Consider the following 43413-nt stretch of genomic DNA (forward strand, 5'->3'; position numbering starts at 1 on the left):
TCAATGCTCCGTGAAAAGCGCGGTTACAGCTTTCCCATTCCTCGATATCCGAGGCATGGTTGCCGCGTTCGATTGCTGTGGCTGCGTCAGCGATATCACTGTCCCTGATAAGCGGTACTGCTACCCGCAGCGCCAAGGTTTCCAATGCTGCTCGCATCCTTGTGATTTCCACGATGGATGTTTCGTCGAGATGCGCAACTCTGACGCCCTTGCGGGGTTCGCTGAGCACGAGTCCCTGCGATTCGAGTCGACGAAATGCTTCACGCACTGGTACATGACTGATGGCGAACTCGTGTGCGATCGTGTCTTGGCGTAACCACTCTCCTGGCATCAATTCACCCTTGACGATGCGATCGGCCACTATCTTTGCAATCCGCTCCTGCAATGTCAGATCTGTTGAAGCATCCATCTGAAGCTMGCACTGAGGTTAATTAAGGTGTCATTAAAATAGAAGGTCGCAAACGGACTCGACAGCATTTCTAAACGTGCCATCGATCACCATCGCTTTTATTGCCTCCAAATCGTCATACACCCATCTGTCGTCTTCGAGTGTCGCTGGAACTTTCTCCCGAAGAGCCTGAAGCGCTACCGCGGTACCAATTCCAAGTGGATATTCATTAAGACGGGGCTCAGACAGGTCTAACGCCTGTGCGGCGATCAGCAGCTCGGCCGCGACAATCGCCTGCGTATTTTGAATTACCGTCCGAGTCCGACGGGCGGCAAAGCAAGAATTGCTCACATGATCTTCGGTGTTTCCCTTTGCTGGCAAACTAATTGTGCTGGCGGGGCTGCATAGTCCTACATTTTCGAGAGTAAGACCCGTACCCATGCTTTGCACAACTGAGAAGCCAGTGTTTATTCCGGCCCGCTGAGCGATCAAGTTAGTAGGTAGGCCAAAATTGCAAGCGGGGTCGATGAGGCGGGCACTCCGCCTGTCACAAATAGCGCCTACATCAGTTACTGCCAAGGCAAGAAGATCCATTGCTTGCGCAATATATTGGCCATGGAAATGGCCACCCGAAACTACATCGTATCCTCCCTTTAGGTCGGAAAATATCAACGGATTGTCCGTTGCACTGTTCATTTCCGCTTTGAGAATGGTATCGATGTAATCGAGTGCGTCTAGCGCAGGTCCATAGACCTGCGGCGCACAGCGTAAGGAATATGCGTCTTGAATGCGGGGTTCAATCACAGCTTCCTGGGAGGCCTGGAGCTGAACTTGTCGGGCCGCTTCTGTGCACCGACCGCTGCCCGAAACGACATTGCGTATCGCGGCGGCGACGCGCCGTTGACCACGATGTGGTCGAGCCAGCATGACGCGGTCTTCGAAGCAGGACAGTTCTCCGCGCAATGCCTCAAGTGTCATGCCTAGCGAGATAGTGGCGTCGGTCAATAGTGACCGTGCGTCGTGTGCGGCCAAGACTGCATAGGCTAGGGAAGCTGTGGATCCATTGATGAGAGCCGTTGCGTCCTTTGCGTGCACATCCATGGTCGGTGCCAACCCCGCACGTTCGAAAGCGATTGAGGCTGGGATAACGTCGCCTTGGAACTCGACCTTGCTCTCAGCCATGCCCATGAGCGCGGCACTCATGATGGCGAGCGGCGCGAGATCCCCACTCGCTCCTACGCTTCCTTTGGCCGCGATGACGGGGATGATGTCGTGATTCAGCATCGCGAGCAGCCTATCAACAATCGTCTCTCTAACACCTGAGTGATTACTGGCGAAGGCGTTGGCCCTCATGGCCATCATGGCCCGTACGACTTCGGATGGCATGCGCTCCCCAGTGCTTGCAGAGTGAGAGCGCACAAGATTCCTCTGAAATTCCGAGATCTCTTCGCTTCCAATACGTCGATTTTTGAGACTTCCAACGCCAGTATTGAACGCGTACATCAGGGGAGCGAAATCGTTGAGCCAATTCTCCTCAATGTGAGCGCGTGTCGTGCGAAGTGCTCGCCGGGCGTGCGCGGACAACTCAACTCGGGCATGGTTGCGTGCGATTTCGATCACTTCGTCGGGAGTGAGAGTGGCGCCGTCGAGGGTAACGGTCACTTGGGTCATGGGCTGCTCCGTATTTGATAGATAATAGATAATAGATAATAACTCATCAGAACCGAGTGTCAAGAGATGCATGGGGCACATGCACGCGAGTTGCCGCTTGGTGGGAGGAGCTGCTAGCGGTCTTGAGTGATGTACGCCTCAGGCGTACTGGAACAGGGTGCAGGCAATTGGGGAGGCCATATGCAGCAGCGCGACTAGCTTTGGCGGCGCGTGGGGCGTTTGGATGACTCGCCGGGCTGTGGTGCGCCGTCAAGCGTTCAGTTGGGGGCTACAACCCTGGGGCGGCACGCCTGTCAGGTTGTCGCGTGAAGTAGGAAGGCGCGTCGCTGTGCCTTGATTTGCGCGACAAGCGATGCAAGCGCTTTGCATCAATCTGCTCGATCGCTGCAAGGGAGACGCCCGCCTGTCGACCGAAGACGGGCGCTGCGAGGACGAACTGTTCTTGCAACTGTTCGTCGAGTCCTATCTACTGACGGCCCCTGCGGGTTGCGGCGCTTGCGCCTTGCCGTGGATCGTTTATCCGAATCATCCGACGCGCCGGCGGCTCTTACCCTACTATGGCGCGGCGGCGAGCGTGCCCGCGGCGAACGCGGAAACACTATGCTTGGCCATAGACTTGGTCTCCGCAGGATTGGGGGCTTGCGTGGCGCCTGAGTCCTTGGTGCGCGGCCGTCCGGGTGTCGAGATCCGGCCTATCTGGGCTTCGAAGTGTCGCGACGTGTGGGCCTGTGGTATGCCGTGCAATCGCTCGACAATTCCGTCCTGGCTACACTGGTCGAGCAGCTGCGCACCGATCGATCATCCCGCCAGTTCTGCGTCTGGATGCTTAAGGCCGCCCTAGCGGCCGGGCGACGTTATCCCTGCATTCAATAACTGCGCTCGAAGGATTGACACGAACCCGACCAACTAGTAGATTGGTTGATGTTGTATAGATACCAAGTGCGCGCATGAAACATTGTTCTTGCGTTATGAGTCCCTCCAATGAATAGGCATGAGCGCTGATCTGTCTCCCCGTGCGACCGAAATTGCAGAGCACACTAAGCAACTGCTCGCCGCAGGCGGCTATCACGGGTTCAGCTATGCGGATCTGTCCAAACTGGTGCACATCGGCAAGCCCAGCATTCATCATCATTTTCCGAGCAAAGCGGACTTGGTGTTGACAGTGGTCACGCGACACCGCCAGCAGGCTCGGGAAGGATTGGCGGCTCTCGATCGGAATATTGAGGATCCCTTGGCGCGATTGATGGCCTACGTCAACTATTGGACGGAATGCATCCGCGATGGCACATCGACAATGTGTATTTGCGCCATGCTCGCCGCAGAATTGCCCATGATCCCGCAAGAGATCGTGGATCAGGTTAGAGGTTATTTCGACGACTTGACGACTTGGATAGCGACAGTTCTGGACAGTGGGGTGGCAAGGTCTCAGTTCAAGCTGTGCGACAGCGCGTTTGTCGAGGCTCAGACCTTTATGTCTACGGTACACGGTGCGATGTTGACCGCACGGGCCTTGGGCAACGCGGACTCGTTTCAGGCCATTTCGCGAGTGGCAATTGGTCGCTTGAGCGCGTTGAGTTGAGCATCCCTCATGGAGGCGGGCGCTACGGCGCTCATTTTTTGAGTTGTTTTATCGACCAACTAGTCGGTTGTTTGTTTGGGAAACAATAATTGCCGCCCTGCATTCGTCCAGCCGCCAGCGTTACGGCGATCAGGGCTTTACCTTCAGAAGGAGTCATTGTCCTATGCCTCATCCCATTTCCGCGTTGGGCGCGGGTCACACCATTCTCAGCTTGGCGACCTTCGCTGCGGGTCTCTATAGCTTCGCCCGATACCAAAGAATTGAGAGCACTACCCAGTCCGCCAAGATCTACTTGACCGGAATGGTGGTCTCGGTACTCACATCGTTTGGCTTGTCCAGTACAGGCGGCTTCAATGTTGGCCACGCACTGGGTATCGCGGCACTTATTGCGGTATTGGGCGGCCTATTCGTTCCGCGGATAGGGTTCTTGGGTGGTGCACGGCGATACCTTTCCCAGTTCGCATTCACGTTCAGCTTCTTTCTGTTGTTAGTCCCCGGGATCAATGAGACGCTGACGCGGCTACCGGCTAGTCATCCCATAGCGAGTGGTCCCGAGTCCCCCATCGTACGTGGCGCGCTTGCGGCGTGGCTGGGTATTTTTGTGCTGGGGTCGATACTGCAGTTTTCGTGGCTTCGTTCGTACCGCAGCCGTACATAGCCTGCGAAAACATATTCCAATAGATGGCTAGGCAATATGGCATCGCCAACCTCTGGCCAGAGTTTCGCCAAACTCTGAGCCTAGAACTAGACATTCCACCTAACAGTATTCCTCTCTCCCTCAAGCCGCATCAACGGCGGCCGATGATTTCTAGGAGCAGATTGTGCATGCCGGTCATGAGCAAATACAGAATAATAGGCATTCAGAGAACATGAAAAACATGCTTGATGATGACGAAGCCTTGGAGGGAGTGGAGTCGTGGTTTAACGGGCAAGAGTTGACAATCAAACTAGGCATTCGATACCCAGGGCGAAAAGCTGACGAGTACTTGGAGTCGTGTGCGGGTTGGTTGCTGCGCCTTGTCCGACATGCTCGCGGCGCAAGCATTAAATAGATAGGACGCTGCCGGGTAGCTACTTGTATTTCCCGTATCCTTCTTCAAGCGCTTTTCCAATGTCAGTGCGACGGAACGGTGGTTGAGGCCAGGGGCGCAGAAAACGGCGCCAGAATCAAACGCGCGCGTCTAGTACACCGGAAAGATATGGAGTTTCTATGGAAGACTCGTCGGTATACAGAGTTTTGCAAGCCGCCTGTGAAAGAGCTACATCATATTTGCAGTCAGTAAAAAGTCGGCCGGTAATAGCCTCACCCGAGGCCATACGCCGTCTCGACGAACTTAGGCATGCACTACCGCAAAAAGGCGTTGACTCGATCGAAGTCCTACGGCGCCTCGATGAGATCGGATCTCCTGCGACTGTCGCCACCGTAGGTGGACGTTATTTTGGCCTGGTGATAGGCGGTGCTTTGCCAGCTACCGTTGCGGCGAACTGGCTTGCGACGGCGTGGGACCAGAATGCATGCTTCCGATGGACTTCTCCGATTGCGGCGACTCTAGAAGACGTGTCGTTGCAATGGCTACGCGAATTGTTCGGTATGCCAGAAGGAGTCGCAGGGGCGTTTGTCAGTGGCGCGTCAATGGCCAGCCTTACCGGGCTGGCATCCGCACGCCACGCGCTTCTTTCGCGTTTGGGTTGGGACGTGGAAGCTAAAGGAATTTATGGCGCGCCCGAACTCCGCGTTGTTGTTAGTGAAGAAGTTCATGTGACGGTGTTAAAGGCGCTTTCGTTACTCGGCCTCGGACGCGAACGTGTTATTCGGGTCCCGACTGACCGCCGCGGGCGGCTCAAAGTCGATAGTATGCCGGCGCTCGATAGCCGTACAATTGTCTGCATCCAGGCTGGTAACGTGAACACCGGTGACTTCGATCCGGCGGCGGAAGTCTGTCGTCGTGCAAGAGAGTTCGGTGCCTGGGTCCATGTTGATGGTGCTTTCGGTCTCTGGGCACTTGCGAATCGGGATTTCGGTGCGTTGACAGCCGGCTTGGCTGAGGCAGATTCATGGGCGACGGATGGTCATAAGTGGCTCAATGTTCCTTATGATAGTGGCATCGTCCTTGTTCGAAACGCAGCGGATCTACGGGCAGCAATGTCAGCGAGTGCGGCGTACCTATCAGAGGGCGTCGAGGATGGGCGTGAACCCTCCCACTACACACCGGAATCCTCCAGACGAGCGCGCGGCGTCGAGATATGGGCTGCGTTGCTGCACCTCGGTCGCGACGGCATTTCAGATCTCGTTGGACAATTTTGCAGCCTTGCACGGCAGTTCGCTGACGGTCTTTCGAGCCACGGATACGAAATACTCAATGATGTCGTGCTTAATCAGGTGCTCGTATCCTTTGGATCGCCCGAGGCGACGCGAGCAGTGATCAATGCGCTCCAGGCTGAAGGCGTCTGCTGGTGTGGGGGGACGCTGTGGCAAGGCCGCCCCGCAATGCGCATCAGCGTTGCGAATTGGGCAACTACTGAGGCAGACGTCGAACTCAGCGTTCAAGCCATAGTACGGGCCGTGAAGAGTTCCCTGCCAGGGTGACGGCTTAGGGCAAAGAGGATGGCGCGGCGAGAGGACAGCCTCATTCATAGCAGCCAAAGACACGCTGCACATTGCGCCCGCTTCGCGTCAAATCCAACGTTGTTCTTTCGCCGCATGGGGAGTCTCGCTACCCCTTCGGAAACGTCCCCAGCGATGAGGCGGCGACCAGCTACTGTGGCTGGCCCTGCGCAACATCACCGGGAAGTGGGGCAATTCAACGCATGACTGGAAGGCTGCCATGAACCAGTTTGGGATCCTCTACGAGGAACGGTTCACACATCCACATTGTTGAGATAATGCTGGCTCACCGGACGAAATGATGGTGAGCCTTTAACTGTCCTGCGCACAAAGAAACTGACAGGCCCCGGAATGCGTCGTGCTCAGGTGCCCCAAGTCTCTCAATCCTGGGCGGTGATGTCGATGTCGCGCGTTTCCTTGAAGAAGATCAAAGCCAGTAGCGAAACAATCGTCCAGCAGATCGGATACCAAAGGCCCGAGAAGATGCTGCCGGTCTGCGCTGATATCCCAAAGACGAAGGTCGGTAGCAATCCTCCAACCCAGCCCGTGGCCAGGTTGTACGGGACCGACATCGACGTGTATCGAATTCGCGTCGGGAACATCTCGACAAGCGCCGGACCCACTGTCATCACTGACAGAATCGCGAAGCTAAAGAAGATTACCAACAGCAGAAAGACCATGATGCCGTTGAACGCGGAAGGATCGCTTCTCTCTGGATAGCCTTGATCAATTAAGAGCTTTCGCAGGTCGGTAGACATGCCCGTGCTCCGCACTTTGGCCTCGTCCGCGGAGAGGCCGGCTGCGTCGTACGCCTCGACAATGCCGCTGCCAACCCGAATCATTGTCGCCCCACCGACAGGGGCTTCCGCCAGCGAATAACTGATGCCGGCACTAGACAGTAGCTGTTTTGAGACGTCGCATGGTGACGTAAATTTCCGATTGCCAACCGGATTGAACATCAGTGAGCAGCTGTCCAGATTCGTCTGCAGAGTGACCGGTGCGTTCGCCTGCGCTGAAGCGAGTGCCGGATTGGCGTAATGTGCCAGCCCTTTGTAAGTAGGCATTACAATCGCCGCGGTCACCATGAAGCCGATGAGCAGCGAGTACTTGCGTCCGATGCGATCGCAGATCCATCCCGACAAGGGGAATACAGGTAGGCAGGCAGCCGTCGCCAACAGCACCACGGTATTGACGGTCTTGGGATCGACTTTCAGCGTCTGCGTCAAAAAGTAGGTCGGATACAGGGCCGCCATGTAGTACATCGCAGTCATGCCTGCACAGAGCGCGAAGGCTACGACGATGCGGCGCAAATTCACAGGGTCGAGAAACGCTTCCCTGATGGGCGCCTTAGATAGTTTTCTCGAGGCCTTCAACTTCTCAAATGCGGGCGATTCCTTCATCTTCAGACGAAGGCCGAGCGAAATAGCCAACAGCAAGATCGAACCGACGAACGGTATGCGCCACCCCCACACATCGAAGGCGCTGCCGGAGATCTCCCGGGCACCCAGGATAACGAGGAACGACATCAGTAGGCCAGCGGTAGTCGATGCAGTCGTCCACGACATATTGAGGCCACGCTGGCGCCCAGTAGAGTACTCGGCAACATACGTCAGTGCGCCCGTATATTCACCGCCCGCCGCGAGCCCCTGAAACACGCGCATGCAAATCAACGCAATCGGGGCGGCGATGCCGATCGTTGCATATGTCGGAAGCAACCCTACGCCGACGGTCGCTAGGCCCATCATGCTTATCGTCACGACGAATGTGCGCTTGCGCCCGATCCTGTCGCCAATTCGGCCAAAGATAAGTGCGCCCAAAGGTCGCATCATGAAGCCGATTGCAAACGTCAGCAATGCAAAAATGAAAGCTGTATTGGCGTCGACGCCCGAGAAGAACTTCTGGGCCAGCACGGACGCCAAGGAGCCATATAGCGCGAACTCATACCATTCAAAGGCCGTCCCGATCGAAGCCGACCAGATCGCGCGTGCCATCGGGGCCGGCTCGGAACCTGTCCGCTCGAGGCTACCCTCCATACCTGCGGAATTGCTCATGTTTGTTTGTCTCCAAAATCTAGGGTGGGCTAGGGCGCTTTTTTCTGCGCCGTAAATACAACTTGAATGGAACCTCAGGGCCCGTCCGCGACGCGCGGCGTGTGCTATGCACCAAATTTCACAGGCGCACCATTAGGTCGGGGACGACCTCGAACAGATCCGTGCAGAGGCCATAGTCGGCCACGGAGAAGATGGGCGCATCGGGACCTTGTTGATCGCGACGAACGCCTTGGCGCCCCTCATGCCTGCCAGGTGCTGGATCGCGCCGGAGATGCCAACTGCCACGTAAAGCTGCGCTTCGACGAATTTGCGCCATCTTGACGTTGGCGAGGTCGATGCCCACGCCGTCCGCCATCACGCGGACCTTTACATCAGAGTCGACCACCGGCTTGATTGGGACATGTATTTTCAAAATCTCACTCCTCTGTTCACACCTCGAGAGGCACGCGTCTCTACACGGCCTCGAAGATTGCTGCCATGCCCTGCCCACCGCCGATACACATTGATTCCAAGCCGTAACGTGCTCCGCGGCGGCGCAGCTCATGCAGCAACGTAGCCAGCATGCGCACCCCAGTCGCGGCAATAGGGTGGCCGAGCGAAATGCCGGAGCCATTGACGTTCAACCGCTCTTGATCGTTCCATTTCCACCCCTTGAGGACCGCGAGCACCTGAACGGCGAACGCCTCGTTGAGTTCGACAAGATCGATCCGATCAAACGAGAATCCGGTGCGCGCAAACAGGCGTTGAACTGCAGGCACGGGACCAATGCCCATTTGCGAAGGCTCGCACCCTGCCGCAGCCCAGCCGACCAGGTACCCCATCGGCGACAGTTCAAGTTCGTCGAGCTTGTCCTCGGCGACGATGAGACACGCGGCTGAGGCATCGTTCTGCTGGCTCGCGTTTCCGGCCGTCACAGTTCCACCGTTGCTGATCGGGCGCAGCTTGGAAAGCGACTCCACAGTGGTCCCGGGCCTGATACCTTCGTCACGCGCAAACAGCAGCTCGTCACCCTTCTTTTGCGGGATTGAGACCGGTACGACCTCATCGTCGAACCGCCCACTCTCCCAGGCGTCCGCCGCACGCGCGTGGCTCCGGGCGGCGAACCCATCGGCTTCTTCCCGGGAAATGCCGTACTCGCGCGCGAGGTTCTCGGCTGTTTCTAGCATTCCGGAGATGTAGCCGAAGCGCTCCTCAGGCTGCGAACGCTCTCGTCCACGTTCGAGCCGGTCGAGCAGGCGCGCCGAACCGGAGCGTTTGCCCCAGCGCATGTCGGTCGAGTAGTACTCGATATTGCTCATGCTCTCGACTCCACCTGCGAGAACGACATCGGCGGCTCCACTCTGAACCATCATCGCGGCAGTAACGATGGACTGCAGGCCGCCTCCACAGCGTCGGTCGAGTTGCATGCCCGGCACCGCGATCGGCAGCCCGGCGTGCAATGCGGCCCAGCGGCCGATGCAAGGCGTTTCGCTGTTGGCATACGATTGCGCAAACACCACGTCGTCAATGCGCGCCGGATCAATGCCAGAGCGCGCTAGTACCGCCTGGATGACGGTACTCGTCAGCGCTTCAACCGGAACCCCGCGCAAACTGCCGCCGAATGTGCCGACGGGGGTGCGCACGGGTGCCACAATGGCAGCTCGTCTCATGAAATCTCCTTGAATGTGGGTTTCCGCGCGCCCGGCACTGTGGCGCGCGCAAGTTCGTCGCGATCCTCCGGATGCGCGATCGCGATCATCGCGTCGATACGTTGTGCAAGAGTGAGCGCACGTAGGTCAGCGACGCCGTACTCGGTCACGATGATTGCGGCGTCGCTGCGCGGCGTGCTAACCGGTCCCGCAATCCTGGGTACGATCCGGGCATGCCGGCCAGCACGCGACGGCAGTACCACGATCGGCAGGCCGCCACGCGAACGCCGCGCCCCACGCAGGAAGTCCATGGCGCCGCCGACGGCGCCGAGATACCGTCCGCCCGCGACTTCCGCGTTGACCTGTCCGCTTATGTCGACTTCGATGGCCGCATTGATCGCCACAAACCGGTCAATCGATTCGAGCACGCGAATGTCGTGCGTATAGCTCGTGGCGCGGAACTGGATAGCGCGATTGCGGTGCGCAAACCGATGAATGTCCGCTGAGCCCATGATCGTGCCGGCAATTGTTACGCCGAAGTCGATCGTTTTGCGGGCGTTGGTGACCACGCCCCGGCGCATTAGCTCCGCGACAGTGTCGCCGATCGCGCCGCTGTGAATCCCGATATCGCGATGACCGGACAGGGCTGCCAGCACGGTTTCCGGCAAGGCGCCGATGCCACATTGCACGGTGGCGCCATCATCGACGAGCCCTTGCACATGCGACGCGATCGCCAGCTCGACGTCCCCGGCTCGGCTTGCCGGCGCATCGGGCAACGCCCGCGACGACTCAACGAGCAGATCGAAGTCCGTCTTGACCAACCTCCGTGGACCGTAGGTCCATGGCGCCTGCTGATTGACCTCCGCAATCACCACGCGCGCCGAATCGATAAGGGGCACCAGATACTCGTGACTCGCGGACAGGCTGAAGCAGCCGTCAGCATCCGGGGGCGCGACCTGCAACAGCAGCACGTCCACCTTTGACGGACCTTCAGTCAGCACTTTCTCCAATGATGAATAATGAGCCGGCAAGATGTCGAGAACCCCGGCTTCGGCGAGTTGCCGATTCTGAGCTGTACCGCAGTATGAGCGGAAGTCCACCACATCCTCGAACGCTGGCTGCAGCGTGTCGCTCCAACTGGCGCCGATGAACACAGTGAAACGCCCACCTACTGCGTGGCGTTGTGCCATGAGCAGGCGCGTGAGCGTCACGGGCTCCGCAGAGCACTGCCCCCAGGCGACGGTGTCGCCTGGGCGGACCCAGCCTGCCAAGTCCAGGCTCGCGATGTCGCCAACGATCGTCATGATAGCTTTGTAGGCTTAAGGGCAAGTAACGATTGGGTCATGCGAAAGTCTCCTGCTAGTGGGGCTGGACCTCGTCGACCTCGCGGAGAAGGGCGTTGCGAAGCACTAATGCAATGATCGCGAGGCACAGGGGGGTGATCTGTCTTTTCCCACAATGGACGTCCGTCGATACCTCCGTCAATGCAAAGTCAAGAACCATTCCGTACTTCGAAAAACCGCTGTGTATGGCGTGGCCCCGACACGAGGTCCCTGGCAATGCAGAGCGGCTAGCCCAGCTCAATCCAGAGTTTTCAAAGTACGGAACGCAATGTGGGAGAACATTGACTTGCCATCAGGCGTCGCGCACGATGAAAAACAGAAACCGCCCGTGAATGACTTTTGGTCTGAAAGACGCGCCGGGTCGACACGTGGCGCCGCCACGTTCGGAGACATGCAATGAGAAATGTTTACAAGGATCCTGCACTACGAGATACGCCCAGTCAGATGCGCATCGGCAACGTAGTCAAATCCTGTCCCCTATCGAGGCGTCGAGACGTATGTGGGCCCGGGCAAATTCCAATTCCTTCCGCCCCGCGTTTTGGTGACAAGGTGACCCGGTGCGGCGGTCTCGTCGAGAGCGAGTCAAAGACGGCTAGTAGCCACGAAGTCGTATGCGTGACCGTCTGCGGCAACGCCAGCGTGGTCCTCGTGGAGTCGGCGATGCGGTGCGGGAAAATCTCAGGAATCAGTCCCTGAGCCGAGGCGTCGGAGACGCCGTTGCCGGCAGGGGTGCATAGCATAGTCGCCCCTTTTCCATTTAATGAATCTTGTGTTCTGTAGGTGTATTTTCGATGAGTGACTATCTAAGGGATGCATGGCAACCGACGGCCGACGATATTGCCTCGTCAAACGTTACTGCGTTGATGCGGCGGCTTGGTCTCGACAGCTACGACGAACTGCTGGCGTTCTCCAATGCTCAGCCAGAGGCTTACTGGGATACCGTGCTGGATTTCTGCGGCGTGGTGTGGGACACCAAGTACGACGCGTATCTGGACTCATCCAATGGTCTTGAATTTCCCAACTGGTTTCCAGGGGGGCGCCTAAACTGGGTCAAGTCGATCTTCAAGTGGGCCGATGACGTCGAGATGGCCCAGCGCCCCGCTGTCGTTGCAGAGCGCGAGGATGGCAGCGTACAGCGCGTAACTTTTTTTGAACTGAGGGAACGTGTGGCGGCGTTTGCCGCAGGCATGGCATTGATTGGCATCGAACGTGGCGATCGGGTCGGGCTGTTGATGGAGAATGGCGTCGAGGCCACGGTCACGATGCTCGCCTTAGCCTGGCACGGTGCCATTGCTGTTCCGTTGTTCAGCGGCTTTGGCGTCGACGCAATCGTGTCCCGTCTTTCATCGTGCGGCACCAGCAAGCTCATCGCGACTACCGGATTCTCCCGCCGGGGGAAATGGGTCGATACGCGTAAGTTAGTTGCCGAAGCACTGACCAGATTGCCCGAGATCCAGACGGTTGTCTGGAAGCATGCCGGCGAAGACATCACCTTCAACGAGACGGTTGTCGCATGGGAGGACATCGCCAGGGCCGCGCCGCCGTCGCCGGAGCCCGCGGGGATGTCGCCAGTCGACCCCTTCATGATAGTGTACACATCGGGCACCACGGGAAAGCCGAAGGGCGCGGTCCATACCCATGGTGGCTTTCCACTGAAGATCGCTCACGACGCCGCCGTTCATTTCGATGTCCGCCGCGGCGACGTCTTTTGCTGGCCCGCTGACATGGGGTGGATCGCTGGCTCTTTGGTCATGTCGAGCGCGCTGCTAAGCGGCGCTACGCTGGTGTGTTACGACGGCGCCCCAGATTTTCCCGATTGGTCGCGCATGTCGCGGCTCATCGAGCGTCACCGCGTGACCCATTTCGGCTCCGCACCGACCCTGATTCGTGGTCTCGCCGCCAATGCAAGGATCGCGACACAAGGTGATGTATCGTCGATTCGTCTGCTGATCACGGCCGGCGAGGGTATCGATCCCGAGCACTTCTCCTGGTTCCAGCACGCGTTCGGACGCGGACATCGGCCTGTGATCAACTACACCGGCGGGACAGAAGTATCCGGGGCATTGCTATCGAGTGTGGTGGTGCGGCCGATCAGTCCGGGCGGATTCAACACCGCCTCGCCGTCGGTCGAGGCCGATGTCGTCGACGCAAGCGGCAACCCTGTTGTCGGCGCGGTGGGCGAACTCGCGATTCGACGGCCCTTCGTGGGCATGACTAGCTCGTTCTGGCAGGACGACGCCCGCTATCTGGAATCCTACTGGCACGCAATTCCCGGCATCTGGGTCCATGGTGATCTCGCCATGAGGCGCGAAGACGGCACTTATTTTCTCCTCGGTCGCTCCGACGACACGATCAAGCTTGCGGGCAAGCGCGTCGGCCCCGCGGAAATCGAGGAAGTACTTCTTGAGCTGTCTGCGGTGTCCGAAGCGGCCGCCATCGGCGTCGACGATCCGGTCAAGGGACAGAAGCTCGTCGTATTCCTGATCCCGGCGCCATATTGGGATGGCGACGAGGTCAAATTGCGCCGAGATGTAGCCCAACACGTGGATGAGCGGCTGGGCCGTCCGTTTCGCCCGAGCCAGATGCATCTTGTAACCCAACTGCCCAAAACGAGGAGTTCAAAGATTATGCGGCGCGTCATCCGCAGCATCTACACCGACCAGCCGGCGGGCGATCTGTCATCGCTCGACAATCCGGCTGCAATCGAGGAAATCCGTCTCGCTGCGCAGCATTGACGCGCAATCCGCCTTTTCACGAACCGACTCGGTGTCAAAGCGCCGGGAGGAAGAGAAGATGAACCTGAATCTTAAAGACAAAACCGTCTTGATCACCGGCGCCTCGCAGGGTATTGGCGAAGGTCTGGCATGGGCGTTCGCCCGGGAAGGCTGCCATTTGCGGCTAGTTGCGCGTTCGGGGGAAAAGCTTGCCGCGATCGCAAGCAAGGTCTCCGCGGAACATGATGTCGAGGCGGACATCCTCGCGATCGACATGACGCTGCCCGGCGCTGTGGCCGAAGTCGCGCAGTTCGGCGAGACAACTGACGTCATGGTCAACAACGCAGGCGCCATTCCAGGAGGCAACCTCTGGGATGTCGACGAGGAGCGTTGGCGCGCGGGATGGGAATTGAAAGTATTTGGGTACATCAACCTGACTCGCGCACTGTACCCGGTGATGAAGGCCCGAGGTGGCGGCGTGATATTGAACAACATTGGCAACGGCGGTGAGAACTTCGACTTCAACTACATTGCCGGTACGACCGGGAATGCGGCACTGATGGCGTTTACGCGAGCCCTGGGCGGCCGCAGTCTCGCCGACGATAACATTCGCGTGGTCGGCGTAAACCCTGGGCCGGTTGATACCGATCGCATCAACAAGGTACTAAAAGGGCACGCGCAACGCCTGCTCGGCGACGCGGATCGCTATACCGAACTGCTCGCGAACTATCCACTTGGTCGCGCTGCAACGGTCGACGAAGTCGCGGACCTGTTTGTCTATCTCGCCTCGGAAAAGTCTGCTTACACATCCGGCGCGATTTTCACTGTCGACGGCGGGATTACTTCTCGCCGATCTGTCGGCTAACTTCATCACATCCCGGATCGCCCTCCCTGCATCCAACGGCGATCCTTCAAGGAAATGAAATGTCTGAGAACGGCATCGACTTCAACCCTGTCTACAAAGCCTACACGCGACTCGCCTTCGACCGTCCGGCAGCGGGTGTACTGCGAGTGACACTGAACCGACCCGAGAAGCTCAACGCACTCGATGAGCGCGGGCATGATGAGATCGCGCGCGTCTGGCGCGATATCGATGCCGACGAGACAGTTAGCGCGGTACTGCTTTGCGGCGCCGGACGTTCCTTTTCAGCCGGCGGCGACTTCGACATGGTCGAAACGATGATTAACTCGTTCGAAGTGCGTTCCCGTGTCTGGCGAGAAGCGAAGGATCTTGTTTACAACATCGTCAACTGTTCCAAGCCGATCGTTTCTGCTATCCAGGGCTCCGCGGTGGGGGCGGGGCTCGTTGCCGCCTTGCTCGCCGACATTCCCGTCGCCGCGCGCACAGCCAAACTTGTCGATGGACACACGCGTTTGGGCGTAGCTGCCGGTGATCACGCCGCAATTGTCTGGCCGCTATTGTGCGGTATGGCGAAAGCCAAGTATCACCTGCTGTTGTGCGAGCCGGTTAGTGGGGAAAAAGCCGAACAGATGGGCCTAGTGTCTGTCGCGGTGGACGAGTCGGAGCTCCAGGAGACCGCGCTTTCCATCGCGACTCGCTTGGCCCAGGGGGCGCCGACGGCGATTCGCTGGACGAAATACGCGCTGAACAATTGGCTACGCCAGGCGGGCCCGACGTTCGATGCTTCGCTTGCCCTTGAAATGCTCGGATTCTCCGGGCCCGAGGTCATCGAGGGCGTTGCGGCGTTTCGAGAAAAGCGCGCCCCTGCATTCTCGCAGAAGGTTGCGATCTAACGCCAGGGCAACGGAAATTACATGATGTCTAAGGTACTTGATGGTATTCGCGTCCTCGACTTCGGCCGTTATATCGCTGGCCCCTTCTGTGCAGCACTCCTCGCCGACTTCGGCGCCGATGTGATTCGCATTGACCGTGTCGGCGGTAGCGAAGATCGCTTCGTCATGCCGGTGACCGACACTGGCGAAGGGGCATTTTTCCTGCAGGTCAATCGCAACAAACGATCGCTCACGCTTGACGTCGACAGCCCCGGTGGACGGGGAATCGTGCAGCGTCTGCTAAAAACGGCCGACGTCGTGATCGCGAACATGCCGCCAGATACGCTCGCAAATCTCGGTCTCGACTACACGACCATCAGTGCCGTCAAGCCCGATATCATCCTGACCGCGTCGACGGCATTCGGTACGCACGATGATGCGAGCCACCGCGTCGGCTTCGACGGCATCGGCCAGGCGATGAGCGGGGCGGTCCATATCTCCGGCCAACCGGGCAGTCCCACGAAGGCTATGGTGCCGGTGGTTGATTTTTCTACCGCATTATCGAGTGCGCTTGGTACCGTCATGGCCCTATATGAACGTCGTAGCAGCGGCAAAGGCCAATCGGTAGAYGCGTCCCTGTTGCAGACAGCGCTGAATCTCTCGAGCGGAGTGCTCATCGAGGAGGCCACGCTTCAGATTAACCGCCAGGCCACCGGAAATCGTAGTCCGATCGCCGGCCCGTCCGACATTTTTCGCGTCGCAGACGGCTGGATCATCGTGCAGGTGATTGGCCAATCCCTCTTCAAACGCTGGGCGCGCATGGTTGGCGCACCGGATCTGATGAACGACCCGCGATTCTCGGACGACCTCCTGCGCGGAGAGAATGGCGACGCGTTGAGCAAGATGATGTCGGAATGGTGTGCGTCGCGCACGCGCGAAGCGGCGCTTTCCGAACTCGAGGCTGCCAAGATCCCTGCCGGTCCTGTCTATTCACCGCGCGAGGCGCTCGAGGACCCCTCAATCCGCGCATCCGGTGCGTTCACCTGGATCGAGTACCCGGGGTTGCACGGCCCGGTACCGATCGTTTCGCCTCCAGCCCGCCTTTCCCGCACGCCACCGGCCATCGACACCCGGCCGCCCACGATTGGCGAGCATACCGACGAGGTCCTGCGGGAAATCGGCTACGCGGCGGAGGAGATCGATGCGTTCCGTGCCTCAGGGGTCGTCTGATGCTGACGTAAATCTCCGGCGGCCGGATTGGGCGACGACGTGTATCACAGGCATTAGTCGTCACATTAAAGTTGGGGGCTCGCGAAAGCACGGAGGCCCGCTCGAGGTCCGCGCGGACGGTGGGCGCATGCACGTGGAGCATCAAGCCGAACATGTGTTGCCGGACGTCGTGAATAGGAAGTCACTAGGAGAAACAGCCCAGTACACAAGTTGGCTGCATCCCGTCCAGAGGGCCACATATTCCCTTGCTTAGACGCGGGCGAAACTCAGCTTCACTAATCCGGTGCCATAAATCAACTGCAATGCTCCGCGACACGAAAGACACGGTTCCGCCCCTCTAATGTGAATTTTAATGTACGGAACATCATTCCGCGACAGATTGACCGTTCCGCGCACGGCTCATTAAATGGGGACATGGTTGACCGAAGGCAGAATGCCGGGCCGTTGGTCACCGGGACGAGGCGACAAGTGTCCAATTCTACCAACGCGTGGTTTAGGTGACAACTTTGGTCACGGCGGCCACGGAGTTCCATAACACCAAGAGGAGACATTCGAATGACTGTGAACAAGCAAAAGCGCACGTTGATCCGGGGAGGCAGCATCCTCAGCAACGACAAGGCGATTGGGGAGCTTCGTATAGGCGACGTTTTGATGCAGGGCACGAAAATCGAAGCGGTGGCGCCGCGCATCGAGGCGGACGACGCCGAGGTAGTGGATGCGACCAACATGATCGTCATGCCTGGCCTTGTCGACAGTCATCGCCATACCTGGCAAACATTGCTGCGGGCGGCCGGCACAGATTGGACCCTCGGGCAATACTTCACTGGCATGCGGCTCATCGCCGGCCGGCTTCTCAGTGCCGACGACATGTATCTGTCCAACTACCTTGGTGCGCTCGAAGCGATGAACTCGGGCATCACCACGTTATACGACTGGTGCCACAACAACAATACGCCGGACCACGCCGAGCAGGCCTTCCTCGGTCTTCGCGACGCCGGTATCCGAGGGGTATGGGGCTACGGCAATGCCAATGACGACAACCTGCCCCCCAACATGACGATCACCGACCTGAATGATGTGCGGCGCATGAAGACGCGGTACTTTTCTTCGAGCGACCAGCTTCTGACGATGGCGTTCGCCGCCCGGGGTCCCGAGATCACTACGCTCGAAATCACCGAGCGGGAGTTCCATTTTGTACGCGATCTCGGTCTGAGGATCACCATGCATGTCGGCGTTGGCTCCTGGCACGTCGACCCGATGAAACAACTGCACCGGCGCGGACTGCTGTCGAATGACACGACCTACGTGCATTGCAACATGCTCAGTCGGGACGAGATGCAACTAATTATCGATACGGGTGGCACGACGTCGATCTCTCCGGAGACGGAACTCAACATGGGCCTAGGCGACCTTGCCACGCTACGCCTGCTCGCGCTAGGCCACCGGCCGAGCATTTCGACCGACGAAGCATCGTCCGCGCCAGGTGACATGTTCAGTTCGATGCGTACTGTTCTCACCATGGCCCGCGCTGAAGCTGCGCGCGAAGCCCTAGCGCAGGGCCGGGAACTGGAACCGATCCCGTTGACCAGTCGCGATGTCTTCGAGTTCTCCACTCTTGAAGGGGCCAAGGCCTGCGGGTACGACGGCCTGATTGGCTCACTCACGCCCGGCAAACAAGCGGACGTTGTGCTCATCGACACCAATGCAGTCAACCTGATGCCGCTCAACTACACGTACGGCTCGATCATCGAATCGACCCATGCCGGCAACATCGATAGCGTCTATGTCGCTGGCAAAGCGATGAAGAGAGGGGGCAAGCTGCTCAGTGTAGACCTGGCCTCGCTGCGCAAGAAGGTGGATGCGGCGCGCGACGGGCTGTTCTCGCGTGCGGGAGTGCCTCATGACCAGCATTGGATGCCGAAGCCGTACCTGCGCAAGCAAGTGGTAGACGCCGCCTGACCGTACCGCAGCGGTGCGAAACAATCCGCCGTGCCACACCTCAATGGGGAACGCCTTCTGTGGCGGGTGTGGCGCTTCGATCTGCCAAGGCGTTGTCGAAAGGCACGCATGAGGCGGGCGGTAGAGTAGGACCCAAAAATGAGGCCAGTGGCCACAGGAGACAAAAATGCACTTCCTTCGAACCAGCGGCATTGCATGCGGCGCCCTGGCAGTCGCTATGCTCGTCAACAGCGCCGCCAACGCGGCCGATCAGTTGAAGATCGGTTTCATCGGGACGCTCTCCGGCACGAACGCCACCATGGGCAACCAGTTGAGCGACGGCTTCCAACTCGCGATCGAGCAGGCCGGTGGAAATCTGGGTGGACTGCCCACACGCGTCATCAAGGTCGACGATCAGCAGAAGCCGGATATCGGCCGGCAGGAAGCCAACCGGCTGATCGAGTCGGAGAAGGTCCAGTTCATCGTAGGCGTACCGTTCTCGAACGTGTTGAACGCGGTGTTCACGCCAGCTGTGCAGAAAACGATCCTGATCGGCATGGCTGGCGCGCCATCGGCAATCGCCGGCGCGTCCTGTTCACAGTACTTTTTCTCGAGTTCGTGGCAAGGCGACACGCTCGCGGAAGCCGTTGGTACCGCGCTTGAGCGCAAGCAGGTTAAGCGACTCTATGTGATGGTCCCCAATTTCCCGGGCGGCCGCGAGGTTGTGGCCGGGCTCAAGCGAAAATTCAAGGGAGAAATCGTCGGCGAGATCTATACGCCGCTGACGCAACTCGATTTCGCTCCGGAGTTGGCGCAGCTTCGCACGGCAAAGCCTGATGCGGTCTTCGCATTCTTCCCGGGCGGGCTCGGTATCCAGTTCATCAAACAGTACGCGCAGTCCGGTCTCAAGGATGCCGTTCCCTTGTACACGGCCTATACGATCGATGCCAACACGCTTGGCGCCATGGGCGAGGCTGCAGTGGGTGTGCGCACCGCCGAGTTCTGGGGCGCCTCAATGGACAACCCGGCCAACCGGCAGTTCATCGACGCCTTCCAGAAACGGTACAAGTACGCGCCATCCTCCTACGCAGCCCAAGGTTACGACGCCGGTCGAATGCTTGACGCAGCCATTCGACAGGCGAACGGCAGCATTGATGACCGCGCGGCCATGGCTGCTGCGCTCAAGTCGGCGAAGTTCCAATCTGTGCGTGGGGACTTCCGGTTCAACAACAATCATTTCCCAATACAGGACTTGTACGTTGGCGAAATCGTGAAGTCCGCGGACGGCGTGCCCACGATGAAGCTTGGCGAGCGCGTGCTACACGACTACGGCGATGCCTATGCGGCTTCCTGCCCGTTGAAGTAGCCATACGAAGCATGATCTCACGGCGTTGGCGGCGCTCCCCCAGCGGGAGGGTCGCCAACGTCGCTTCACACCCTAATCCAACTAGACCTCGCATCATGACCCTGCAAGAAAAGCGGACGCTGCTTCGCGGCGGCACGATCCTTACCGGCGACGAGAAGCTTGGTGAACTGCGCCGCGGCGATCTCCTGATCGAAGGCACTCGTATCGCAGCCATTGCTCCCAACATTCCGGTCGACGGTGCCGAGATCGTCGATGCCGACGGCATGATCGTCATCCCCGGCTTCGTCGACAGCCATAGGCACACGTGGCAATCGCTGCTACGCGCAGTGGGCACCGACTGGACGCTGGGTCAGTACTACACTGGCATGCGGTTGACGATGGGTAAGCTGTACACCCCGCAGGACATGCAGCTCGCCAACTACCTTGGCGCACTAGAGTGCCTCAATGCCGGCATCACGACACTACTCGACTGGTCGCACAACAACAACACGCCCGACCACGCGGACGCGGCTATTGCCGGTTTGCGCGACGCCGGGATTCGTGCGGTGTGGGCGTATGGCAACGGCAATGACGAATGGATCCCGCCCAACGACAAGCCGTCCAACCTCAACGATGTGCGTCGCGTGCGTATCGAGCATTTCTCCTCCGAACGCCAACTGCTGCGCATGGCGTTCGCGGCGCGCGGCCCGGAGTTCACGCCGATCGACCTCACCGAGAGCGAGTTTCGCTTCGCGCGCGAACTCGATATTCCGGTCACCGTACATGTTGGCGTCGGCCGCTGGTCCGCCTGCAAGCCTATCCATCAGTTGAACTCTCGCGGGCTCCTGTACGAGAACACCAACTACGTGCATTGTTGCACGCTCCCCGACGACGAGCTGCGCATGCTGGTCGACAGTGGGGGTAGCACTTCGCTTGCGCCGGATACCGCTCTCAACGAGGGGTTCGGTGACCCGCCGACGTTGCGCCTGCTGGCCATGGGGCACGAGCCGAGCCTATCGGTCGATGTGGTGTCATCCGCCCCGGGCGACATGTTTGCGGCGATGCGCCTGCTCCTCAGCACGACGCGCGGCAATGAAGCTCGCCGTTTCCTTGCAGAAAACCGGGACTTCGACCCGATTCCCCTGACCAGCCGACAGGTCTTCGGATTTGCCACCCGACAGGGCGCACTTGCCTGCGGATTCGGTGACCGCGTGGGAACGTTGGTTCCGGGCAAGGAGGCCGACGTCGTGCTGCTCAACGCGAGGGATATCAACATGATGCCGCTCAACTATTCGTACGGAAACATCGTCGAATCCGCGCATCCTGGCAATGTCGACTCCGTCTTCGTTGCGGGCCGCGCCGTCAAACGCCATGGCAAGCTCGTCGGCGTCGACCTCGACGGCCTATACCGTCGCGTCGTGGCCGCAAGGGACGGCTTGTTCGAAAAGGCCGGATTGGCGTGCGATCGGCACTGGATGCCGGCGCCTCTCCCCAAGCCGGACCTCTAGTCGAAGGAATGCCGGAGGCCCCTGATCCTGGAAGTTGCGCAAGTCTTGGTAGCATGCGGCCAGGCGACGGCGTTCGAAGCCGTGTTGGTCGAAGCCATCCGCCAAAGTCTGATGCCGGCGAAGGGGTTTATCCTGCAGCGTGCGCCGCGGCATCGAGGCCCCTCTACGGCATCTTGGGCAACGCTGCGCTAAATGCCCCCGTCGTGGGGATTCGCGCCGTCAAGGTCGTGCGTTACACGACGCCTGATCTGGCTGGTTCCCGGACCACGGCGCTGGTCGGCCTGGGCGGCGTGCCGGGCAACGCCGGGGCATCGTCTTACGTTTCCGCAAATGCGAGCTACGCGCGCGGTGACGCTCACGCGACAAGCGCGTACCTCTCAGGAAAGTACGCGAGCCGTGCCCGGGCGGCGCAGAATCAGCGTATCGGATTTGTGTACGCCTTAAATCCCCTTGTAAGGGCCTACCTCCCATACGCTGGCGTGTGCGCGTGATGCATCTCGATCTACAGGCGGGTCAGTCAACGCAACGTTCGCTCCCCTGCGTTTGCGCTCCCCGCCGCGCGGCCTGAAGGTGTGTGGGGTAGTTCAGATCGATCGGCCTGGCTCGTATCCCTCGCAGACCAGCCCGTCCGTCCAGCTCGGCGCGCACTGCTTCGCGCTTAGTGAATCCGTCGTCGTGCAGAGCGCAAGAACTTAGCATAAGAACCATCGTCGCCACTACAGCGCCTGATGGAATCTAGGTATTCACGTTTCACTCGAGATAACTGTTGGCTGGGCGCGCCCATTCGCCGCAAGCTTTCTGCTGATTGTCGTTCACGTGCATTTGGAGGGTAGGCTGCACCGAGGACGCCTTCAGCGACACGCTCCGTCGAATCTGCCCAACGCGCGGAGCCACTGCAAGCGCAACGACGCCGAAGAAGTTCCGTGCTTTAAAAGCCCGCATTCAACCACGCGAACGATGCTGCCGGCGCAAACGGGCGGCCGATCGATCCCGCGTCACGCTATCAGCATCTCTTTCGAAGTACGGAAGGACTGTTTTTGGTTCATTGACACTCAGGCAGCTCGCCGCCATTGTGGAACTCCTTGCAATGCCGGCGCGCTATTCTTGTTCCACTTTGCTAGTGGCGCCTTGCGCCCAATGCTTTAGCGCAAGGCATACCGTGCGCCAGCCTTTATTTTCAAAACGATGGAGATAGCTATGACTGAAACAGACATGATGGCCGGCAAAGTGGTCATTGTTACCGGCGCCGGTGGCGGTATCGGCAGGGACATCGCACTATTGATGGCCCGCTATGGCGCACGCGTACTCGTCAATGACATCGGCGCGGCCCTTGACGGCGCCGGCCGCGATACAACGCCGGGGCAGCGCGTGGCGCAGGAAATCGTGGCAGCGGGCGGGGAAGCTGTAGCTGACGCGCAAAGCGTTGCCGACCCTGGCGCCGGTGATCGGATCGTTACCCATGCGCTTGACGTATTCGGCCGCGTAGACTGCGTGGTCAACAATGCGGGAATCCTGCGAGATCGCTTCTTCCACAAGATGACAGACGAGGAGTGGGATGCCGTCCTCAAGGTGCATCTGTATGGCACGTTTAGCCTCAGTCGGGCCGCGGCGGTACATTTCAAACAGCGGGAAAGCGGCGCATTCATCCACATGACATCGACCTCTGGCCTGATCGGCAATTATGCCCAGGCCAACTACAACGCCGCCAAAATGGGTATCGCTGGTCTCTCGAAATCGATCGCGCTCGATCTCGAAAAGTTCAGCGTTCGCTCGAATTGCATCGCGCCGTTCGCGTGGAGTCGTATGGTCAGTTCGATCCCGATCGACACGCCTGAACAGGCCGCGCGCGTCGAGAAGATCAAGCAAATGACTCCGGCCAAGATTGCACCGCTCGCAGTCTACCTCGCAAGTGACGCGGCGCGCGACGTCAACGGGCAGATCTTTACTGTACGTAACAATGAGATCTTCCTAATGAGCCAGCCTAGGCCCGTGCGTTCCGTGCATCGCAGCGAGGGTTGGAGTCCGGAATCGATTGCCGTCCATGGCATGCCGGCGCTCAAGGCATCGTTCGTGCCCATGGAGCGCTCGGGTGACGTTTTCAGTTGGGATCCTACATGACGTTCGACGGCGCCCCAGCTTTCGCCGCCGTCCACCTTGCCACATTCACAGGATCTCTCCATGTCGATTGACTACCATTCGCTCAAGGCTTGGCCGTTCGAGGACGTTGAGCACCACTATTCCGAACGCGACGCGATGCTCTATGCGCTGAGCGTGGGTTATGGCCATGACCCTCTGGACCGTAACGCGCTGACGTTTACCTACGGACCATCCCTGCACGCTGTGCCGACCATGGCAGCAGTACTAGGCTTTCCCGGTCAGTGGATGAAGCACCCCGCTGCCGGCATCGACTGGGTAAAGGTGGTGCACGGAGAACAACGCATCCGGCTGCATCGCCCCTTGCCGAAGTCGGGAACGATTATCGGCCGCTCCCGCATTAAAGCCGTCATAGACAAGGGCGCGGGCAGGGGCGCCCAGGTCCTAATCGAACGCGATGTCGTCGACAAGGCCACGGGAGCACTTCTGGCTAGTGTCGAGCAGTTGAATTTCTGCCGGGGGGATGGCGGCTTCGCCGAGCGGGGCCAGCCCAGCGACGTGCCCTTGCCGCCTGTGGAAAGCGTACCGGACTCGTCGCCCGATATCGTATGCGATCTGCCGACGCGCGCGGATGCGGCGCTCCTGTACCGTCTCAATGGCGATTCGAACCCGCTGCATGCTGATCCTGATGTGGCGGACGCGGCAGGATTTCCACGTCCGATCCTACACGGGCTTGCCACTTACGGCATTGCCGGCCACGCGATCCTCCGTAGCGTCTGTGGTTACGATCCGCTGCGGCTGCGCATGCTATTCGCAAGGTTCTCGGCGCCGGTGCTACCCGGCGAGACAATCCGTACCGAGATTTGGGTCAGAGACAGAGGCAGCCCGACAATTGCCTTCCGTGCCAGAGTGCTCGAACGGGATGTCACAGTCCTCAGCAACGGTGTTGCCGAAGTGAGGTGAGCGCCTTCGTCTCAGTCGATATCGGCTTTCTCACGTGCTCGCCGGCCCAAGCCGCGGGCACTGTGGCGTGGGCACAATTCCGTACTTTGGACGGACAATCCGACGTTCGGGGCGGACTCCCCCGAAACCCTGAGAATACGTCCAACGGCGCATTCGCCATAGTCTATCGATGCCATGTGTGCAGGGGCTCCCCCCCGAACGCAAGATGTCTTCCGCACTACGCTTATCAAAGTACGGAACACATGGCGTGGTTTGATTGACCTCCTCGGCAATCATTGCCATGCTAAATGCATAAATAGAAGGGATCGGCTCCTCCTTCCAAGGTGCCGATCGAACTCACGGAGTGAGACATGACTTTAAACTTACTAGTCGAACAGGCGCTCAATGGCGCGCAGTTCGGCGTGATGCTGTTCTTAACGTCAGCTGGTCTGACGCTCGTATTCGGCATCATGAATCTTATCAACCTGGCGCACGGTTCGCTGTACATGGCCGGCGCCTATGTCGGCGCCAGCGTGCTAGCGGCAACGGGCAGCTTTGCTCTGGCGATTCTGGTGGCGGTGCCAAGCGCCGCTCTCCTCGGCATGTTGATCGAGCGCGTGCTGCTCCGCTGGTTCTATCGACGCAGCCACCTGGACCAGACGCTGGCGACCTTCGGCTTGATCATGGTTGCCAACGAGGCAGTACGCATGATTTGGGGTGCCACCCCGATGCAGATGACGCTTCCGGTAGCGTTGCAAGGGTCTGTGGAACTCCTGCCAGGTATGCAGTATCCGGTGTACCGCCTCGTCGTGCTCTCGATTGGCCTGTTAATTGCCCTTGCCCTTTACCTGATGGTTGTGCACACGCGCGGAGGGATGTGGGTTCGCGCCGGCGCCAGCGACCGAGTTGCCGCATCTGCTCTGGGTATCAACGTGGACCGGGTCTTCGCCATCGTCTTCATGGCGGGCGCCGCGCTGGCCGGCCTGGCCGGCGTCATGGCCGGGCCCATCCTGGCGGTGCAGGTAGGGATGGGCGAGCCAATTCTCATTCTAGCCTTGGTTGTCATTGTTATTGGCGGTGTCGGTTCCATCCGCGGCGCCTTCATCGCCGCATTGCTCGTCGGCATCGGCGACACGTTCGGCCGGGTGCTGCTCAGCCCGGCGCTCGGGTCGATGTTCATTTACATGATTATGGCTGCCCTGCTTGCCTGGCGCCCCACCGGACTCTTTCCCAGCCATGCTTGACGTAACCTCTCCCATCCTGCGCCCAGTTCGCCCTCACGTTCTGCGGACGTTGCCGAGCCTTCTGATCATCGTGGCTCTCGCCGTGCTACCGGTGCTCGCCACCGCGTTTGACCAGCCCTTCCTGGTTCGCGTCCTAACCCGGGTCATGGTGTTCGCGGTAGCAGCGGTATCGCTGAACGTCCTGCTCGGATTCGCGGGCTTGATAAGCGTGATGCATGCAGCCCTATTCGGGATCGGTGGCTATACGATTGCCATCCTAGCGAGCCACGTTGACATGCCGCTGACGATCTTCGGCCTGGCATTCAAGGGCACAGACAATCTTCTGGTCTCGCTCCCAATCGCGATGCTCGTGTCCGCCGCCGTGGCCGGGGTATTGGGCATCGTGGCCCTGCGCACGCGCGGTGCGTATTTCATCATGATCACGCTCGCCTTCAACCAGATGATTTACTACTTCTTTGTCTCGTTCGACGCCTACGGCGGCGACGAGGGCTTGCAGATCAGTTCGCCGCTTCGTTTGGGGAGCTTGCCTCTGGAAGATCGCACGACGATTTACTACCTGTGCCTAGGCGTCCTTCTCGTCGTGCTGGCCGGTGCCTCGCGCCTCGTCCAGAGCCGATTCGGTACCGTGATCCGGGCCGCCATGGGTAACGAGCGGCGCGTGGCGGCCGTGGGAATTTCCCCGACGCGATACCAACTGATGGTCTTCGTTATCGCTGGCGCGGTAGCCGGCCTTGCTGGCGTGCTCCTCGCGATCTCACAGCAGTTCGTCAGCCCAGCGGACATGGCATGGACCCGATCTGGCGAACTTATCGTGATGGTCGTACTAGGCGGTATGGCCACCGTGTGGGGACCGGTAGTCGGCGTGGCCCTGTATGTCGTGGTGGAAACGCTCCTTTCGGGACTCACTATCCATTGGCAACTTCCCTTCGGGATTCTCATCATCCTCATGGTCCTGTTTCTACGCCACGGCATTGCCGGTGTACTTACGGCAGTAGGGACTCACAAGGGGGAGAAACGTCATCATGCATGAGTCGATGCTTTCCGTTACCAAATTGCGCAAGCGCTTTGGTGGACTTCAGGTCACGAACGGACTATCACTTGACGTCTGGCGCAACGAGTTTCATGCCCTGATCGGTCCGAATGGCGCCGGCAAGACCACCTTGATCAACCAACTCCATGGAACGTTCTTCCCGGACGCAGGCGATATCCAGTTGGACGGAGTAGACATTACCCGTCTGCCGGTACACGCCAGGGCCACACTAGGCCTGGCTCGGTCATTCCAGATCTCGTCGGTCATCCCTGACTTCACGGCCCTGCAGAACGTGGCGCTAGCAGTGCAGGCGGGCACCGGCCACAGTTTCCGCTTCTGGCGACCGACGCGTGACGATGCCACCCTCCTCGCGCCGGCCCGCGAAGCGTTGCATCTGGCAGGCCTGGAAGCACGAGCCGACACAGCAGCGGTTAACCTTTCGCACGGCGAGCGCCGTCAGCTCGAGATTGCCATTGCCCTGGCAATGCGCCCCAAGGTCATGCTGCTCGACGAGCCGATGGCCGGCATGGGCCAGAACGAAAGCCGACAGCTGGTGGATCTCCTGCAGCGTTTGAAAGGGGAATACACCATCGTTATGGTTGAACATGACATGGACGCCGTTTTCGCGCTGGCTGACCGACTCAGCGTACTAGTCGCCGGCTCGGTTATCGCTACTGGCACGCCAGACGACATCCGACGCGACGCATCAGTACAGGCCGCCTATCTTGGCCATTCGGAACCTCGGAGTTAAAAATGCTGCTTGCTCTGCAGAATGTTTGTGCCGGGTATGGGGATGTCCCAGTGCTGTTCGATGCGTCACTCGTCGTTCAGGAAGGCGAGGCTGTAGGCCTGCTCGGGCGTAATGGCATGGGGCGTACCACCCTAATCAACGCTGTGCTCGGCATCTGCCCCCCAAGCGGGGGCCAGATCACGTTCCGTGGTGCTCGTATCGACGCCCTGGCGCCCCATCGCATTGCGCAGCACGGCATCGGCATCGTACCGGAGGGGCGGCGCATCTTCCCCAACCTCAACGTCCGGGAAAACCTGCTGGTGGCGGCCCGCCACGGCCGTCGTCCGGGTGCCTGGACGCTCGATCGCGTTCTCGCCTTCTTCCCGCGACTGCGCGAAAGGATGTCAAATCCTGGCAACCTCCTTTCTGGTGGCGAACAGCAAATGCTCGCGATCGGGAGGGCACTGCTGACCAATCCCGCCTTGTTGATTCTCGACGAAGCGACGGAGGGGCTGGCGCCGCTCATCCGCGAGGAGATTTGGACAATCCTTCGGCGCCTCAAGAAAGAAGGGATGTCGATGATCGTCGTCGATAAGGACGTCGATGCGATCTGCCGAGTCGTTGATCGGCACTACATCATGGAAAAAGGCCGGGTAGCGTGGCAGGGATCCAGCGACGATCTGATGCGCGACGAAGCGCTACGCAAGAGCTATCTTTCGGTCGCTTGAGTGGCGATAGTGGAAGCGGGCTTTGTCACGTTGGCGATTCGATGACGCAACGTCACAGAGAACACGAGTTTGCTCTCACGAAGACTTCAAACGGCAACTGTCACGGGGCGATTCCCATGGGATTGACTTGGAAGCCCGGCGTTGGCGACTGGGCGTTGGAGGCCGGCGATGCTGCGCTGGCGCCGTTTTCCTTCGTAGCGCTGATTCTCTGCCGGATGACATTGAGGAGGCCACGAAGCTGGCGGCGGGCATCGGCTATCCACTGATGCTTAAGGCTAGCTGGGGCGGAGGCGGCCGCGGCATGCGGGCGATTCGGCAGGAAGTGGAACTGGCCGACGCTATCACCGCGGCCCGGCGTGAAGCAAAGGCGGCCTTCGGCAACGACGAGGTGTACCTCGAGAAGTTCATCGTGAGAGCGAAGCATGTGGAGGTCCAGATTCTCGGCGACACCGAGCAAGTTGGGTATTCCTACTCACTTCCACACTCACGATACGAGCGGCGTGGCTGCACCGTCGGTGCTGGCGGCCGTGGAGGTGGGGTGGATGCAGTCGACAGCTCCACGGACTCCATGAGCGGGCTGACGTCCCAGCCAAGCCTGGGTGCCAAGCTTGTCGCGGGGGCAAGGATGGCCACCGCGGGCAATCCAATGCTTGTTGGCACGCCGATGCAAGGCGCCGTGATAACTGTCAGCGTCAGGGTCGGGTAGGTTGTCGCCAAGGGTGAAACCGTAGGGGCAATTGAGGCGATGAAGATGGAGACAAGCGTCGTGACCGAAGTCGGTGGGACGGTGAAGGAGATTCTCGTGCAACCAGGCGCTCAGGTTCGCGCTGGCCAGCTGCCGATTGAGTTGCAGTAGGACGTTCCAGTTTGAAAAGGGCTGCGGCACGCTGATGCTGCTGCCTAAAATTCTTCTGGCATTACTTCGGGTCCTCCATAAGCCATCGACATACAACTACAGCCCGTCCTCCCGCAGGCGGGAGACTGTCTGCAATGAAACGCCAAACCAGTCGTAGAAGGACGACTCAAGGTCGTGTGGACCCGCCCAGCCGATGCGGTCTTTCAGTTCGGCGATAGATAAGTTGAATTGCATCGACTCGAACAGCGCACGCATCAAGCGCTGCGTCCTGCATATCTGGGTGAAAGCCATGCCTCTGGTGAAAAGGGCGCTTCGAATGCGCTGGGGAGTTGTATTGAGGGCCTGCGCAACCACTTCGGCTGTCCAATTCCGCGTCGGGTCGTGGAATACAGTTCCAGATATCATGTCCCGTAACCATGGCGCCCCAGGCGAGTCCCCTAGCATTCCTTGAGTGATAAGGAGGCCGACTTCACTGTGCGCCTTGCCGCTGAGTTCCAGGCTGCAATTGGTCGCAGAGAACGCGTTGCCTGCAAGGTGCAGGTCAATGGATTCGAAGGCCGGGACTTCGATGGCATGGCCGGTCTTTAGGGGGCGCTCAAAGCCGCGTCTCGTTAGGCTGTGGTCACCGTGAGCCGGTGAAATCCTTAGAGGGAAGGCTGGCACGAGTCTACGGAGGGACACCCGGGAACGGCAACGAATTTGGATACGCATGGAAACCTCTAAATCCTGTTCTGTTTCCAAATCTTCGTCACAATCCCAAATGGCGTAAATTTGATTCTTCTGAACGCACCGTTCGGATAACTGCCGAAACCCAGCATTCTGTGTGAGCGAACGGCTATTCCGAACTTTCCCAGATGGAAGTGGCCTACCCCCGTACAGAGTGGGGACCTTGGAAACAGACTAGGGGACGCTCATGGACACCGTCACGCTGAAAGGAGTGGGTTGGTAAGTCAACCGAGTCCCAAGACGAAATAATTGCGTTCCCCGTCAAGGCGCTCTCCGCGACCCGCGACCGTGAGGAGCGAGTACAGGTTCCCGGCGATCCACTGGCCCCTCGTTGGTACCGGCTGTACATTCTGCCGCCGGTGCCGCTTCAGCGCTGCATGTGGGCCGGTGGACGATTGCGGTCCCTCCGCGTAGTGAGGTTGTATCGAAGAAGTCCACCATACTGGACGTGGGCGCCGAAACGGGAGGGACGGGGTCACTGGCTTTCGTTGCCGTGGAGAGTACTGCGCGCCCCAAGGCCTTCGGTTAGCCGAAGCGCAAGACATCGGGAAGAGGCCTCTCAAATGCGTCACCGGCGCCGCTCGTTGCGAGCGCGATCGAGGAATGGCCTCGCAAAATGGGGCCCGACCCGGTGCTTCTGCTCCGATTCTCTACCTTGACCTTCAACGGACACAGGATTCACTACGAGCGCCCGCGTGGAACCGCCTTTTTGGATCTCAGCCCGCGTCGATAAGTGTCATAATTCTGCCTCCGTGGTTGCGCACCAGAGCATAGTGGCATGGCCGGAAAAGCGACTGTCGGAGCGGTCGCCCTGAGAAACTGTTCATCCGCAAATATGCCGGCCGGTCGCCCGAGGCTTGGCCGCTGGCTACCAATATGGGCTCTCCATGGACCGTCTGCAAGCAATGCAAGTGTTTCGACGCATCGTTGAAACGAATAGCTTCACTAAAGCTGCCGAGACGTTGGGGCTGCCTGCATCGACAGTAACCAGTATCGTAAAGAATCTCGAGGCTCACCTGGGTGTCCGACTGCTTCAGCGCACCACGCGAAGGCTGAGCGTGACCTCCGATGGCGCCACATACTACGAGCATTGCAGACGGATCATTGACGCTATCGACAGCGCCGAGGCCGGCTTCCCCGGCGTAGCTGGCAAGCCAGCCGGCAAACTCAAGGTCGACGCCCCCACGTCGTTGGCCAGGGCGGTCTTGATCCCGGCACTGCGGGACTTTCGGCGGCGTTACCCCGATATCGAACTGACGCTTGCGCTGGGAGACCGCCCTGTCGATATCGTTCACGAAGGAGTCGATTGCGCGATTCGAACCGGTGTCCTGGCGGACTCGTCCACCCTGGTTGGGAGGCGGCTCGGCAGCTTTGAATGGATTGTTGCTGCATCGCCCACCTATCTCGACGCTTTCGGCGAACCCATGGACCTTAGTTCGTTGCGTGACCATGAGGTTGTCGGCTATACGCTCAGCCAGACCGGCCGCCCCATGGAGTGGGATTTTGTCGTGGATGGAGAGCCCCAGCATTTCCAGCCCACGGGCCACTTATTTGTGAACGACACCGAAAGCTATATTGCCTGCGGCGTCGAAGGGCTTGGCATCGTTCGTGCGGGGAATTTCCTGATGCTGCCACATATCGAGGCAGGACGCCTTCGTCGGGTGCTGGCTGGGTATGCATCGCCCCGGGTGCCCGTTTCGATGCTGTATGCCCGCAACCGGCACCTAGCGCCTACAGTGAGGGTCTTCTTCGATTGGGCATTGGCCTTGTTCACCGCGTCGCCCCTTTTCAATCCCCAAGCTCGAGGCTTGACTCGTAGCGAGAAAGGCTGAGGCCGGGGTTGCATTAGACCAATGTGTCACTTGGCGAGACGCATCACCGCTCGCTATTCGGCTTCAAGGATTGCGTCGGAATCAATGGTGGTTTTCGGGTCACTAGATCGCCCGCAAGCATCCATTCTTACTTGGCCGCGAACGCGAGGCTACGTCGGTCTTCCAAGGGATTCGTCTGCTCTTTCCGGACCACAAGTATGCTCCACGACTGCGTTGTGAATCCCTTGCTCCTCGTAGAATGCCACAGCTCCCTTTGCTGAAAGTATGGGTGCAGCTCCCGCTGATTTAGGACTGACGTAACGCCTACTACCCCTCGACGGGAACTACGTTGACAGGCAATCGATGATTGCCTGTACGAAGACCCCGCAAGCCTGGCTACACAACCGGCGGGTGCCACATAGGCATATTTTCTCCGGCAATTCTCGAAGGTGAAAGTAGGTTGCCGAGCTGGCCAGGACCGGGACCCGCAGCGGTATCGAACGTCCCGTAGTCGCCGCCATTGGCGCCATGTCATCCACTCGTCGATTCTTCGCCTACCCGGAATTCTGATCGCAGCTAGAGCTACTTTATCTTACCGTGCGTCGGCCCCCAAAATTCGTTCAATTTTCCCCGGCCCAGGAGCGACCATGACTCACTTCACTTTGAACGGCAAGCCAATAGACATGGACGGCGACCCAGAGATGCCTCTGCTCTGGGCGCTGCGCGAATCCCTGGACCTGACAGGTACAAAGTTCGGTTGCGGTATGGCGTTGTGCGGCGCTTGTACCGTGCTCGTGGATGGCTCGCCCGCCCGTTCGTGTCAGACCCCAATCGCCAATATTGCCGGCCGCGCCGTCACTACGATCGAGGGAGCAAGTGGCAAGGTCGCCGTGGCTGTTCAGCAGACGTGGATCCGCTTGGACGTGCCGCAGTGCGGCTACTGCCAGTCCGGCCAGGTGCTGGCCGCAACGGCGCTGCTGACGGTGAACAAGCGCCCGACGGACGACGACATCGACGCGGCGCTGAGCGGCAACCTGTGCCGTTGCGCCACATACCAACGTATCCGCGCGGCGGTGCACGAGGCCGCGAAGGCACTGGAGGCCTAGTATGCATATTCCTAAGATCTTTTCCGAACACAAGCCGCAGAACGCATCGCGCCGCCGCTTCCTTATCGGCGCCGTGGCGGTCGGGGGCGGGCTGGTCGTCGGCTTTCATAACGTGCCCGCGATTGGCTCATCGGGATCCGATGCGGCCAAGGTGGCCGGAGAAGCGATGAGCAACCCGTTCGCGGGTTACGTGAAGATCGACGCCGACAACAAGGTGACCGTGATCGCATCGCAGTTCGAAAGCGGTCAGGGAATTTGGCACGGAATCGCCACATTGGTGCAGGAAGAGCTCGATGCCGACTGGGCCGATATCGACGTTGTCGGTGGCTTCGGCAACCCGGCGCTGTACAGCAACAAAGTGCTCGGCATGCAAGCCACAGGCGGGTCGACCGGCACATCCATTTCGTTCGATCGCTACCGCCAGGCTGGCGCCGCCGCCAGGGCGATGCTCGTCGCTGCGGCAGCGCAAGCGTGGCACGTGCCGGCCGCCGAGATCCGCGCAGCTAAGGGCGTGCTGACGCATACCTCGGGGAAGCACGCAACCTACGGCAGCCTGGCCGCTGCCGCGGCGAAGCTGCCACCGCCGGCGACGGTTGCGCTGAAGGCACGAAAAGATTGGGTCTATATAGGGAACGAGACCCTACCACGCTTCGACACGCCGCCCAAGGTCAACGGCAAGCTGAAGTTCGTCATCGACGTGAAGGCTACAGGTATGTTGACCGCGGTGATGATCCATCCGCCGCTGTTTGGCGCGCGCCTTATCGGTGTCGATGCGAGCGCGGCACGCCGATTGGAGGGCTTCGTCGACGCCATCGAGACACCGCGAGGCGTCGCCGTAGTGGCCGATCATATGTGGACGGCACTCAAGGCGCGCGACTTGGTCAAGGCAGAATGGGACGATAGCAAAGCGGAGAAACGCGGCTCCGAGGAGATCATTGCCCAGTACCGCCTGCTGGCCGCCCGGGGGGGAGATGCCGTTGCGATAGAAAAGGGCGACGTGAATCTAGCATTCCGTGAGGCGGCGAAGGTCATCGAGGGGACCTATGAATTTCCTTTCCTGGCGCACGCTCCGCTCGAACCATTGAATGCCGCTGTTCGCATGAATGCAGACGGCACGCTCGAGGTCTGGGGCGGGCACCAGTATCAGGATACCTATCAGGCGCTGGTTGCTGAACTCGCTGGCGTCCCGCCGGAGAAGGTGATCCTGCACGTTATGCGAACGGGAGGCAGTTTCGGCCGCCGCGCTGTATTCAATGCCGACGTGATCTTCGAGGCGGTGAGCGTGGCAAAGGCGATGGGCTTCAAGGCGCCAGTCAAGGTGCAGTGGACACGCGAGAACGACATGCGCGCGGGCCAGTACCGGCCGATTTACCTGCACAAGTTCAAGGCCGGCATTGACGCGCAAGGCAAGCTGATTGCTTGGCGGGACACGATTATCGGGCAATCGCTATGCGTGGGCACTCCGTTCGATGTATGGATCAAAAACGGCGTCGATCCCACAACCGTCGAGGGTTCGGCGACGATGCCGTACGCGGTGCCGAATCGCCGCGTCGACGTAAGCGCTCCGCAGTTGGGCGTGCCGGTGACCTTTTGGCGCTCCGTCGGTATGAATCATGCTGGCTACGCTGTGGAATGCTTCTTCGACGAGGTGGCCGCAGCCGCCGGCAAGGACCCGCTGCAGTATCGGCTCGACCTGCTCGGCGAGCATCCACGCCAAGCCGCGGTGCTCAAGCTGGCTGCCGAAAAGGCAGATTGGGGCAAGACCTTGCCCGCTGGGCGCGCGCTTGGGCTGTCGATCACCGAAACATTCGGCACCGTCGTCGCGCAGGTCGCTGAGGTCTCGAACGACAACGGCAACCTCAAGGTCCATCGTATCGTTTGCGCAATTGACTGCGGCATTGTTGTAAGCCCGGACCAGGTCCGAGCGCAGATGGAGGGCGGTATCGGTTTTGGCCTCGGTGCGGCGCTCAAGTCGGAGATCACCCTTGACAAAGGCACCGTAGTGCAGGGCAACTATGGTGATTACGATGTTCTGCGCCTGCACGAGATGCCTTGTATCGAGGTGCACATCGTCAAGTCCGATGCCCCGCCGACTGGCGCAGGAGAACCAGGCGTGCCCGGTGCCGGTCCCGCTGTCGCTAACGCACTGTTCGCGTTAAGCCGCAAAGCGCACCGTGTGCTTCCCCTCCTGCGACACACTTGAGCAACCATTCCCTAGATCATTCAGGAGGCATCATGAGCACGATACCCAAGTTGGTCACCGCGATCACGTTACTTGTCGCGCTTCCTAGCGCGCAATCGCAGGACTCCGCGGCGTTGGCGCAGAAAAGTAACTGCATGGCGTGCCACGCAGCAGACAAGAGACTTGTTGGCCCGTCCTTCGCGGAAATTGCCGCGCGCTATAAGGACAAGCCGGATGGCCTGGCCGCCGTTGCGACAAGCAATCGCCAGGGCAGTAAAGGAACCTGGGGCGGCATGCCGATGCCCGCCAATCCAGGCGTCAGTGGCGAACAAGCTGCCGAGTTGGCGAAATGGGTGCTCGCGCGATAGCTCACGAGCGAGCGGTAGACGCAACGCCGGATGGCGCGCGCTCTCTGAAGGTGTCAAGTCACGGAACCCGTTGATCTCGACATCCTGCGTGCCTGCCGGCGGCGGCTGCGCGAACGACAGAAGCTGGTGCTGGTCACAGTTGTCTGTACCTGGGGCTCATCGCCCCAGCCACCGGGAGCAATGGCAATCCGGGAAGACGGCATGGTCGCAGGCTCCGTATCCGGAGGATGCATTGAGGACGACCTGATCGACCAAGTGCACCATTTCGGCGTAGAGACACTAACTGATGCTGGATCCCGACCCGCTTGACCAGATCGTCGAGCGCCTGGGTCAGAGGATTACAACGCGGCGCACAGTAGAGCTGACCACGGGTCGTGCCACGTACTTCGACGGTGCGCCTCAAGAGGGGATCGAATGTGACGGAGGCCCTGACCACCGTGCTTGGCCCTGCCTGCCGCTTGATCGTGATCGGGGCAGCCCAGCTTTCGCGATACCTCTGTCAGGGTGCAGTCAGCTTGGGATTCGATATGACGGTTTGCGATCCTCGCGAGGAGTACTTTGCGGGCTGGAACGTGCCAGGCGCTCGCCTGCTACGAGGCATGCCGGACTACGAAAAAACGACAGCCTTGCGGTGGGCCTAGCCGGACCATCACATGTTTGAATAGTTCGGTCCGCCGCCACCCTCAGGCGTTCTCCAAACAATGTTTTGCGATGGATCCTTGATGTCGCAGCTCTTGCAATGCAAGCAGTTCTGCGCGCTGACGACCAGTCTGTGCGTCGCGCCCACCGAACCTGTTCCGCCCGATTGCGCGAATTCGTAAACCGCAGCCGGGCAATAGCGTGATTCCGGACCTGCGTAATGGCGAAGATTCAACGCGACCGGCGTCATGCTACTCTGCAACACCAGATGTTCCGGCTGATCCTCAGCATGATTGGTGTTTGAGAGGAGGACGGACGAAAACCGATCGAACGTCAGTTTGCCATCCGGCCGGGGATAGACAATCGGCCGATGATGCTTGGCCAGGTCGAGCGTCTCGTGATCGGCATGTCGGTGCCTAAGCGTCCAAGGTACTCGACCGCCCATGAGTTTCTGCTCAATGCCCGTCATCAGTGCTCCTAGGTAGAGCCCCTTGCTCATCCATTGTCTGAAGTTGCGGGCGCGATGCAACTCTTCATAGAACCACGACGCGCGGAATGCTGCGGGATAGGCGCTGAGCGTATCGGAGGAATAACCGGCCGAAACGGCGTCGAATGCTGCGTCTGCCGCCAGCATTCCTGTCTTGATCGCGGCATGGCTGCCCTTGACGAGTGCGGGGTTGAGAAATCCGGCGTCGTCGCCAGCCAAGGCGCCGCCGGGAAATACGAGCGTCGGCAATGCGGTCAGGCCACCTGCGGCGATCGCACGCGCTCCGTAAGCCACACGCGTCCCGCCTTCGAACAACGTTCGGATAGCGGAATGTGTTTTGTATCGCTGGAACTCCTCGAAAGGCGAAAGCCACGGATTTGCATACCCCAGCCCCACAATGAATCCGACCGCAACCTGGTTGCCCTCTGCATGGTAGAGGAACGATCCGCCATAGGTGTCCCGCTCGAGCGGCCATCCGGCCGTGTGCATGACGAGTCCTGGCCGGTGCTTCGCTGGATCGATGTTCCAGAGTTCCTTGATGCCGATCCCATGAACCTGTGGGCTGGCGTTGTCCCGAAGCCCGAACTTAGAAGTCAGTTCGAGGCCCAAGTGGCCGCGCGCGCCTTCGCAGAACAGCGTATATCTCGCATGAATCGTCACGCCGCGCTGGAAATTTTCGCGGGCCTTGCCATCACGGCCGACTCCCAGGTCTCGGGTGGCAACGCCCTTGACCGAGCCATCATCGTGATAAAGGATCTCGGCCGCCGGAAACCCAGCGAAGATCTCGACACCGAGCGCCTCGGCCTGTTTTCCCAGCCAGCGAACAACGTTGCCGAGGCTGACGACATAGTTGCCCTCGTTGCGCAATATGCGGGGCAGCAGCCAGTCTGGCACGCTCACCGACGTCCTTTTAGTGAGGAACAGGAACCGATCTTCGCTGACTGGCACGTTGAGCGGTGCACCCATCGACTTCCACTCAGGCAGCAGTTCGTTCAGCGCACGCGGGTCCATGACCGCTCCGGAGATGATATGGGCGCCGATCTCCGAGCCTTTCTCCAGTACGCACACGGCGATGTCGGTACCTGCTTCCCGGGCGCGCTGTTTGAGCCTTATAGCGGCTGACAGGCCCGCCGGACCGCCGCCGACCACGACGACATCATATTCCATCGTCTCGCGAGCCGCGCCTGCTGTCTCTGCTTGTGTTGCCATCAGAAGGAGCGTGGCAGGCCGAGTATATGCTCCGCAACGTAGGAAAGGATCAGATTGGTCGAGATCGGTGCGACCTGGTACAGGCGCGTCTCGCGGAACTTGCGCTCGACGTCGTATTCACAGGCGAAACCGAAGCCGCCGAACGTCTGCAGGCAAACGTTGGCCGCCTCCCAAGAGGCTTTCGCGGCCAGGTACTTGGCCATGTTCGCCTCCGCTCCGCAAGCGGAGTGTGCATCGAACAATTCACAGGCGCGAAAGCGCATCAAGTTAGCGGCGCTGACTTCGATGTAGTTCTCGGCGATCGGGAATTGCACACCCTGATTCTGTCCGATTGGCCGGTCGAAGACGATGCGCTCTCCGGCGTACTTCGCTGCGCGATTCAGGAACCACCAACCGTCGCCAATGCACTCGGCCGCGATCAGCGTGCGTTCGGCGTTGAGGCCGTCGAGAATGTAGCGAAATCCCTTACCTTCCTCGCCGATCAGGTTCTCCGCCGGAATTTCCAGGTTGTCGAAGAACAGCTCGTTTGTTTCGTGGTTAACCATGTTGGTAATCGGACGTACGGTCAGTCCGCTGCCGATCGCGTCGCGCAAGTCCACCAGGAAGATCGAGAGGCCTTCGGATTTACGCTTGACCTGATCCGCCGGCGTCGTGCGGGCGAGTAGGATCATGAGTTCGGAGTGCTGCACGCGCGAGATCCAGACCTTCTGTCCGTTGATCACGTAGCGATCGCCCTTCTTGATGGCAACGGTCTTGATCTTCGTGGTGTCGGTGCCTGTCGTCGGCTCGGTCACGCCCATTGATTGCAGCCGCAGTTCGCCCGACGCAATACGTGGCAAGTACTTCCGCTTCTGCGCTTCGGACCCATGGCGCAGGAGAGTGTTCATGTTGTACATCTGACCATGGCAGGACCCGGAATTGCCGCCATTGCTATTGATCTCTTCCATAATCACGGATGCTTCGGTCAGGCCGAGACCGGAGCCACCATACTCCTGGGGAATCAGTGCGGACAGCCAACCGGCCTTGGTCAGCGCCTCGACGAACGTCTCCGGATAGCCGCGCTGCTCGTCGATTTTGCGCCAATACTCGTCGGGATAGTCGGCGCACAGGCTTCGAAGGGCGTCACGGATTTCCTGGTACTTGTCTTCGGTAGGGAATTTCATCGTCGTCAATGCATGGTGGAGAGGTTGGGCGAGTCGAGGAATCAATGTGCGGCGTCGCGAATCATGTTGCGGGCGATCACGAGTTGCTGGATCTGTGTCGTTCCCTCATAGATGCGGAAGAGCCGGACGTCGCGATAGAAGCGCTCGATGCCGTAGTCGCTGACATAGCCGGCGCCGCCGTGGATTTGCACGCATCGGTCGGCCACGCRTCCACACATTTCGGAGGCGAACAGCTTGGCGCATGACGCCTCGGTGCTCACGTTCTCACCGCTGTCCCGGCGGCGGGCGGCATCGATCACCATGCAGCGGGCGGCGTAGAGTTCGGCGCGGCTGTCGGCAAGCATGGCCTGAATCAACTGGAAATCGGAGATCGCTCGGCCGAACTGCTTGCGCTCCATGGCGTATCGCAAGGTGTCGTCGAGCATGCGCTGTGCGACTGCCACGCAGATCGCGGCGATATGAATGCGGCCCTTGTCGAGAACCTTCATGGCCGTCTTGAAGCCCTTGCCCTCGATGCCACCGATGAGGTTGGCAGCCGGCACGCGGCAGTTCTCGAAGATGACGTCGCACGTATGCGCGCCCTTCTGCCCCATCTTTTTGTCGCGCTTGCCGAAACTGATGCCGGGTGTGCCCGCGTCCACGATGAACGCCGAGATGCCGGCCGCACCCCGTTCTTCCGGATTGGTGCGCGCCATCAGCGTAAAGATACCGGCATGCGGCGCATTGGTAATGAAGCGCTTCGTCCCATTTACCACGTACATGTCGCCTTCCCTGCGCGCCATCGTGCGCAGCGATGCCGCGTCGGAGCCGGATTCGGGTTCAGTCAGGGCAAACGATGCGATGATCTCGCCCGTAGCCAGCCGAGGCAGGTAGCGCGCCTTCTGTTCGTCGGTGCCATCAAACAGGATACCTTGGGAGCCGATGCCGACCGTGGTGCCGAGCAGTGATCGAAAGGCCGGCGAGGCATAGCCCAACTCGAACATTGACAGCACTTCTTCTTCCATCGTCAACTCGAGGCCGCCATAGGCTTCCGGGATGGTTAGCCCGAACAGCCCCATTGCCTTCAGATCCGCAACAATGTCGTCGGGAATTTCGTCAGCTTCCGCGACACGTTCCTCATTCGGGATGAGGCGCTCGCGGACAAAGCGCGCGATGTTGTCGCGCAGGACGTTCATCGTTTCGATATCACGGATCATAGTCGTCAACTCAGTAAATCAAGTAATCATGCTGCGTTGTGGATTTCCAAGCGTCAACAAGTCGGCGCGCTTTGTTCCGTACTTCGACAGACGCGTATCCCGGCGCTCGATGGTGCACTGGCACATGAGGGCCGACGCTTTCCCCGCGCAAAAAGGGGCCGCCTCCCACGTGCGGTGTGGCCCAACCCGTTGCTGGTGGACACCTTGGCGATACTGGATGCGTCTGGCCAATTACGCGCACGTCGTCAACACCATCTGACTAAGCGATAGAGYCTCTGTGCGCCGCATTTCAAATAGTTACCACCATTGATTTCGAGGTACGGAACGTGCTGTGGTGGTGCGTTGACTTGTCCGTGCCCGCGTATCAGGATGGAATGCAGAAGTGCGTAGCTGCGGAAGCGTTCGCCGTTACGGATGCGACTACACCCCCCCTCGCCGGCGGTATCGCCAGTAACGGTTCCGTTGCACGCGCCGGATTCCAATCCATATCACTCGGGACGATGAGGAGTTACACCCATGAAGATGCCGCGTGCGCATATCGAGATGATGGCGCTTTCGCAAGATGAAGGCTGGTGTGTGTTGGATGGATTTCCGGCTGGGCTCGAGGTGAGAGTGCTGGCCGACGACCTGGACGAGGCCGCCCAATGCGGCGCCCGGACACGGCTTGTCCGGTTCGCTCCTGGTGCCGTCACGCAGGGCACGCTGGTGCACGGGTATTGGGAAGAGGTGTTCTTGATATCGGGAGACCTCCAAGCGCTCGACGAGTCCCCGCGGCTCTCATCGAACGCGGTCCCGCCGTTACATACATACTCGTGCCGGCCTCCCGGTACCCCGCACGGCCCTTTCGTTTCGCGGCGCGGCTGCATCCTGTTCGAAGTGCAGTATTTCCTGCCGCGCTGATGTTCCCATCCCATTCTTTCTAACTAGATCCTCAACAAGGAACCTTGAAATGTCCGGACTATTCGACTCATTGACGCTGCGCGGCGTGACGCTGCGCAACCGGATCGGGGTGTCCCCGATGTGCCAATACAGTGCAGTGGACGGGTATGTCAACGCCTGGCACCTGGTTCACCTGGGCTCCCGCGCCGTGGGTGGCGCCGGGCTCGTGATGACCGAAGGTACCGCGATCGTGCCCGAGGGGCGTATCACGCCATCCGATCTCGGCCTCTGGAAGGACGATCACATTGCTGGCCATCGAGATCTCGTCCGATTCATCGAAGCCCAGGGAGCCGTGGCCGGCGTGCAACTCGCGCACGCCGGGCGGAAGGCGTCGCGCGTGCCGCCTTGGGAATCCGACCCGGGACAGACGCAAGGTAGGCCGTTGACGATCGAAGAAGGTGGATGGGAGCCGGACGGCGCCAGCCCGCTCGCCTTTGATCACGGATACACCGTACCGCATGAACTGACGATCCAGGAGATTGAGCATGTGGTCGATGAGTTTGCCCTTTCGGCGCAACGCGCCGGGGAAGCGGGATACCGGTGGATCGAAGTGCATGCCGCGCATGGTTACCTCCTGCATTCCTTCAATTCAGTGCTATCGAACCATCGGACGGATGCCTACGGCGGTTCGCTCGAAAATCGCTGTCGAATCACTCTCGAGGTGGCTCGCGCGATACGCCGGGTCTGGCCGGCCGACCGGGTGCTAGCCTTCCGGCTGTCATACACCGACTGGGTAGAAGGCGGGTGGAGTGTCGAAGAGACGATTGAGCTTGCTCGCTGGCTCAAGGATGAGGGTGTGGACCTGGTTGACGTTAGCTCGGGCGGAGCCGTGCCCCATCCGACGATTCCGGTCGGACCGGGCTACCAAGTACCCGGCGCTGCGGCGATTCGCGAAGGAGCAACGATGCCGGTCGCCGCAGTCGGCTGGATCGACAAGGCCGAGCAGGCCGAGGCGATCCTGCGGGAGAAAAAGGCGGACATCGTTATGATGGCGCGCGAAATGCTGCGGGACCCCTATTGGCCACTTCGCGCCGCACTGCAACTGGACCGCACCGAGGAAGCTCGCATGCCCGTCCAATACAATTCCGCCTGGGCACATCTTGGCGCCTTCAGCTTCGATCCCATTACGGCACCGAGAATCACGAAATCGGGGATCGAAAAAGTGGACGGCGCTCGCCGCAATGCCCTCGCATAACCATGATCATGGGCAAGCGCCCGCATGCCCATCTGGGTAGTCCGCCTGCGGGGGGCCACCCAGACGGAGCGCATCGACATTGCCACATTACTGAGGCGGTCGTAGAGCGAAGTAATTTCGTCACTCCGGAATCCGGTTGGATCCCGCCTTTTATATAGAAGTCTGGCCGGTTAATTGACAATATTGCTCGAACTAATCGCGAATGACAGCCGATTGGCATGGAGAGTACAAGCGCAATGGCACATTGAGCCACTTTGCCGCGTTGAATACGGCCACCGGAGACGTGCTGCGCAAGACCGCGGCGCGTCACATCTGCGAGCAGTTCGTGGCGTTTCTGACCTATATTGTGGCCCTCAGCACGGTGGTCAGGAAATCCACGTGATCTGTGACAACGTGAGCAGCCACAAGACGTCGCACGTCCAGGACTCCTGCGGGCTCATCGATGCGTACACATGCACTTCACGCCCACCTATTCGTCCTGGCTGAGCAAGGTGGAGAATTGGCTATCCCGCATCCGGCGTGACGTAATTAGTCGCAGCATCGTTACTTCGGTGAATGACTTGGACCGGCCTGCGCTGCGCGCAAGAAGTAAAACCGTCGCCACAATTTAAAAACTGGATTCAGTATTTAAAAAATAAATGCACGCGGCAGATATGCATTCTTGTGTTAAGAAAAAAGCAATAGGATGCAGTTTTATGCGTGTTGGCCAGTTCCTGTGGATGGAAGGGCTTGTTCTCAGGCTGTGCTCCTATTTCTGGTGCCGTATTTATTGCATAGTGTTGACTCCAGTCGTGTGGATGACTTGACATGAAGCGCTTCTCTCTGACATTTCGTTGTCATGCGTAGTGCACGGCAACATAGTTTCCTGATGCCCCATGGACTACACCCCGATCAAATCCCTGCTGATTGCCAACCGTTCCGAGATCTCCATCCGCGTGATGCGCGCGGCTGCCGAGATGAATATCCGGACCGTGGCGATCTATTCGAAGGAAGACCGCCTCGCGCTCCATCGCTTCAAGGCCGATGAGAGCTAC

The 43413-nt window shown here is 59.6% G+C and carries 33 protein-coding genes and 5 pseudogenes; 27 read left to right on the plus strand and 11 right to left on the minus strand.

The features are described 5' to 3' along the window. Both AC1DK4_RS31825 and AC1DK4_RS31830 read right to left on the minus strand, forming a co-directional pair. The coding region (locus AC1DK4_RS31825) for a GntR family transcriptional regulator (protein WP_441643572.1) at positions 1–409 on the minus strand (409 nt) is incomplete at its 3' end. Positions 410–442: 33 nt separating this feature from the next. Then, a complete protein-coding gene (locus AC1DK4_RS31830; RefSeq protein WP_441622589.1) occupies positions 443–2059 on the minus strand; it encodes an HAL/PAL/TAL family ammonia-lyase in 1617 nt (538 codons plus the stop codon). A 991-nt stretch (positions 2060–3050) separates the two neighbouring features. On the opposite strand from AC1DK4_RS31830, the gene AC1DK4_RS31835 reads away from it, so the two are divergent. After that, a complete protein-coding gene (locus AC1DK4_RS31835; RefSeq protein WP_441622591.1) occupies positions 3051–3638 on the plus strand; it encodes a TetR/AcrR family transcriptional regulator in 588 nt (195 codons plus the stop codon). Positions 3639–3669: 31 nt separating this feature from the next. On the opposite strand, the gene AC1DK4_RS31840 is transcribed toward AC1DK4_RS31835, so the two are convergent. Further along, a complete protein-coding gene (locus AC1DK4_RS31840) occupies positions 3670–4002 on the minus strand; it encodes a hypothetical protein (RefSeq protein WP_441622593.1) in 333 nt (110 codons plus the stop codon). Between the two features lie 846 nt (positions 4003–4848). Here AC1DK4_RS31840 and AC1DK4_RS31845 point away from each other — a divergent pair. Together AC1DK4_RS31845 and AC1DK4_RS31850 are read left to right on the plus strand one after the other, a co-directional pair. Continuing rightward, positions 4849–6225 (plus strand): pyridoxal phosphate-dependent decarboxylase family protein, encoded by a 1377-nt coding sequence (locus AC1DK4_RS31845; protein WP_441622595.1) that lies wholly within the window; start codon positions 4849–4851, stop codon positions 6223–6225. 137 nt (positions 6226–6362) lie between these two features. Further along, a pseudogene (locus AC1DK4_RS31850) lies at positions 6363–6517 on the plus strand (IS256 family transposase); the annotation flags it as partial. 106 nt (positions 6518–6623) lie between these two features. On the opposite strand, the gene AC1DK4_RS31855 reads toward AC1DK4_RS31850, so the two are convergent. The 4 genes and pseudogenes from AC1DK4_RS31855 to AC1DK4_RS31870 form a co-directional block, all read right to left on the minus strand. Further along, the gene (locus tag AC1DK4_RS31855) at positions 6624–8294 is read right to left on the minus strand and encodes an MFS transporter (RefSeq protein ID WP_441622597.1); all 1671 of its coding nucleotides are present in this window, start codon (positions 8292–8294) and stop codon (positions 6624–6626) included. A 118-nt stretch (positions 8295–8412) separates the two neighbouring features. After that, positions 8413–8603: pseudogene (locus AC1DK4_RS31860) on the minus strand (FAD-binding protein); the annotation flags it as partial. Between the two features lie 143 nt (positions 8604–8746). Then, the gene (locus AC1DK4_RS31865; RefSeq protein ID WP_441622599.1) at positions 8747–9943 is read right to left on the minus strand and encodes an acetyl-CoA C-acetyltransferase; all 1197 of its coding nucleotides are present in this window, start codon (positions 9941–9943) and stop codon (positions 8747–8749) included. Continuing rightward, on the minus strand, positions 9940–11226 hold the full coding sequence (locus AC1DK4_RS31870; protein ID WP_441622601.1) for an acetyl-CoA hydrolase/transferase family protein: 1287 nt from the start codon (positions 11224–11226) through the stop codon (positions 9940–9942). The genes AC1DK4_RS31865 and AC1DK4_RS31870 overlap by 4 nt, the downstream gene beginning before the upstream one ends. Positions 11227–12056: 830 nt before the next feature. On the opposite strand from AC1DK4_RS31870, the gene AC1DK4_RS31875 reads away from it, so the two are divergent. The 15 genes and pseudogenes from AC1DK4_RS31875 to AC1DK4_RS31945 all read left to right on the plus strand — a co-directional run. Continuing rightward, positions 12057–14000, plus strand: a complete 1944-nt coding sequence (locus AC1DK4_RS31875; protein WP_441622603.1) for an AMP-binding protein — start codon at positions 12057–12059, stop codon at positions 13998–14000. Between the two features lie 58 nt (positions 14001–14058). Further along, positions 14059–14844 (plus strand): SDR family oxidoreductase, encoded by a 786-nt coding sequence (locus AC1DK4_RS31880; RefSeq protein WP_441622605.1) that lies wholly within the window; start codon positions 14059–14061, stop codon positions 14842–14844. Between the two features lie 59 nt (positions 14845–14903). Continuing rightward, positions 14904–15734 (plus strand): enoyl-CoA hydratase/isomerase family protein, encoded by an 831-nt coding sequence (locus AC1DK4_RS31885; RefSeq protein ID WP_441622607.1) that lies wholly within the window; start codon positions 14904–14906, stop codon positions 15732–15734. Between the two features lie 21 nt (positions 15735–15755). Next, entirely contained in the window at positions 15756–16943 is a 1188-nt protein-coding gene (locus AC1DK4_RS31890) for a CaiB/BaiF CoA transferase family protein (protein WP_441622609.1), read from the plus strand. Positions 16944–17498: 555 nt separating this feature from the next. Next, entirely contained in the window at positions 17499–18902 is a 1404-nt protein-coding gene (locus tag AC1DK4_RS31895) for an amidohydrolase family protein (protein ID WP_441622611.1), read from the plus strand. A gap of 166 nt (positions 18903–19068) precedes the next feature. Next, entirely contained in the window at positions 19069–20247 is a 1179-nt protein-coding gene (locus tag AC1DK4_RS31900) for an ABC transporter substrate-binding protein (RefSeq protein WP_441622613.1), read from the plus strand. Between the two features lie 95 nt (positions 20248–20342). After that, positions 20343–21734: an amidohydrolase family protein gene (locus tag AC1DK4_RS31905; RefSeq protein WP_441622615.1), complete on the plus strand. Its 1392-nt coding sequence runs from the start codon at positions 20343–20345 to the stop codon at positions 21732–21734. Positions 21735–22946: 1212 nt separating this feature from the next. Further along, on the plus strand, positions 22947–23852 hold the full coding sequence (locus AC1DK4_RS31910; RefSeq protein ID WP_441622646.1) for an SDR family NAD(P)-dependent oxidoreductase: 906 nt from the start codon (positions 22947–22949) through the stop codon (positions 23850–23852). Positions 23853–23912: 60 nt separating this feature from the next. Then, the gene (locus AC1DK4_RS31915; RefSeq protein WP_441622617.1) at positions 23913–24791 is read left to right on the plus strand and encodes a MaoC/PaaZ C-terminal domain-containing protein; all 879 of its coding nucleotides are present in this window, start codon (positions 23913–23915) and stop codon (positions 24789–24791) included. A 350-nt stretch (positions 24792–25141) separates the two neighbouring features. Then, the gene (locus tag AC1DK4_RS31920; protein WP_441622619.1) at positions 25142–26014 is read left to right on the plus strand and encodes a branched-chain amino acid ABC transporter permease; all 873 of its coding nucleotides are present in this window, start codon (positions 25142–25144) and stop codon (positions 26012–26014) included. Continuing rightward, positions 26007–27044, plus strand: a complete 1038-nt coding sequence (locus tag AC1DK4_RS31925; RefSeq protein WP_441622621.1) for a branched-chain amino acid ABC transporter permease — start codon at positions 26007–26009, stop codon at positions 27042–27044. Before AC1DK4_RS31920 ends, AC1DK4_RS31925 begins: the two co-directional genes overlap by 8 nt. Beyond that, the gene (locus tag AC1DK4_RS31930; protein ID WP_441622623.1) at positions 27037–27795 is read left to right on the plus strand and encodes an ABC transporter ATP-binding protein; all 759 of its coding nucleotides are present in this window, start codon (positions 27037–27039) and stop codon (positions 27793–27795) included. The genes AC1DK4_RS31925 and AC1DK4_RS31930 overlap by 8 nt, the downstream gene beginning before the upstream one ends. 2 nt (positions 27796–27797) lie before the next feature. Then, complete coding sequence (locus AC1DK4_RS31935) at positions 27798–28502, plus strand: ABC transporter ATP-binding protein (protein ID WP_441622625.1); 705 nt, start codon at positions 27798–27800, stop codon at positions 28500–28502. Between the two features lie 175 nt (positions 28503–28677). Next, positions 28678–28953: pseudogene (locus tag AC1DK4_RS31940) on the plus strand (ATP-binding protein); the annotation flags it as partial. Positions 28954–29223: 270 nt separating this feature from the next. Beyond that, a pseudogene (locus tag AC1DK4_RS31945) lies at positions 29224–29358 on the plus strand (biotin/lipoyl-containing protein); the annotation flags it as partial. Positions 29359–29454: 96 nt separating this feature from the next. Here the strand turns inward: AC1DK4_RS31945 and AC1DK4_RS31950 are convergent. Then, a complete protein-coding gene (locus tag AC1DK4_RS31950) occupies positions 29455–29649 on the minus strand; it encodes a hypothetical protein (protein ID WP_441622627.1) in 195 nt (64 codons plus the stop codon). Between the two features lie 1322 nt (positions 29650–30971). Between AC1DK4_RS31950 and AC1DK4_RS31955 the strand changes: the two genes are divergently transcribed. The 5 genes from AC1DK4_RS31955 (at position 30972) to AC1DK4_RS31975 (ending at position 35860) form a co-directional block, all read left to right on the plus strand. Further along, a complete protein-coding gene (locus AC1DK4_RS31955) occupies positions 30972–31916 on the plus strand; it encodes a LysR family transcriptional regulator (RefSeq protein WP_441622629.1) in 945 nt (314 codons plus the stop codon). 626 nt (positions 31917–32542) lie between these two features. Next, positions 32543–33001 (plus strand): (2Fe-2S)-binding protein, encoded by a 459-nt coding sequence (locus AC1DK4_RS31960; protein WP_441622631.1) that lies wholly within the window; start codon positions 32543–32545, stop codon positions 32999–33001. 1 nt (position 33002) lies between these two features. Next, a complete protein-coding gene (locus tag AC1DK4_RS31965) occupies positions 33003–35204 on the plus strand; it encodes a xanthine dehydrogenase family protein molybdopterin-binding subunit (RefSeq protein ID WP_441622632.1) in 2202 nt (733 codons plus the stop codon). Between the two features lie 32 nt (positions 35205–35236). Next, positions 35237–35551: a c-type cytochrome gene (locus AC1DK4_RS31970; protein WP_441622634.1), complete on the plus strand. Its 315-nt coding sequence runs from the start codon at positions 35237–35239 to the stop codon at positions 35549–35551. A gap of 105 nt (positions 35552–35656) precedes the next feature. Next, positions 35657–35860, plus strand: coding sequence for an XdhC family protein (locus AC1DK4_RS31975; RefSeq protein WP_441622648.1), 204 nt, complete (start codon positions 35657–35659; stop codon positions 35858–35860). A gap of 340 nt (positions 35861–36200) precedes the next feature. Here AC1DK4_RS31975 and AC1DK4_RS31980 read toward each other — a convergent pair whose 3' ends face one another. From AC1DK4_RS31980 to AC1DK4_RS31990, 3 genes are read right to left on the minus strand one after another with little or no spacing between them, the layout of a single operon-like run. After that, a complete protein-coding gene (locus tag AC1DK4_RS31980) occupies positions 36201–37886 on the minus strand; it encodes an electron transfer flavoprotein-ubiquinone oxidoreductase (protein WP_441622636.1) in 1686 nt (561 codons plus the stop codon). After that, positions 37886–39049: an acyl-CoA dehydrogenase family protein gene (locus tag AC1DK4_RS31985; RefSeq protein WP_441622638.1), complete on the minus strand. Its 1164-nt coding sequence runs from the start codon at positions 39047–39049 to the stop codon at positions 37886–37888. Before AC1DK4_RS31985 ends, AC1DK4_RS31980 begins: the two co-directional genes overlap by 1 nt. Before the next feature lie 41 nt (positions 39050–39090). Continuing rightward, on the minus strand, positions 39091–40245 hold the full coding sequence (locus tag AC1DK4_RS31990) for an acyl-CoA dehydrogenase family protein (RefSeq protein WP_477132011.1): 1155 nt from the start codon (positions 40243–40245) through the stop codon (positions 39091–39093). Between the two features lie 516 nt (positions 40246–40761). On the opposite strand from AC1DK4_RS31990, the gene AC1DK4_RS31995 reads away from it, so the two are divergent. The 4 genes and pseudogenes from AC1DK4_RS31995 to AC1DK4_RS32010 all read left to right on the plus strand — a co-directional run. After that, positions 40762–41145 (plus strand): cupin domain-containing protein, encoded by a 384-nt coding sequence (locus AC1DK4_RS31995; protein ID WP_441622642.1) that lies wholly within the window; start codon positions 40762–40764, stop codon positions 41143–41145. Between the two features lie 49 nt (positions 41146–41194). Then, on the plus strand, positions 41195–42379 hold the full coding sequence (locus AC1DK4_RS32000) for an NADH:flavin oxidoreductase/NADH oxidase (protein ID WP_441622644.1): 1185 nt from the start codon (positions 41195–41197) through the stop codon (positions 42377–42379). Between the two features lie 208 nt (positions 42380–42587). Continuing rightward, a pseudogene (locus AC1DK4_RS32005) lies at positions 42588–42990 on the plus strand (transposase); the annotation flags it as partial. Positions 42991–43254: 264 nt separating this feature from the next. Beyond that, the coding region (locus tag AC1DK4_RS32010) for a biotin carboxylase N-terminal domain-containing protein (RefSeq protein ID WP_441643574.1) at positions 43255–43413 on the plus strand (159 nt) is incomplete at its 3' end.

Source organism: Cupriavidus sp. 05N38 (assembly GCF_056397345.1).

Excerpts from the sequence above, each read along its gene's own strand:
- AC1DK4_RS32000 (WP_441622644.1), top strand. The coding sequence starts at position 41,195 with ATGTCCGGACTATTCGACTCATTGACGCTGCGCGGCGTGACGCTGCGC.
- AC1DK4_RS31965 (WP_441622632.1), top strand. The coding sequence starts at position 33,003 with ATGCATATTCCTAAGATCTTTTCCGAACACAAGCCGCAGAACGCATCG.
- AC1DK4_RS31835 (WP_441622591.1), top strand. The coding sequence starts at position 3,051 with ATGAGCGCTGATCTGTCTCCCCGTGCGACCGAAATTGCAGAGCACACT.
- AC1DK4_RS31865 (WP_441622599.1), bottom strand. The coding sequence starts at position 9,943 with ATGAGACGAGCTGCCATTGTGGCACCCGTGCGCACCCCCGTCGGCACA.
- AC1DK4_RS31995 (WP_441622642.1), top strand. The coding sequence starts at position 40,762 with ATGAAGATGCCGCGTGCGCATATCGAGATGATGGCGCTTTCGCAAGAT.
- AC1DK4_RS31855 (WP_441622597.1), bottom strand. The coding sequence starts at position 8,294 with ATGAGCAATTCCGCAGGTATGGAGGGTAGCCTCGAGCGGACAGGTTCC.
- AC1DK4_RS31830 (WP_441622589.1), bottom strand. The coding sequence starts at position 2,059 with ATGACCCAAGTGACCGTTACCCTCGACGGCGCCACTCTCACTCCCGAC.
- AC1DK4_RS31935 (WP_441622625.1), top strand. The coding sequence starts at position 27,798 with ATGCTGCTTGCTCTGCAGAATGTTTGTGCCGGGTATGGGGATGTCCCA.
- AC1DK4_RS31910 (WP_441622646.1), top strand. The coding sequence starts at position 22,947 with ATGATGGCCGGCAAAGTGGTCATTGTTACCGGCGCCGGTGGCGGTATC.
- AC1DK4_RS31950 (WP_441622627.1), bottom strand. The coding sequence starts at position 29,649 with ATGGCTTTCACCCAGATATGCAGGACGCAGCGCTTGATGCGTGCGCTG.
- AC1DK4_RS31920 (WP_441622619.1), top strand. The coding sequence starts at position 25,142 with ATGACTTTAAACTTACTAGTCGAACAGGCGCTCAATGGCGCGCAGTTC.
- AC1DK4_RS31915 (WP_441622617.1), top strand. The coding sequence starts at position 23,913 with ATGTCGATTGACTACCATTCGCTCAAGGCTTGGCCGTTCGAGGACGTT.
- AC1DK4_RS31885 (WP_441622607.1), top strand. The coding sequence starts at position 14,904 with ATGTCTGAGAACGGCATCGACTTCAACCCTGTCTACAAAGCCTACACG.
- AC1DK4_RS31895 (WP_441622611.1), top strand. The coding sequence starts at position 17,499 with ATGACTGTGAACAAGCAAAAGCGCACGTTGATCCGGGGAGGCAGCATC.
- AC1DK4_RS31905 (WP_441622615.1), top strand. The coding sequence starts at position 20,343 with ATGACCCTGCAAGAAAAGCGGACGCTGCTTCGCGGCGGCACGATCCTT.
- AC1DK4_RS31925 (WP_441622621.1), top strand. The coding sequence starts at position 26,007 with ATGCTTGACGTAACCTCTCCCATCCTGCGCCCAGTTCGCCCTCACGTT.
- AC1DK4_RS31955 (WP_441622629.1), top strand. The coding sequence starts at position 30,972 with ATGGACCGTCTGCAAGCAATGCAAGTGTTTCGACGCATCGTTGAAACG.
- AC1DK4_RS31845 (WP_441622595.1), top strand. The coding sequence starts at position 4,849 with ATGGAAGACTCGTCGGTATACAGAGTTTTGCAAGCCGCCTGTGAAAGA.
- AC1DK4_RS31880 (WP_441622605.1), top strand. The coding sequence starts at position 14,059 with ATGAACCTGAATCTTAAAGACAAAACCGTCTTGATCACCGGCGCCTCG.
- AC1DK4_RS31985 (WP_441622638.1), bottom strand. The coding sequence starts at position 39,049 with ATGAAATTCCCTACCGAAGACAAGTACCAGGAAATCCGTGACGCCCTT.
- AC1DK4_RS31960 (WP_441622631.1), top strand. The coding sequence starts at position 32,543 with ATGACTCACTTCACTTTGAACGGCAAGCCAATAGACATGGACGGCGAC.
- AC1DK4_RS31970 (WP_441622634.1), top strand. The coding sequence starts at position 35,237 with ATGAGCACGATACCCAAGTTGGTCACCGCGATCACGTTACTTGTCGCG.
- AC1DK4_RS31900 (WP_441622613.1), top strand. The coding sequence starts at position 19,069 with ATGCACTTCCTTCGAACCAGCGGCATTGCATGCGGCGCCCTGGCAGTC.
- AC1DK4_RS31980 (WP_441622636.1), bottom strand. The coding sequence starts at position 37,886 with ATGGCAACACAAGCAGAGACAGCAGGCGCGGCTCGCGAGACGATGGAA.
- AC1DK4_RS31870 (WP_441622601.1), bottom strand. The coding sequence starts at position 11,226 with ATGACGATCGTTGGCGACATCGCGAGCCTGGACTTGGCAGGCTGGGTC.
- AC1DK4_RS31930 (WP_441622623.1), top strand. The coding sequence starts at position 27,037 with ATGCATGAGTCGATGCTTTCCGTTACCAAATTGCGCAAGCGCTTTGGT.
- AC1DK4_RS31875 (WP_441622603.1), top strand. The coding sequence starts at position 12,057 with ATGAGTGACTATCTAAGGGATGCATGGCAACCGACGGCCGACGATATT.